The 57,087-nt window shown below is 67.5% G+C and carries 52 protein-coding genes and 1 tRNA gene (1 of these 53 only partly in view); 27 read left to right on the top strand and 26 right to left on the bottom strand.

What is annotated here, in order from left to right:
• Both aroQ and BST13_RS25015 read left to right on the top strand, forming a co-directional pair.
• Positions 1 to 68 carry the final stretch of a type II 3-dehydroquinate dehydratase gene (aroQ, locus tag BST13_RS25020; protein ID WP_083166700.1) on the top strand. Its footprint begins 373 nt before the window's first position, so only the last 68 of its 441 coding nucleotides appear in the window; its start codon lies beyond the left edge, outside the window; the stop codon is at positions 66 to 68.
• Entirely contained in the window at positions 65 to 454 is a 390-nt protein-coding gene (locus tag BST13_RS25015) for a hypothetical protein (protein ID WP_083166699.1), read from the top strand. Before aroQ ends, BST13_RS25015 begins: the two co-directional genes overlap by 4 nt.
• 5 nt (positions 455 to 459) lie before the next feature.
• On the opposite strand, the gene BST13_RS25010 is transcribed toward BST13_RS25015, so the two are convergent.
• Entirely contained in the window at positions 460 to 1,290 is an 831-nt protein-coding gene (locus tag BST13_RS25010) for a helix-turn-helix transcriptional regulator (RefSeq protein WP_083166698.1), read from the bottom strand.
• Between the two features lie 83 nt (positions 1,291 to 1,373).
• Between BST13_RS25010 and ilvD the strand changes: the two genes are divergently transcribed.
• The gene (ilvD, locus tag BST13_RS25005) at positions 1,374 to 3,284 is read left to right on the top strand and encodes a dihydroxy-acid dehydratase (protein ID WP_083166760.1); all 1,911 of its coding nucleotides are present in this window, start codon (positions 1,374 to 1,376) and stop codon (positions 3,282 to 3,284) included.
• On the opposite strand, the gene BST13_RS25000 is transcribed toward ilvD, so the two are convergent.
• Genes BST13_RS25000 through BST13_RS24985 form a run of 4 tightly spaced genes read right to left on the bottom strand, consistent with a single transcriptional unit; the run spans position 3,268 to position 7,943 of the window.
• A complete protein-coding gene (locus tag BST13_RS25000; RefSeq protein WP_083166697.1) occupies positions 3,268 to 4,764 on the bottom strand; it encodes an aldehyde dehydrogenase family protein in 1,497 nt (498 codons plus the stop codon). The two genes, ilvD and BST13_RS25000, sit on opposite strands and share 17 nt — an antisense overlap.
• 33 nt (positions 4,765 to 4,797) lie before the next feature.
• Entirely contained in the window at positions 4,798 to 6,102 is a 1,305-nt protein-coding gene (locus tag BST13_RS24995; protein WP_083166696.1) for an alanine racemase, read from the bottom strand.
• A 3-nt stretch (positions 6,103 to 6,105) separates the two neighbouring features.
• The gene (locus BST13_RS24990; RefSeq protein ID WP_083166695.1) at positions 6,106 to 6,453 is read right to left on the bottom strand and encodes a hypothetical protein; all 348 of its coding nucleotides are present in this window, start codon (positions 6,451 to 6,453) and stop codon (positions 6,106 to 6,108) included.
• Positions 6,454 to 6,464: 11 nt separating this feature from the next.
• Complete coding sequence (locus BST13_RS24985) at positions 6,465 to 7,943, bottom strand: APC family permease (RefSeq protein WP_158087192.1); 1,479 nt, start codon at positions 7,941 to 7,943, stop codon at positions 6,465 to 6,467.
• 233 nt (positions 7,944 to 8,176) lie between these two features.
• Here BST13_RS24985 and BST13_RS24980 point away from each other — a divergent pair, with 233 nt between their 5' ends.
• On the top strand, positions 8,177 to 8,872 hold the full coding sequence (locus BST13_RS24980; protein ID WP_083166693.1) for a FadR/GntR family transcriptional regulator: 696 nt from the start codon (positions 8,177 to 8,179) through the stop codon (positions 8,870 to 8,872).
• 41 nt (positions 8,873 to 8,913) lie between these two features.
• Here BST13_RS24980 and BST13_RS24975 read toward each other — a convergent pair whose 3' ends face one another.
• From BST13_RS24975 to BST13_RS24960, 4 genes are all read right to left on the bottom strand, one after another.
• Positions 8,914 to 10,350 carry an amidase gene (locus BST13_RS24975; protein ID WP_083166692.1) on the bottom strand — a complete coding sequence of 479 codons (1,437 nt, stop codon included), beginning with the start codon at positions 10,348 to 10,350 and terminating at the stop codon, positions 8,914 to 8,916.
• Positions 10,351 to 10,461: 111 nt separating this feature from the next.
• Positions 10,462 to 10,947, bottom strand: a complete 486-nt coding sequence (locus BST13_RS24970; RefSeq protein ID WP_083166691.1) for a GNAT family N-acetyltransferase — start codon at positions 10,945 to 10,947, stop codon at positions 10,462 to 10,464.
• Positions 10,944 to 12,047, bottom strand: a complete 1,104-nt coding sequence (locus BST13_RS24965; protein ID WP_083166690.1) for an isochorismate synthase — start codon at positions 12,045 to 12,047, stop codon at positions 10,944 to 10,946. Before BST13_RS24965 ends, BST13_RS24970 begins: the two co-directional genes overlap by 4 nt.
• The gene (locus tag BST13_RS24960) at positions 12,029 to 12,643 is read right to left on the bottom strand and encodes an acid phosphatase (RefSeq protein ID WP_083166689.1); all 615 of its coding nucleotides are present in this window, start codon (positions 12,641 to 12,643) and stop codon (positions 12,029 to 12,031) included. Before BST13_RS24960 ends, BST13_RS24965 begins: the two co-directional genes overlap by 19 nt.
• Positions 12,644 to 12,692: 49 nt before the next feature.
• Between BST13_RS24960 and BST13_RS24955 the strand changes: the two genes are divergently transcribed.
• Together BST13_RS24955 and BST13_RS24950 are read left to right on the top strand one after the other, a co-directional pair.
• Complete coding sequence (locus BST13_RS24955) at positions 12,693 to 13,499, top strand: ParA family protein (protein WP_083166688.1); 807 nt, start codon at positions 12,693 to 12,695, stop codon at positions 13,497 to 13,499.
• A 9-nt stretch (positions 13,500 to 13,508) separates the two neighbouring features.
• Complete coding sequence (locus BST13_RS24950; protein WP_083166687.1) at positions 13,509 to 14,210, top strand: PP2C family protein-serine/threonine phosphatase; 702 nt, start codon at positions 13,509 to 13,511, stop codon at positions 14,208 to 14,210.
• A 16-nt stretch (positions 14,211 to 14,226) separates the two neighbouring features.
• Here the strand turns inward: BST13_RS24950 and BST13_RS24945 are convergent, their stop codons facing one another.
• Both BST13_RS24945 and BST13_RS24940 read right to left on the bottom strand, forming a co-directional pair.
• Positions 14,227 to 15,444 (bottom strand): Rv3212 family protein, encoded by a 1,218-nt coding sequence (locus BST13_RS24945; RefSeq protein WP_083166686.1) that lies wholly within the window; start codon positions 15,442 to 15,444, stop codon positions 14,227 to 14,229.
• A 16-nt stretch (positions 15,445 to 15,460) separates the two neighbouring features.
• On the bottom strand, positions 15,461 to 16,996 hold the full coding sequence (locus BST13_RS24940; protein WP_083166685.1) for a DEAD/DEAH box helicase: 1,536 nt from the start codon (positions 16,994 to 16,996) through the stop codon (positions 15,461 to 15,463).
• A 297-nt stretch (positions 16,997 to 17,293) separates the two neighbouring features.
• Between BST13_RS24940 and BST13_RS24935 the strand changes: the two genes are divergently transcribed.
• Positions 17,294 to 17,992, top strand: a complete 699-nt coding sequence (locus BST13_RS24935; RefSeq protein WP_083166684.1) for a ferritin-like fold-containing protein — start codon at positions 17,294 to 17,296, stop codon at positions 17,990 to 17,992.
• A gap of 6 nt (positions 17,993 to 17,998) precedes the next feature.
• Here BST13_RS24935 and BST13_RS24930 read toward each other — a convergent pair whose 3' ends face one another.
• A complete protein-coding gene (locus tag BST13_RS24930; protein ID WP_083166683.1) occupies positions 17,999 to 18,814 on the bottom strand; it encodes a hypothetical protein in 816 nt (271 codons plus the stop codon).
• Between the two features lie 290 nt (positions 18,815 to 19,104).
• On the opposite strand from BST13_RS24930, the gene BST13_RS24925 reads away from it, so the two are divergent.
• Positions 19,105 to 19,344, top strand: coding sequence for a DUF3107 domain-containing protein (locus BST13_RS24925; protein ID WP_029373584.1), 240 nt, complete (start codon positions 19,105 to 19,107; stop codon positions 19,342 to 19,344).
• A gap of 11 nt (positions 19,345 to 19,355) precedes the next feature.
• Here the strand turns inward: BST13_RS24925 and fasR are convergent, their stop codons facing one another.
• Positions 19,356 to 20,006 carry an HTH-type transcriptional activator FasR gene (gene fasR, locus BST13_RS24920; RefSeq protein ID WP_029373583.1) on the bottom strand — a complete coding sequence of 217 codons (651 nt, stop codon included), beginning with the start codon at positions 20,004 to 20,006 and terminating at the stop codon, positions 19,356 to 19,358.
• Between the two features lie 184 nt (positions 20,007 to 20,190).
• Between fasR and BST13_RS24915 the strand changes: the two genes are divergently transcribed.
• From BST13_RS24915 to BST13_RS24905, 3 genes are all read left to right on the top strand, one after another.
• On the top strand, positions 20,191 to 21,225 hold the full coding sequence (locus BST13_RS24915) for a DUF3152 domain-containing protein (RefSeq protein WP_083166682.1): 1,035 nt from the start codon (positions 20,191 to 20,193) through the stop codon (positions 21,223 to 21,225).
• 120 nt (positions 21,226 to 21,345) lie between these two features.
• Complete coding sequence (gene moeZ, locus BST13_RS24910) at positions 21,346 to 22,539, top strand: adenylyltransferase/sulfurtransferase MoeZ (protein WP_170064331.1); 1,194 nt, start codon at positions 21,346 to 21,348, stop codon at positions 22,537 to 22,539.
• A gap of 36 nt (positions 22,540 to 22,575) precedes the next feature.
• A complete protein-coding gene (locus BST13_RS24905) occupies positions 22,576 to 23,430 on the top strand; it encodes a TIGR02569 family protein (RefSeq protein ID WP_083166759.1) in 855 nt (284 codons plus the stop codon).
• A gap of 140 nt (positions 23,431 to 23,570) precedes the next feature.
• Here BST13_RS24905 and BST13_RS24900 read toward each other — a convergent pair whose 3' ends face one another.
• Positions 23,571 to 23,867 (bottom strand): MGMT family protein, encoded by a 297-nt coding sequence (locus tag BST13_RS24900; RefSeq protein ID WP_083166680.1) that lies wholly within the window; start codon positions 23,865 to 23,867, stop codon positions 23,571 to 23,573.
• Between the two features lie 2 nt (positions 23,868 to 23,869).
• On the bottom strand, positions 23,870 to 24,628 hold the full coding sequence (locus BST13_RS24895) for an alpha/beta fold hydrolase (RefSeq protein WP_170064330.1): 759 nt from the start codon (positions 24,626 to 24,628) through the stop codon (positions 23,870 to 23,872).
• A 126-nt stretch (positions 24,629 to 24,754) separates the two neighbouring features.
• On the opposite strand from BST13_RS24895, the gene BST13_RS24890 reads away from it, so the two are divergent.
• Complete coding sequence (locus BST13_RS24890) at positions 24,755 to 27,916, top strand: ATP-dependent helicase (RefSeq protein WP_095533699.1); 3,162 nt, start codon at positions 24,755 to 24,757, stop codon at positions 27,914 to 27,916.
• An 8-nt stretch (positions 27,917 to 27,924) separates the two neighbouring features.
• Entirely contained in the window at positions 27,925 to 31,185 is a 3,261-nt protein-coding gene (locus BST13_RS24885) for an ATP-dependent helicase (protein ID WP_083166757.1), read from the top strand.
• Here BST13_RS24885 and BST13_RS24880 read toward each other — a convergent pair.
• From BST13_RS24880 to BST13_RS24870, 3 genes are all read right to left on the bottom strand, one after another.
• Positions 31,182 to 31,673, bottom strand: a complete 492-nt coding sequence (locus BST13_RS24880) for a DUF2231 domain-containing protein (protein WP_083166677.1) — start codon at positions 31,671 to 31,673, stop codon at positions 31,182 to 31,184. The two genes, BST13_RS24885 and BST13_RS24880, sit on opposite strands and share 4 nt — an antisense overlap.
• A gap of 31 nt (positions 31,674 to 31,704) precedes the next feature.
• On the bottom strand, positions 31,705 to 32,418 hold the full coding sequence (locus BST13_RS24875) for a VIT1/CCC1 transporter family protein (protein WP_083166676.1): 714 nt from the start codon (positions 32,416 to 32,418) through the stop codon (positions 31,705 to 31,707).
• 72 nt (positions 32,419 to 32,490) lie between these two features.
• Positions 32,491 to 32,880 (bottom strand): DoxX family protein, encoded by a 390-nt coding sequence (locus BST13_RS24870; protein WP_083166675.1) that lies wholly within the window; start codon positions 32,878 to 32,880, stop codon positions 32,491 to 32,493.
• A gap of 42 nt (positions 32,881 to 32,922) precedes the next feature.
• Between BST13_RS24870 and BST13_RS24865 the strand changes: the two genes are divergently transcribed.
• Positions 32,923 to 34,017: a potassium channel family protein gene (locus BST13_RS24865; RefSeq protein ID WP_083166674.1), complete on the top strand. Its 1,095-nt coding sequence runs from the start codon at positions 32,923 to 32,925 to the stop codon at positions 34,015 to 34,017.
• Between the two features lie 49 nt (positions 34,018 to 34,066).
• Positions 34,067 to 34,993, top strand: coding sequence for an NAD(+) diphosphatase (gene nudC, locus BST13_RS24860; RefSeq protein ID WP_083166673.1), 927 nt, complete (start codon positions 34,067 to 34,069; stop codon positions 34,991 to 34,993).
• A gap of 89 nt (positions 34,994 to 35,082) precedes the next feature.
• Here the strand turns inward: nudC and BST13_RS24855 are convergent, their stop codons facing one another.
• Positions 35,083 to 35,331 (bottom strand): mycoredoxin, encoded by a 249-nt coding sequence (locus BST13_RS24855; RefSeq protein WP_211296178.1) that lies wholly within the window; start codon positions 35,329 to 35,331, stop codon positions 35,083 to 35,085.
• A gap of 106 nt (positions 35,332 to 35,437) precedes the next feature.
• On the opposite strand from BST13_RS24855, the gene BST13_RS24850 reads away from it, so the two are divergent.
• The 6 genes from BST13_RS24850 (at position 35,438) to BST13_RS24825 (ending at position 41,562) form a co-directional block, all read left to right on the top strand.
• Positions 35,438 to 36,598, top strand: coding sequence for an acyl-CoA dehydrogenase family protein (locus tag BST13_RS24850; RefSeq protein ID WP_083166671.1), 1,161 nt, complete (start codon positions 35,438 to 35,440; stop codon positions 36,596 to 36,598).
• Positions 36,583 to 37,614 carry an acyl-CoA dehydrogenase family protein gene (locus BST13_RS24845; protein WP_425437049.1) on the top strand — a complete coding sequence of 344 codons (1,032 nt, stop codon included), beginning with the start codon at positions 36,583 to 36,585 and terminating at the stop codon, positions 37,612 to 37,614. Before BST13_RS24850 ends, BST13_RS24845 begins: the two co-directional genes overlap by 16 nt.
• Position 37,615: 1 nt before the next feature.
• Complete coding sequence (locus BST13_RS24840) at positions 37,616 to 38,479, top strand: HTD2 family dehydratase (RefSeq protein WP_083166670.1); 864 nt, start codon at positions 37,616 to 37,618, stop codon at positions 38,477 to 38,479.
• Positions 38,480 to 38,567: 88 nt separating this feature from the next.
• Entirely contained in the window at positions 38,568 to 40,682 is a 2,115-nt protein-coding gene (locus BST13_RS24835; protein ID WP_170064328.1) for an ATP-dependent DNA helicase UvrD2, read from the top strand.
• Positions 40,683 to 40,789: 107 nt separating this feature from the next.
• Positions 40,790 to 41,098, top strand: a complete 309-nt coding sequence (locus tag BST13_RS24830) for a hypothetical protein (RefSeq protein ID WP_245839792.1) — start codon at positions 40,790 to 40,792, stop codon at positions 41,096 to 41,098.
• Between the two features lie 146 nt (positions 41,099 to 41,244).
• A complete protein-coding gene (locus tag BST13_RS24825; protein ID WP_083166667.1) occupies positions 41,245 to 41,562 on the top strand; it encodes a WhiB family transcriptional regulator in 318 nt (105 codons plus the stop codon).
• 84 nt (positions 41,563 to 41,646) lie between these two features.
• On the opposite strand, the gene BST13_RS24820 is transcribed toward BST13_RS24825, so the two are convergent.
• The 3 genes from BST13_RS24820 to BST13_RS24810 are packed head-to-tail and all read right to left on the bottom strand — an operon-like array spanning position 41,647 to position 45,331.
• On the bottom strand, positions 41,647 to 42,981 hold the full coding sequence (locus BST13_RS24820; RefSeq protein ID WP_083166666.1) for a macrolide-binding ATPase MABP-1: 1,335 nt from the start codon (positions 42,979 to 42,981) through the stop codon (positions 41,647 to 41,649).
• 42 nt (positions 42,982 to 43,023) lie between these two features.
• Positions 43,024 to 43,866 carry a TOMM precursor leader peptide-binding protein gene (locus tag BST13_RS24815; RefSeq protein WP_083166665.1) on the bottom strand — a complete coding sequence of 281 codons (843 nt, stop codon included), beginning with the start codon at positions 43,864 to 43,866 and terminating at the stop codon, positions 43,024 to 43,026.
• Positions 43,867 to 43,918: 52 nt separating this feature from the next.
• Positions 43,919 to 45,331, bottom strand: coding sequence for a zinc-dependent metalloprotease (locus BST13_RS24810; RefSeq protein ID WP_425437046.1), 1,413 nt, complete (start codon positions 45,329 to 45,331; stop codon positions 43,919 to 43,921).
• Positions 45,332 to 45,404: 73 nt separating this feature from the next.
• Between BST13_RS24810 and BST13_RS24805 the strand changes: the two genes are divergently transcribed.
• From BST13_RS24805 to BST13_RS24780, 6 genes are all read left to right on the top strand, one after another.
• The gene (locus BST13_RS24805; protein WP_083166663.1) at positions 45,405 to 46,433 is read left to right on the top strand and encodes a YlbL family protein; all 1,029 of its coding nucleotides are present in this window, start codon (positions 45,405 to 45,407) and stop codon (positions 46,431 to 46,433) included.
• Positions 46,434 to 46,530: 97 nt separating this feature from the next.
• The gene (locus tag BST13_RS24800; protein WP_083166662.1) at positions 46,531 to 49,518 is read left to right on the top strand and encodes a UPF0182 family protein; all 2,988 of its coding nucleotides are present in this window, start codon (positions 46,531 to 46,533) and stop codon (positions 49,516 to 49,518) included.
• A gap of 183 nt (positions 49,519 to 49,701) precedes the next feature.
• On the top strand, positions 49,702 to 51,096 hold the full coding sequence (locus BST13_RS24795) for an FAD-binding oxidoreductase (RefSeq protein ID WP_083166661.1): 1,395 nt from the start codon (positions 49,702 to 49,704) through the stop codon (positions 51,094 to 51,096).
• 86 nt (positions 51,097 to 51,182) lie between these two features.
• A tRNA-Met gene (locus BST13_RS24790) sits at positions 51,183 to 51,256 on the top strand.
• Between the two features lie 737 nt (positions 51,257 to 51,993).
• On the top strand, positions 51,994 to 52,569 hold the full coding sequence (locus BST13_RS24785) for a hypothetical protein (protein WP_142282833.1): 576 nt from the start codon (positions 51,994 to 51,996) through the stop codon (positions 52,567 to 52,569).
• Positions 52,570 to 52,721: 152 nt separating this feature from the next.
• Entirely contained in the window at positions 52,722 to 52,967 is a 246-nt protein-coding gene (locus BST13_RS24780) for a hypothetical protein (protein WP_083166659.1), read from the top strand.
• Between the two features lie 30 nt (positions 52,968 to 52,997).
• On the opposite strand, the gene BST13_RS24775 is transcribed toward BST13_RS24780, so the two are convergent.
• The 4 genes from BST13_RS24775 to BST13_RS24755 all read right to left on the bottom strand — a co-directional run bounded on the left by BST13_RS24775 (position 52,998) and on the right by BST13_RS24755 (position 56,119).
• A complete protein-coding gene (locus tag BST13_RS24775) occupies positions 52,998 to 53,393 on the bottom strand; it encodes a hypothetical protein (protein ID WP_083166658.1) in 396 nt (131 codons plus the stop codon).
• Positions 53,394 to 53,405: 12 nt separating this feature from the next.
• Positions 53,406 to 54,581, bottom strand: a complete 1,176-nt coding sequence (locus BST13_RS24770) for a phage major capsid protein (protein ID WP_158087191.1) — start codon at positions 54,579 to 54,581, stop codon at positions 53,406 to 53,408.
• 329 nt (positions 54,582 to 54,910) lie between these two features.
• Positions 54,911 to 55,489, bottom strand: coding sequence for a hypothetical protein (locus BST13_RS24765; RefSeq protein WP_083166656.1), 579 nt, complete (start codon positions 55,487 to 55,489; stop codon positions 54,911 to 54,913).
• A 195-nt stretch (positions 55,490 to 55,684) separates the two neighbouring features.
• Entirely contained in the window at positions 55,685 to 56,119 is a 435-nt protein-coding gene (locus tag BST13_RS24755) for a P27 family phage terminase small subunit (RefSeq protein WP_083166654.1), read from the bottom strand.
• Positions 56,120 to 57,087 lie beyond the last annotated feature (968 nt).

Here is a 57,087-nt window from a genome sequence, read left to right as displayed (position 1 = left end):
TCATCGCCGGGGCGGGCCCGGTGGGATACGAGTACGCGGTCCGTTACCTGGCCGGCAAGCTGCCATGACACCACCGCCTGTGCAGCCGCCCATCGTCCGCTACGCGGGCTACCTCGTCGCCGCGGAAGGCGTGCTCGGACTCGTCGCCGCCGTGGTCCTCGTCGTGCGCGGGCTGGCGGGCGCCGATCAGCACATCGTCAGTGGATACGGCACGGCGCTCTGGTTCGTCCTGGTCGGCGGCGGTGTGCTGGCCGGGGGCTGGGCGTTGATCACCGGTCGCCGGTGGGGCCGCGGCATCGGCGTGTTCGCCAACCTGCTGCTGCTCGGCGTCGCCTGGTATGTGTTCACCTCACATCAGGTGGGGTACGGCATCGCCGTCGGGGTGTTGGCACTCGTCACGTTGGGCATGCTGCTCAGCCCGTCGGCCGTGCACTGGTCGTCGGGTCGGCAGTAGGCCACCTACGTCGTCGCGCCCTCGTCGACGAGTCGGTCGAGCTGTGCGGCCGCGGTGTCGGTGGCCGGGGTGTAGACGACGATGTTGAGGTCCGGCTGGTCGGCAGGGGTGAGGCGGTGGTACTCCAGTTCGATCTCGCCGGTCACCGCGTGATCGAAACGCCGGATCCGGGTCTGAAAGCCCTCGATGGTGTGATCGTCCCAAATGCGGTCGAACTCTCGGCTTTTCGCGCGCAGCCGGTCGAGTAACCCGACGACGGCGGCTTCGTCGAGCCGCGCGCCGTTCTGCATCCGGAACTCGGAGACGAAGCGTCGGCTCTCCACCTCCCAGTCGGGCATCAGCAACTTGATCGACGGGTCGGTGAACACCAGCGACAACAGATTCCGATCCTCGTCCGACACCGTGCCCACCCGCGGATACAGCGCCGCGTAGGCGCGATTCCATGCCGTGATCTCCCAATCCGGGTCCAGAGCGAAGGCGGGGGACCGGCCGAACGCCTCCAGGAGTCGGTGCACATGATCGGGTGGCTCACCCGGCGATGCCGTACCGCCCGGCGAAAACCCGGCCAGCGACAGCAGATACGCCTGATCGGCGGGTGAGAGCGCGAGGGTTTCCCCGATGGCGTCGAGCACCTGCCGTGACGGGTTGATGTCGCGGCCCTGCTCCAGCCAGGTGTACCAGGTGACGCTGATCGATGACAGGAACGCCACTTCCTCACGGCGTAAGCCGTTGTCGCGGCCGCGGATCGGTGGTAGACCGTGCTGGGAGCGAGCCACCGCCTCGCGTCGCATCCGCAGGAACCCACCGAGTTCTGCGCGGGCGGCCTGGTTGGGCATCGTTCAATGTTAAGACTGGTAGTGGCAGTACTAGAGCCAGGACCGTCTTCGCCTGTCGCCCATGGTCCACAACCATGGGCACCATGCCCGAATTGAGATCCAGGACCATCACCCACGGCCGCAACATGGCGGGAGCGCGCGCCTTGCTCCGCGCCGCAGGCGTGTCCGCCAACGACTTCGGCAAGCCGATCGTGGCCGTGGCCAACAGTTTCACCGAGTTCGTGCCCGGCCACACCCATCTGCAGCCCGTCGGGCGCATCGTGTGCGATGCGATCGGCGCGGCCGGCGGAATTGCCCGCGAGTTCAACACGATCGCCGTCGACGACGGTATCGCGATGGGCCACGGCGGAATGCTCTACTCGCTGCCCTCACGTGACCTGATCGCCGATTCGATCGAATACATGGTCAACGCGCACCGCGCCGATGCGCTCGTGTGTATCTCCAACTGCGACAAGATCACCCCCGGCATGTTGATGGCGGCGCTGCGGCTCGACATCCCCACCGTGTTCGTCTCGGGCGGTCCCATGGAGGGCGGCACGGCCACGCTCGTCGACGGAACGGTGCGCAGTGGTCTGAACCTGATCTCGGCGATGGCCGACGCGGTGGCTCCCGAGATCTCCGACGCCGACATGGAGCGCGTCGAGTCCGCGGCGTGCCCGACCTGCGGTTCGTGCTCGGGCATGTTCACCGCGAACTCGATGAACTGCCTCACCGAGGCGATCGGCCTCGCCTTGCCGGGAAACGGGACGATATTGGCGACCCACACGGCCCGGCGCCGACTCTACGAACACGCAGGCACGACGGTGATCGACCTGGCGAGACGCTACTACGACGAGGACGACGAACGGGTGCTACCGCGCAACATCGCCTCTGCCGCAGCGTTTTCCAATGCCATGGTGGTCGACATCGCCATGGGTGGGTCGACCAACACGATCCTGCACCTGCTGGCAGCCGCACTCGAGGCCGAGGTTGACTTCGACCTCGCCGACATCGAGGCCCTCTCGACGCGAATTCCGTGTATCTGCAAGGTCGCACCCAACGGCAGGTATCTGATGGAGGATGTGCACCGCGCCGGTGGCATCCCCGCGGTGATGGGTGAGCTGCGGCGCGCGGGTCTGCTCGACACCGAAGTGCATGCGATACACGCCGATTCACTCGCCGCGTGGCTAGATGAATGGGATCCGAGGTGTTCGACGGTCTCGGCCGAGGCTGTCGATCTGTTCTACGCCGCGCCCGGTGGGGTGCGTTCGAGTTCGGCATCCTCCCAGTCGCGCCGTTGGGAGAGCCTCGACCTGGATGCGGAGGCGGGCTGTATCCGCGATGTCGCCCATGCGTATTCCGCGGACGGCGGCCTGGCGATCCTGCGGGGGAACCTCGCCGAGGACGGATGCGTGGTCAAGACCGCCGGTGTCGATGACTCGATCCTGCGGTTCAGCGGGCCCGCGGTGGTCGTCGAATCCCAGGAGGAGGCGCAGGACGTCATACTCACCGGCCGGGTGCGGCCCGGGGACGTGCTGGTGATCCGGTACGAGGGGCCGCGTGGTGGCCCGGGGATGCAGGAAATGCTCTACCCCACGTCGTATCTCAAGGGTGTCGGGCTTGCCAAGGTGTGTGCGCTGATCACAGACGGACGGTTCTCCGGCGGATCGTCGGGACTGTCGATCGGGCACATCTCCCCGGAGGCCGCGGCCGGTGGCGTCATCGCGCTGGTGCAGGACGGGGACCGCATCGACATCGACATCCCGGCCCGCCGCATCGAATTGCAGGTCGACGCGGCTGAACTCGACAATCGCCGACGCCGACTGGAGCAGGGCGGTGGGTATTGGCCCACGCGCCGGGACCGCGAGGTGTCACCGGCGCTGCGGGCCTACGCCGCGATGGCCCTCTCGGCGGACCAGGGCGCGGTGCGGGACGTGTCGTTGATCGAGGCCGCGAGCCGGGCCGGGGCTCCGGCCCGGCTCGCAGCGACGGGAGCGCCTACAACGCAATGTTGACGGCTTTGGTCTGGGTGTAGAGGTCGAGCGCCGATGCACCCAGTTCCCGGCCCCATCCGGATTGCTTGTATCCACCGAACGGCATCGCGGTGTCGAAGCCGTTGTACTGATTGATCCACACCGAGCCGGCCTGCAGTTGCCTGGCCAGCCGATGAGCCCGCGAGATGTCACGCGTCCAGATGCCGGCAGCCAGCCCGTAGATCGAGTCGTTGGCCGCGGCGGCGATGTCGTCGTCGGCCCGGAACGGCATGGCGGCCACCACCGGCCCGAAGATCTCCTCGGCGACCACGCTGAATTCCGGTTGTACGTCGACAAATACGGTCGGCTCGACAAAGAACCCCGCGTCGCCCCATCGCTTTCCACCGCACAGGGCACGTGCCCCGTCCGCCAGTCCTGCGGCCAGATAGCCCGTGACCTTGTCGAACTGGCTCTGTGAGATCAGCGGTCCGAGTTGCGTTGCGGGATCGAGGCCGTGGCCGATCGTGACGCGTGCCGCGGCGTCGGCCACCGCTGCGGTGAACTCGTCGAATATCTGGTCCTCGACGAACAATCGCGTCCCGGCGACGCAACACTGACCGTGGTTGAACAGCCACGCGTTGAGTGAACCGGTCACCGCGGCGTCGAGATCGGCGTCGGCGAACACGATGTTGGGGCTCTTGCCACCCAGCTCCAGCGACACCTTCTTGAGGTTGCCACCGGCGGCGGCCAGCACCCGTTTGCCGACCTCGGTCGAGCCCGTGAACGCGATCTTGTCCACACCGTCGTGCGCCGCCAGCGCGGCACCGGCGTCGCCGAACCCCGTCACCACGTTCACCACGCCGGGCGGGAAACCGGCTTCGACGAACAGCTCGCCCAACAGAAGTGCCGAAAGTGGGGTTTGCTCGGCGGGTTTGAGCACGACGGTGTTGCCTGCCGCCAGAGCCGGTGCCAGCTTCCACGCCGCCATCAGGATCGGGAAGTTCCAGGGCACGATCAGGCCGCAGACGCCAACGGGCTCACGCAGCGTGTAGGCGTGGAACTGCCCACCCGGAACGAAGGGCATGGAGACGTCGACCGTCCTGCCCTCGATCTTGGTGCACCAGCCGGCGTAGTAGCGGAAGACATCGGCGGCCCAGGCCACGTCGACCGCCGTGGCCACCGTCGCGGATTTTCCGTTGTCGAGCGCCTCCAGCTGCCCGATCTGTTCGGCGCGTTCGGAGAGCAGATCACCGACCCGCCACAGGAGACGCTCGCGTTCATTGGGTTTCAGGTTGGGCCACGCCCCGGCGTCGAAGGCGCGGCGGGCAGATCGCACGGCCAGGTCGATGTCCTGCGCGTCTGCGCGGGCGACGTCGGCGAGCCACCGCCCGGTACCGGGGTCTTCGGTCGAGAAGGTCTGGCCGGAGCCGGAGTTGACCCAGGCGCCGTCGATCAACAGGCGCTTCGGACCGTCGAGGAAACGCGCGACCGCGGGCAGAACGGCATGGCCGGCGATGGTCATGGAATCGGTTGTGGTGGATGACACGGGCACGCCTCAGCTCTCGTCGCGGTAGTACCGGCCCACCGCATCCAGTCGGTCGAGGGTGTGTTGCAGCGGCAGCACATTGAAGTTCTCGTCGAGCTGGTTGCACGCGGCGTCGAAAACGCCTTCGACGCGGGGCTTTCCGGTGGCGATGCCGCTGACCGCTGCGGTGTATCCCCGCTCGAGGAACGCCTGGGGGTGGTGCACCACCAGCACGGTGTCGCCGATCGCCGGCATCGGTTCACCCGGGCCGAATACCCCGTGGGCATCGACCATCTGGTTGTAGAGGTAGGGAATCCGGCAGCCTCGGGCGGAGTCGAGATCGGTACCGGCTGCCGCGGACATGGGCTCCGGGTCATACAGGTCGGAGACGAAGCTGAAGACTCCGCCTGCTGTGTAGACATTGTCGCCCCAGAAGTGGCTGACCTCGGTGACCACGACCTGGGCGGGCCGTTCGGCCATGTCCTGCTTGGCGTGGAAGCCGCCCGAGCCGGCCAGCGACACCCCGGGTTCCACCTCGGTGACCCCGTAACTCGCGAGCACCGGGAACGTCCCGACGTTGGCGTTGCCGCCGACGTTGAGATGCAGATCCCGCAGGCCGAGCTCACGTTCCAGCAACTCTTTGGCCCGCAGCATGGTGAAGAACGCCTCGGTCGGTTTCACCACCGAAGGGTCCCCGGTTTCCCCGTAGCTGATCGCCGAAAATTGGGTCAAGCCTGCGACTTCGACGTTCGGCAGGTCCAGCAGCGGGCGGATTCCCGCGACGCAGGTGTCCTCGGTCCAACCGCCGACAAGGCCGCTGAACGCGCCGTCGTCGACACCTACGATCGGCGTTCCGGTCGATGCCTGGTTGGTCACCCGTACGTACAGTCGCTGGGTGACCCCGAGCCGCGAGGCGGCGGCGGACACCCGCTGTGCGGCCTCATAGGTGTAGACGGTGATGAACTCGGGACGCATCGCGACCACGGCGGGAACCTGGGCAGCCGGGATGTTCTGGATGTGACCGACGTTGCCGAGCGGGAACCCGTAACGATGAATCCGGTGCGCCTGAAGCGTTTCCACCGCACACGTGGAAGGGATGCCGCACTCCAACATGACTTTGGTCATGAAGGGGTTGAGGCCGTTCTGCTTGGTCATGGCGTACACCCGCAGCCCGTGCTTGTCGGCGGCCGCTGCGGTACGGCGGGCATTGTCGGCGATCATGTCCAGGTCGATCATCTGTGTCGCCGACGGAACCGCACCGCCTTGGTGCAGCTCGATGGCCGCGGCCAGCATGGCCGGATTGAGTTCGAACGTCCGGTCGAGAAGTGTGGTCATCTCTCAGCTTTCGGTGTAGTAGGCGGCCAGTTCCGGAAGCGACATGGCCGGGGGATTGTCGAGATCGAGTCCGGTGCAGCTGCGCAACCGGTCCTTGAACCACCGGTCGAACGGCTGTGCCGATGCGCTCATCCTCTGCAGTGCCACCGCGAAGTCGACGGATTCCAGGTAGGCCACCAGGATGTCGTCGTCGCCGGATCGGGTGATGAACCATGCCTCTTTGCCCACCTCGAGTGCGCGTTGTGATTCGGCGTAGGCCTGCGCGCGAGGTCCGGACAATTCGGCCAGGAATTCCTTGGTTTCGGGGGTCTGTCCGGCGAGGATCGGAAGGTGCAAAAGGGTGGGGGACATGGGATTTCCTTTCAGTTGGTGGTGGTAGGGGTGGAGACGGCGGTTTCGGTGTCGCCGTCGGGTACGGGGTCTCGGTGGCCGAAGTCGGCGTAGACGGTCGGCTGTGCGCGGCGCATGTAGTACGCGCCGAGCAATCCGATCGCGAAGGCCACGGGTAGCAGCACCCAGAGATGGTTCATCAGGCTCGATGTCGCACCGGTCAGCGCGGGGAAGTGCCAGACGGACAAGCCGATGCCGGTCGCGAGGAGTACGGCCGCGGCGGTGGGTGCGACGGTGGTGCGCCACAGTTCGCGGTCGGCCCGGCGTGCGAAGAACCCGACCACCGCGCAGCTCGCGAGTCCTTGCAGGCACAGCATGCCCAATGCGCCGAGGCCCAGGAACCCCGCTGCGATGTCCTCCACGTCGAGGTGGGTGAGCGCCATGATGACCAGGACAGCCCCGGCGAATCCCAACTGGGTCCGGCTCGCGACGTGTGGCGAACCGTGCCGCTGATGCACCCTGGCGAGGGCGCGGGGCAGTGCACCGTCACGGGCCAGCGCGAACATGTATCGAGCGGTGGCGTTGTGGAAGGCGAGGAGTGCGGCGAACAGGCTGGTGCACACCAACAGATGCATGATGTGGTCGGATATCCCGCCGACATACAAACTGTTGGCCTTGAAGACGAAGTCGGAATCCTCTTGGGCCGCTTGGACCGCTCCGTCGGCGCCGAATGCCGCTATCAGCGACCAGGTGGTGAGCACGTAGAACCCGGTGATGAGGGCCAACGCGATGTAGGTGGCGCGCGGAATGGTGCGGCGTGGTTCGCGCGCCTCCTCGCCGTAGATCGCGGTGGCTTCGAAGCCGGTGAACGACGAGAAGGCGTAGACGATGCTCACCCCGATCGTCGCGGTGAAAACCGAGCTCGGCGTGAACGATTCCAACGGGAATGCTGCCGGGCCGTTCTTCACCAGGACCATGACGTCGAGCAGTCCGAGGATCACGAACTCGGCTGCCAGCAGAACCCCGAGAACCTTCGCGCTGAACTCGATCCGGAAGTACGACAGCGTCACGAGCACCAGGTAGGCGAGCAATGACCAAATCTGCCAAGGCAGTTCGATACCCAGGTCGGCCGATGCGGCGCCCTGGGTCGAGATGCCGACGAATGCGATCAGTGCGACGACGTAGGCGTTGTAACAGATCAGCGCGATCATGGCCGCTCCCATGCCGAAGGCACGGCCGAGCCCCCGCGTGATGTACACGTAGAAGGCGCCTGCGCTGACCACATGGCGGCTCATCGCCACGTATCCCACGGCGAACAGGGCGAGGGTCACGCCCGCGATGACGTAGATACCCGGGGTCCCGATGCCGTTGCCGTGTCCGATGGATGCGCCGGCCCCGACGAACATCGCCCCGAGCGGGGACGCTGCCGCCACGACCATGAAAACGATCGCCCCTGTGCCGATCTGACCCGATCGCAGGGTCGGGGGAGAATTGCCGTCCGAGGAAGCCATACTGGCCAACTTTCTTGGGTGGTGAAAGGGTCTGCGACCCAGGCGCTGTCGAAAGTCGCGGGCCGGAGAGGAAGCCGCTTCGGCGGCTGACAGCAGCGTATAAGTCATCAGACAACCTGACAAGAGGGGATGTGTGATTGGGCCGACTTTCCGGCGCGTGGTGTCGTTTGGCACACCTGGGTGGTTCGGCCGGTTGCGGTCGGACACATCAGACAAGCTGATAGCGTTTCGCCATGGCAGAACTTCGGAGGTTCTCGCTCGTAGAGCAGGCGGCCGACCAGATCGCGGCGCGTATCACGGCGGGTGAATGGGAAATCGGAGCCAAGCTGCCCGCCGAGTCGGCCCTGGCCGCCGAGCTCGGCGTGGGCAGATCCACTGTGCGCGAAGCCGTCAAGCAGCTGCGGGGTCTGGGACTGGTCGAGGCGCGCCAGGGCTCAGGCGTGTTCGTCATCGCACTCGAGCGATCCGAGGAGTGGGAGGCGGTCCTACGCCGGGCCGACATCGACGACGTCCTCGAAGTTCGGGAGGCCATCGAGGTGAAGGCGGCTGAGTTGGCCGCCGGCCGTAGGGATTCCAGGGATCTCACCCGGCTCAGGACGACGCTGAAGAGTCGGGCCGATGCCGAGACCGGGCGATCGGATGACGAGCTGGTGGATGCCGACATCGAGTTTCATCGCGCGATCGTGCGTGCGGCGCACAATCCGGTGCTTTCCGAGCTGTTCGAATCCTTTGCGCCGAGGATCCGCTCGGCGATGCTCGACATGCTGCGAATGTCCCCGGATGACCGGCATCGTCATGACCAGGACGCGCATTCCGGGATCATGGAGGCAATCCGTCAGCGCGATCCGGCCGGGGCGGCCGCCGTCATGCTCGGGCAGCTGGAATCCGACCGTCGGGGTAACGAACAAGCCGCCGTTGCGGCCGACTGATACCGGTGTTGCCGCCGCAGCGACGGCAACACCGGATCCGGCTAGCCTTGGGCGGCAAGCACTTCCGGTCGGTGTTGCGACCAGGGTCGCACACGCTCAAAAGCCGCTGCGGCTTGAAGCACCGCGGCGTCGGCCCGTAGGCCGCCGACGATCTGCAGCCCGACGGGCATGCCCGCAGCGGTGAATCCCGCGGGCACCGAGATCGCCGGATTGGTCGTCATGTTGAACGGGTAGGTGAGCAGCCAACCCATGACCTGGTGCGGCAGTGGCGCATCCGACAAACTGTCGGGGCAGAACTGGTCGGCGGCGAACGTGGGTTGGGTGGTGACCGGCGTGACGAGGTAGTCGAAGTCGCGCATGAACGCCGTCATCTGATCGACCATGCGACCACGTGCGGCATCAGCGCGCTGGATGTCGCGGGCGCCCAGCCGAGCGCCCGACCGCATCACTTCGATGAGTTGTTCGTCGACCCGGCCCGCCTCGCCATCCCAGTCGGCCGTGTCGAGCATCGACGAGTACACGGGGGCCCAGACGCCTTCCCACATGGCTTGTTCGGGGTTGTCCCAGCCGGGATCGGCTTCTTCGACAACGCAACCCAATTCGGTGAATGCCGAGACAGCGCGGCGACAGATGTCGTTGATCTCAGGGTCGACGGTGGCATATCCCAGATTCGGCGACCAGGCGATGCGCGCACCATCGATGCCCCGGTTCAACGCCGCCACGTAGTCGAACCCGTCCGACGGCAGCGACAGCGGATCGGCCGGGTCGAATCCCGCCATCGCATTGAGCATCAGCGCGGCGTCGGCCACCGTACGGGTGATCGGACCGTGGTAGGCGAACGTGTGGAACCGACCGGCAAGCCGGGTCTGGGGGATCCGACCCAAGGCCGGTTTGAACCCGACAACACCGTTGAGCGCGGCCGGGATGCGTACCGACCCGCCGCCGTCGGTGCCCTGCGCCAGCTGGCCGATCCCGGCTGCGACCGCTGCCCCGGCGCCACTGCTGGACCCACCCGCGGTCATGCCGTGCCGCCAGGGGTTGTGGGTCGTGCCGTACAGATGGTTGGAGGAGTTTGCTTTGTACCCGCCCTCCGCTGGGTTGGTCTTGCCGAGGAACAGGCCGCCTGCCGACTTCAATCGTGCGGCCACCGGTTCGTCGTGCTCGGCCACGACATCCTTGAATGCGACGATGCCGGAGGTCGCCGGGGTGCCCTTCACCGCGCATACCTCTTTGAGGCTGAACGGGATGCCGTGCAGCGGCGATACGGGTTGCCCACCCGCCAGCTGCTCGGTGAGCGCCCGTGCGTCGGCCATCACCTGGTCGGGGTCGTGGTAGACGAACGCGTTGAGCGTCGGGTTCACCTCGGACATTCGGCGCAGTACGGCGTCGGCGACATCGAGCGGGGTGACTTCGCGCGCGGCGATTCTGCCGGACAACTCGACCGCAGACATCCAGCACAGCTCTTCGTAATCGGACATGGCCCTCACTTTCCGTTGCTTGAAGCAGGCCTGCCTGATGAGCCTACAACTTATCAGACAACCTGATAAGTCCCACGGGTGTGAAAGGTCACGCGGGATGGGTGGGGTGAGTCAGCCCTGCTCGCCGGCCAGGGCGGTGAGCTCCGGCCCCGACACCCGGTAGGTGGTCCATTCGGTCTGCGGCTTGCCGCCGACGGCGTCGTACAGTGCGATCGCGTTGACGTTCCAGTTCAACACCGCCCACGTCAGCCGGGAGTATCCGTTCTCGACGCACTCGGCGGCCAAGGTGACCAACAACTTTCGGGCCAGCCCGCGGCGCCGGAACGCGGGCCGCACGTAGAGATCTTCCAGGTAGATCCCGGCGACCCCGTCCCAGGTGGAGAAGTTCAGGAACCACACCGCGGTGGCAGCCACCTCGCCGTCGATCTCGACGATGTGCCCGTATGCCACCGGCTTCTCGCCGAAAAGCGCAGTGTGCAACTGAGTTTCGGTGACAGTGCACTCGTCGAGCGCCTTCTCGAACTCTGCGAGCTCACGGACCATCGCGGCGATCTCGATCTCGTCGCCGGGCCGTACCCGTCGGATCACTTCGGTCATGCTGTCCCCAGTCCTTTCAGGATGGTCCGGAATTTCGTTGTGGTCTCGTCGACTTCGTCGTCGGGATCGGATTCGGCGACGATGCCGCCACCGGCGTGGGCCAGCGCTTCCCGCCGGTCGGCGGACAGCACGGCACAGCGGATCGACACGACCCAGCGACCGTCACCGTCGGCGTCGCACCAACCCACGGCCCCCGCGTAGAACCCGCGGTCACCTTCGAGCTCGCCGATTAGCGCGGCAGCCGTATCCGTGGGAACTCCGCCCACGGCGGGGGTGGGGTGCAGGGCGAGTGCGAGATCGATTGCGGTGATGTCTTTTCCGCGCAACCGCCCGCGCATCGGCGTGCTCAGGTGCCACAGGGCGTCCGTGCCGTGCAATTCGGGTTCTGCTGCGATCTGCATGTCCACGCACAACGGATCGAGCGCCTTGCGCATGACGTCGACGACCAGTTGATGCTCGTGGCGGTTCTTCGCCGACGCGGCCAGCGCGTCCGCGTTGGCGCGGTCGGTGGCCGGATCGGAAGACCGTGGCGCCGAACCGGCGAACGGTTGGCAGATCACCGTGTCGCCCTGGCGCGCCACCAGCAGTTCGGGGCTGGCTCCGACCAAAACGGTTCCGCTGTATCGCGGGCCGGCAGGTGACAGGTCCGCGAGGTACACCGTGGCGGCCGGATCGGCGTCGGCCAGCTTGCGCAGCACGGTGCGCGGATCCCACGCGCCGTCCGCGGTGAGCTGCAGCGCCCGGGCCAGCACCACCTTGTCCAGCACAGTGGCCGGATCCCGCAAGCGTGCCACCGCCTCGGCCACCCGGTCGCGGTGCACCGCGCTGGCAGGCAAGGTCTCGCGCGACGTCACCGAAGGCGTCGGCCCGGCCGGCCAGTCGGGCAACGCATCGGCACGGTGGACCGTCATCGGTTCCTGCAGAGCGGCCGGCTGCGTCGTGTCAAAGGGCAACGCGCCCACAATGATTGAGGCAGCACCGGACCGCAGTGCGGATTGCGCGTCGGGGATCGCCGAATAACCCCTCCGCACACCCTCGGTGACCAGCGCCCCCGACGGTCCGGCCAGCACGAACCCCGGGTTCAGTGCGACGGCAGGCACGGATTGGTACGGCCGCTGAGGCCCAGTGCATTGAGCTGTCGGAGGCCGTCTTTGAAGCCGCAGACCGCGACCGAGGCCGTGTCCATCATGAAGCGGATCCCCTCGGCTATCGGCAGTTCTACCCAGCGGACCAGCACCGACCGGGAAAAGTGACCGTGCCCGACGAAGACGACGTCACGGGTTTCGAGGTATCCCAACGCCAGCTCGATCGCCTGATCCGCGCGGGCGGTGACGTCGGCCGGGCTTTCCCCACCCGGGCCGCCATGCGTCCACACCGTCCACTCCGGCACCTTTGCGTGGATCTGCTGGGGAGTCAGCCCTTCGTATTCGCCGTAATCCCATTCGGCGAGCAGCGGAGATACTTCGTCGATGGTCAACCCGGCCAATTCGGCCGTCTCCAGTGCACGGCGCCGAGGGCTGGAGATCACGATGGGGTCCTGCAGCTGCAGGTCGGCCAGCACCGCGGCCGCCGCCTTGGCCTGTTGCCGTCCGGTATCGGTGAGGTCGAGATCGGTGCGGCCGGTGTGTTGACCTGATTTGGACCATTCGGTCTCGCCGTGACGGAGCAGCATAAGCCGGTGCTGTGGGGCGCTCATACGGCGATTCTGCCGCACGTCCGACGGCGTACGCCCGGAGCGTGCTTGGATGGAAGCCGTGACGCGGGTACTAGCGGTCGCCAATCAAAAGGGTGGGGTAGCGAAGACGACGACGGTGGCGTCGTTGGGCGCGGCGATGGTCGAACTCGGTCAGCGCGTGCTGCTCGTCGACCTTGACCCGCAGGGGTGTTTGACGTTCTCGCTGGGCCAGGATCCCGACAAGCTCCCGGTGTCGGTGCACGAGGTGCTGCTCGGTGAGGTCGAGCCGAACGCGGCGCTGGTGCAGACCGATGAAGGCATGACACTGTTGCCTGCCAACATCGACCTGGCGGGCGCCGAGGCCATGTTGTTGATGCGGGCCGGCCGCGAATATGCGCTCAAACGGGCCCTGGCCAAGGTGGCCGAGCAGTTTGATGTGGTGATCATCGACTGCCCGCCGTCGCTGGGCGTGTTGACGCTCAACGGGTTGACCGCCGCCGACGAGGTGATCGTTCCGCTGCAGTGCGAGACGCTGGCGCACCGCGGTGTCGGCCAGTTCCTGCGCACCATCGCCGATGTCCAGCAGATCACCAACCCGGATCTGACGCTGCTGGGCGCCCTGCCCACGCTCTACGACTCGCGCACCACCCACAGCCGCGACGTGCTGCTCGATGTGGCCGACCGCTATCAGTTGCCGGTGCTGGCGCCGCCGATACCGCGCACCGTGCGCTTCGCCGAGGCGACCGCGTCGGGTGCTTCGGTACTGGCCGGCCGTAAGAACAAGGGCGCCTCGGCCTACCGGGAGTTGGCCGAGGCACTGCGGAAGTACTGGAAGTCCGGGAAAGCGATGGCCACCTTCACTCCCGAGGTGGTGTAGCCGGATCTCATGGCGAGAGTGCTCGCGGCCGCAACGGCCACCGATCAGGGCCCCGTCCGGGTCAGCAACCAGGACGCGGTGCTGGTCGAGGGAGTGCTCTACGCCATCGCCGACGGCTTCGGCGTGGTCGGTGACCAGGCCAGCCGGCTGGCCCTCGACACCCTGCGGGCCGGTTTCGTGGCCGCACCCGACCGCGACGGTCTCCTGGCCGCGGTACGCCGGGCCAACGAACGGGTGTGCGCGCACGTCACGTCGGACGGTTCCAGCTCGGGGTGCACGCTGACCGCGGTCGCGATGTTCGACGACGAACAGGGCGGACCGATGGTCGTCAACATCGGCGACTCACCGCTGTACCGCATTCGCGACGGCCGCATGGAGCAGCTCACGGCCGATCACAGTGTGGCGGGCGAGCTCGTGCAGGCCGGGGAGATCACGCGCGAGGATGCCCGGTTCCACCCTCAGCGCCATCTGCTGACCCGTGCGCTGGGCATCGGGCCGGTGATCCGTGTCGATGTCGCAGACCTCGATTGCCGGCCCGGCGATCGCCTGCTGATCAGCAGTGACGGGCTCTTCGCCGCCGCAGACGAGTCCGCCATCGCCGACGCGGCCAGCGCGCCGGAGCCCGAGACGGCAGTCCGGCAGCTGATCGAGGTGGCCAACAACGCCGGAGGCAGCGACAACACCAGCGTCATCGTCATCGACCTGGGCTGACCAGCGAGCCCGTTTCTTACTTCGGGCCGAGCGCGACGAGTTCGTCGCCGCGCTGCTCCAGCAGGGTGGACCCGGCCACTGCGGGCACCACCGGCACGGGACTCGGTTGGCGGGCCAGCGCGATGTGCCGTTCCCCCGCGCCGGTGGCCGGATCGAAAACGTCGTAGCCGTCGCTGACCGGGACCAGCAGGCGCCCGGCCATCTCCGTGGCAGGACCGACCGGGTTGGCCGCACCCGCGGGACTGACGGTGTACTTGTAGCGCAGCCCGTTGGCGTCGAACACCAGCACCGAATTGCCCGTCCACCAGGTGACCAGATCCCCGGCCCGACTGGCCGTGGCCTGTGGGCTCGGCGGGCCGGGGAGCAGTGTGCTGGCGATCGTGGCGCCGTTGCGGTCGATGATGTTGACCGTCGGCTTCGGCGTCGGCACGTAGATCGCCGTCGTGGTGTCCGCCACGGCGATCACCTGGGCACCCGAATCGTCGGCCACGCCGGGCAGCTCCACATTCCTGATGTCGGGCTGGTCCTCCTCGTCGGCGGGCCGCAGCAGCGTCAGTCGCAGATCGGCCCGTTTGGGGCAGGACTCCAGCACCGACACGGCCGACGAGCTGGCCGCGGCCGACACCAGCCGGCACACCGGCGACGCGGGCACATCGGGTTTGATGCGGGCGTCGAGCGACCCGTAGGACAACATCCGAACCATGTCCGAGCGCCACATCTCCAGACGGCTGTCCCCGGCCGAGAGCACCGTGGTGCCGTCGGAGGACAGGCGCACCTCGGGATCGGAGTAGCTGCTGCGGGCCGGCCCACGGCGGCCTGTCTTGCCGTCGATGGTGCTGACCTGCCCGCATCCGCGGCTGTCCGGGTAGACCGCGACCGCGTACTGGTACACCGAGGTCACGCCGCACAGCTCGAGATCGCGGGCGTAGCTCCACAGTGTTGCCCCGGTGACCGGGTCACGCCCGGTGACGGTGCGTCCGTCCCCGGTGACCACGGAGCCGCCTGCGATCACCGGCACCGTGGTCTTGGGACTCGGCGCGGTCCACAGCTGCTGCAGCCCGGCCGGTACCTCGCGGGCCGAGGTGAGATAGGGGACCGGCGACGCGGCGGGACGACTGACCGTCGCCCGCTCGTCGCTGGTCCACCAGATCAGGGCGGCGACGACGGCGATGACCGCAACGATTGCGGCAGCCGCCACCATGTCGCCACGGGTGCGACGTTCCGGTGTGACCATAGATGGCGCGTGTCAGTTAGCCAGCGCTGGCGGCTTCGGTCTTGCGGGGGCGGCGCCGACGGCGACGCCGGGCGGCAGACGGGGCATCGCCGTTGTCGGATTCCGCCACCGGCGCGTCGGCCGCTTCCGCGGTTGTCTCGGTCGCGGTGGTCACCGCTTCCGGATGCCCGGTCGCGGGCTTGCCTGCGCGGGTCCGGCGGCGCGTCCGGGTCCTGGCGGGCCGTTCCGAGGTGGAATCCGCCGACGAGATGCGCTGCTCCGACTTGTCGGCCTTGTCGCTCTTGTCGCCGCGCTTGGCGCCTGAGCGCCGCGGGCTGCCGACCGTGCCGGTGGCATCGGTCGGGATGCCCAGCTCCTCATAGATGTGCGGCGAGCTGGAATAGGTCTCGGCAGGATCGGGGCAGCCCAGGTTCAGCGCCTTGTCGATCATTCCCCAGCGGTCCAGCTCGTCCCAGTCCACCAGCGTGATCGCGACACCGGTCTTGCCTGCACGGCCGGTGCGCCCGATGCGGTGCACGTAGGCCTGCTCGTCCTCGGGGCACTGGTAGTTGATGACGTGCGTGACGTCGTCGATGTCGATGCCGCGCGCAGCCACGTCGGTGGCGACCAGCACGTCGACGGCGCCGGTGCGGAACGATTTCAGCGCCTTCTCCCGAGCGCCCTGGCCCAGGTCGCCGTGTACGGCGTCGACCTTGAACCCACGCTCGGCGAGTTCGTCGGACACCTTCTGCGCGGTGCGCTTGGTGCGCGTGAAGATCATCGTCGCGCCCCGGCCTGCGGACTGCAGGATGCGGCTCACCAGTTCCGACTTGTCCAGGGCGTGGGCCCGGTAGGCGAACTGCTCGGTGGTGTCGTGCGTTGCCGCCGAATGCGGGGCCTCGGCACGGATGTGGGTCGGCTGGTTCATGAACGTGCGGGCCAGCGTGATGATCGGGTCCGGCATGGTCGCCGAGAACAGCATCGACTGGCGATCGTCGGGAGTCAGCCGCAGGATGCGCTCGATGTCGGGCAGGAAGCCCAGGTCGAGCATTTCGTCGGCCTCGTCGAGCACCAGCACGGACAGGCCACCGAGCTGCAGATGGCCCTGCTGAGCCAGGTCGAGCAGGCGGCCCGGGGTGCCGACGACGACGTCGACGCCCTTGCGCAGCGCTTCGATCTGCGGTTCGTACGGACGCCCGCCGTAGATGGACGTCACGGTGAACGGGCGCTCGGCGGCCGTTCCGGTATCGGCGGTCAAGTACTTTGCCGCGGCGGCCAGGTCGTCGTAGACCTGCAGGCACAGCTCACGGGTGGGCACGACGATCAGGGCACGAGGTGCGCCGGTCAACGGGCGGGTCTCGTCGCCCGCCACCCGGTGCAGCAGCGGCACGCCGAACGCGAACGTCTTGCCCATACCGGTACGGGCCTGGCCGATCAGATCGCTGCCTGCGAGCGCAAGCGGGAGGGTGAGTTCCTGGATGGCAAACGGATGCACGATGCCGTTCTCGGCCAGAGCGCGCACAATTTCGTCGCGCACGCCGAGTTCGGCAAATGTTTTATTGAGATGCGTCATGGTTGGTGGAGGTAGCCTTTCGCTGTCAAACCTCATGGGGCGTCCACGCGCGCACGAGTTTCGACAATGACACGGCCGGTTCGCCCGGTACAGGCGGCGGTGCCGATCCGCGGGGCCCAGCGCTACGGGGCGGGCCAACTGCGTGCACGCACATTTCTTCGGTAGCGGCCTGGGCGGCTCGCAAGCGGGCTCGAAGCCGCTGCAGATCCTGTTACCAGAAGCCATTGTAGCTGGTCGGAGTCGCGGGGCCGATTTGCCGGGAAGTCGGCAGGCCCGGCGGAGTCTAAAGTTGGCCCCATGACATCGCCGCAACCCGCCGCAGAACAGATCGCCGAGCCGGCCGCACCGGCCGTGTCGGCCGACCATCCAGGGGTCGATGAATTGTTCGCGGTGCTGGCCTACGGCGAGGTCGCCGCGTTCTACCGGCTCACCGAAGAGGCGCGGATGGCACCCGATCTGCGTGGCCGCATCAACATGGCCAGCATGGCCGCCGCCGAGATGGGGCACTACGAAACATTGCGGGATGCGTTGGAGCGCAGGGGAGTTGACGTCGTTGCGGCGATGACGAAGTACGCCTCGGCGCTGGAGAACTACCACCGCATGACCACACCGAGCACCTGGCTGGAAGCTCTGGTGAAGACCTATATCGGCGATGCGCTCGCTGCCGACTTCTACCTGGAGATCGCCGACTCGCTACCGGAGGAGATCGCCTCGGTGGTGCGGTCGGTGCTCTCGGAGACCGGGCACTCGCAGTTCGTCGTCGCCGAGGTGCAGGCCGCGGTGACCGCCAGCGTTCGGCAGCGGCACCGGCTCGCGCTGTGGGCGCGCCGGCTGCTGGGTGAGGCCGTCACCCAGGCCCAGTTCGTGCTCGCCGACCACGACGAGCTGGTCGACCTGGTGATGTCCAGCGGGGAAGGCCTGACCCAGCTCGCCGAGTTCTTCAACCGGCTGCAGCACACGCACCACTCCCGCATGCAGGAGCTGGGCCTGGCCTGACCGCCGCTACTGCGTGCAGGTCGCGATCATCGTGTTGTTGGCCTGCTGGACCAGCGTTGCGCCGTTGGCATCGGTGATCGCGCAGTTGAGCTGACCGGTCACGCTGGTCGCCGTCACCGACTTGAGCTCGACCCCGGGGTTGAGCATCACGGTCTTGGTCCACGGCAGCGCCACGTTGAATTCGGTCTGCAGGGCGCCCTGCTGGTCGGTGTAGACGATGGTGACCAGGTCGAGCAACGGCCGGGTGCCGGTCACCGTGTAGGTGACGGTGCGGGGGGTGGCCTCGGCTGCAGGCGGGGCGGCCGCGGCAGGCGGTGCCGGTTCGGCCGTCGGCTCGGCGGTGGCCCGCGGGCTCGGCGTCACGGTCGTCACCGTTTCGGGCGACATGGCCGTGGGTGGCGGGGATGCGGGCTTTGACGTGGCGTCCTGTACCGGAGTGGTCGGGGACTGGCTCGTCGTGGGCGCCGCCGGGGAGGTCGTGGTGACCGAAACCGAGCCGCTGTCGCCGCCGCCCAGGATGATCACCGTGCAGATGACCGCCACCAGCAGGATCACGCCCGCGACCGAGGCGACCCACATCCACCGCTTGTCGACAGGCTCGTAGTACTCGTAGATGTCGTCGTCGGAGTCGTCGTGGCTGTCGCCGACGTAGGCGTCGTAGTCCTCGTAGGCAGAGCCGTCGTCACCACCGCGGTAGTCGTCGTAACTGGTGCGATAGCGGCTGCGGAAACTGGTGTCCGGATCGTATTGCCCGGGCGGCGGCGAATCGTCACCGAAGCGTTCGGCGGACTTCGTGTCATACGGCGAATAAGGCCTGGTCATGCGGCTTCCCAGTCGTCTCGTCCAATGTCGCTGCTGATGCTATCGAGGCGGATGTGACTGGTGAGGTTCGGTGGTCAGCGTGTCGGTCACGGTCCGGACTCGGTTCGGTCGCCGAAGATCTCCGCGCTCGGCACGGCAGGCATCAAGCGCGGCAGGCGGCCGCTCTTCGGCGTCGTCCGCACGCTTCGCGCACGGCGAACTCACAATGGCCGACGCTGGCGGCATCGGCGCGACGATGTCCACTAGCCTGCTGAGGGACACGGACAGTAGCGAAAGAAAAGGGGTCCAGCGTGGAGGTCAAGATCGGCGTCACGGACAGTCCGCGGGAGCTGAGTTTCAACAGCGCGCAGACGCCAAGTGAGGTGGAGCAGCAGGTCACCGACGCGCTCAGCAAGGACTCGGGCGTGCTGGCGCTGACCGACGAGAAGGGTCGCCGGTTCCTGGTGCAGAACAGCAAGATCGCCTACGTCGAGATCGGCGCCGCCGATGTGCGCCGCGTCGGCTTCGGCGTCGGGGCCGAGTCCGCCTGAGGGCAGGCCGTTCAGACGCGGGTGAGTGGCACGTGTGACAGTCCGCCCCAGGCGAACTGCACCGTGCCCTCGACCGCGGAGTCCTTGTCGATCGGCCGCTCGTTGTTGAGCCAGTAGCGCGCCGAGTCGACGCTGATCGCGACCAGGCCGACCGCGATCATCCGGGCGCGATGCGCCTCCAGGCCGGAATCGCGGCTGATCAAGTCGAACACTGCATCGGTGCACGCTTCGGTCGCCACCTTCACCTGGGCCGCCACCTGCGGCTCGGTCACGTAGTCGTTCTCGAAGATCAGCCGGTAGCCCTGACCGTCGTGTTCGATGAAGTCGAAGAACGCCTCCACCGCGGCACGCAACCGCTGCCGGTTGTCGGTGGTGGTGCGCAGCGCCTGGCGCACGCCGGACACCAGATTGTCGACGTGGCGCTGCAGCACCGCGAGGTACAGCTCCAGCTTCGACGAGAAGTGTTGGTAGAGAACCGGTTTACTGACACCGGCGCGTTCGGCGATCTCGTCCATCCCCGCGGCGTGATAGCCGCGGTCGACAAAAACCTCGCTGGCGGCTGCCATGAGCTGACCCCGTCGCTCGTCGCGCGGCATGCGGTTTCCCCGTCGACCGGTTGTCCGCTTGTCGGCTCTCCTCTCGGTGTTGGCGACGTCGCTCATGCAGTCCTCAATCTGGATTCCTCTGGCGCGCTTGGTCATGGTCGGCCAAGCTGCTCATCGCACGACAGTACTACCGACGCCGTACTGGGTGCGAAATGTCCGAGGGTTGCGAATTGGTGGCAGCGTGGTCACGGAGCAGACGCACGGGCGCCGTATTCACAGCCGGCTGTGCCATTCTGGATCGGTGACCTACGACCCGGGGCCCCGCGCGGGCAGCCGCGTCCCGGCACTGCGCGACGAATGGCGAGAGCCGCTGCGCGCCCAACGGGATCCGCTGGCGGTCGACTCAGGTCGGCCCCGGGTCAATCGGGACGAACGGGGCCAGTGGCGCAAGCAGACCTGGCTCGGCCGATTCGTCTCCACCTACGGCTGGCGGGCATACGCGCTGCCGGTACTCATCGTGCTGACCGTCGTCGTGCTGTACCAGACCGTGACCGGCACCACCAGCGCGCACGGCGGGCACGCCGACGACGGACCGGTTCAGGGGTCGCCCACCATCGACCATGCCGCCACCGCCATCATCGGTGCACCCCCCAAGGGCCTCACCGAGTTCGACGCCAACCTGCCCACCGGGATCCTGCCGGCGGGCGGGCAGTTCACCGAGGCCGGTGCCAAGACCTGGCACATCGTGCCCGGCACCACCGAGAAGGTCGGCAAGGGCACCACCAAGTCGTTCACCTACACCGTCGAGGTGGAGGACGGTGTGGACACCACCTCCTTCGGCGGCGACGACGGCTTCGCCCGCATGGTCAGCGAGACCCTCGCCAACCCCAAGAGCTGGACGCATGACGGGATGTTCGGCTTCACCCGCATCGACGCCGCCAGCGGAATCGAGCCGGACTTCCGGGTGTCGCTGACCTCGCCGATCACCGTGCGGGAGGGCTGCGGTTACGACATCCAGCTGGAGGCGTCCTGCTACAACCCGTCCTACGACGGCCAGGCCCGCGTCTTCATCAACGAGGCCCGCTGGGTGCGTGGCGCGGTGCCGTTCCAGGGCGATATCGGGTCCTACCGGCAGTACCTGATCAACCATGAGGTCGGCCACGCCATCGGCTACCAGCGCCACGAGGCGTGCCGCGATGACGGTGCCCTGGCGCCGATCATGATGCAGCAGACCTTTTCCACCGCAAACAACGACGATGCGAAGTTCGACCCCGAGACCGTCAAGGCGGACGGCAAAACCTGCCGGTTCAACCCCTGGCCGTATCCCATCGCCTAGCCCCCGGATCCGGTCCGGCTGCCCAATAGCGGCTACCGCGGCACGGGAAGCATGTCCGTCGGATTACCGTTGTGCCTACGTACGGTCCATGACTTGAGGAGACATGCGGTGTCCGCGAATTTGGGTGTGACGTTACCGCCGCTGGTTGAACCGGCGGCCGAGCTCACCCGCGAAGAGGTGACGCGCTACAGCCGCCACCTGATCATCCCCGATGTGGGTGTGGTCGGGCAGAAGCGGCTCAAGAACGCCAAGGTGCTGGTACTCGGTGCCGGCGGGCTCGGTTCACCGACCCTGCTGTACCTGGCCGCGGCCGGGGTGGGAACCATCGGCATCGTCGAGTTCGACGTCGTCGACGAATCGAACCTGCAGCGCCAGATCATCCACGGCCAGGCCGACATCGGGAAGTCCAAGGCGCTCAGCGCCAAGGAATCCATCCTGGCGATCAACCCGCTGGTGACGGTCAACCTGCACGAGTTCCGGTTGGAACCCGACAACGCCGTCGAGCTCTTCAGCCAGTACGACCTGATTCTCGACGGCACCGACAACTTCGCCACCCGGTATCTGGTCAACGACGCCGCAGTGCTCGCGGGCAAGCCTTACGTCTGGGGTTCGATCTACCGGTTCGAGGGGCAGGTGTCGGTGTTCTGGGAGGACGCCCCCGACGGCCCCGACGGCGAGAAGCAGGGCCTGAACTACCGCGACCTGTACCCCGAGCCGCCGCCACCGGGAATGGTTCCGTCGTGTGCCGAGGGCGGCGTGCTGGGCATCCTGTGCGCGTCCATCGCGTCGATCATGGGCACCGAGGCGATCAAGCTGATCACCGGTATCGGCGAACCACTGCTGGGTCGGCTGATGGTCTACGACGCGCTCGACATGACGTATCGGACCATCCGGATCCGCAAGGACCCGTCGACGCCGAAGATCACCGAGCTCATCGATTACGAGGAATTCTGCGGCGCGGTCTCCGACGAGGCGACCGCGGCGGCTCAAGGCTCCACCATCACCCCGCAGGAACTGCGGGAGCTGCTGGACTCCGGTAAGCCGTTGGCGCTCATTGACGTCCGCGAGCCGGTCGAATGGGAGATCAATCACATTCAGGGTGCCGAGCTGATCCCGAAGCCGACCTTCGAGTCAGGCGATGCGCTCGCCAAGCTCCAGGTTGACCGCACACCCGTTCTGTACTGCAAGACCGGGGTGCGCTCGGCCGAGGTGCTGGCCATCGTGAAGCAGGCCGGGTTCTCCGACGCGATGCATCTGCAGGGCGGCATCGTGGCGTGGGCACGCCAGCTCGATCCCGACATGGTGATGTACTGACGGCCAGTTTGCGGGTCAACACCTTAGGCTGAGGTGGTGACTGTCGAGCGGCCGCCGGAACATGTGCTGGCGGCGTTCGGGCTGTCCGGGGTCCGCCCCGTCCCACTGGGTTCGAGTTGGGAGGGTGGTTGGCGCTGCGGCGAAGTCGTGCTGTCCGTGGTCGCAGACCATGCCCGTGCGGCGTGGTCGGCCAAGGTGCGCGAGACCCTGTTCGTCGACGGCGTTCGGCTGGCCCGCCCGGTGCGTTCGACCGACGGGCGCTACGTGGTGGCGGGCTGGCGCGCGGACACTTTCGTCGCCGGAACCCCCGAGCCCCGGCACGACGAAGTGGTTTCGGCGGCAGTGCGCTTGCACGAGGCAACCGCGACACTGGAACGGCCCCGATTCCTCACCCAACCGCCGGTCGCGCCATGGGCTGACGTCGACGTGTTCATCGCCGCCGACCGCGCGGCCTGGGAGGAACGGCCGCTGCATTCGCTGCCGACCGGGGCCAGGGTCGCGCCGGGTTCCACCGACGGGCAGCGTTCGGTCGAGCTGATCAACCAGCTGGCGACACTGCGCAAGCCGACCCGCAGCGCCAACCAGCTCGTGCACGGCGACCTCTACGGCACAGTGCTTTTCGCCGGCGCGGCGGCTCCCGGGATCACCGATATCACCCCGTACTGGCGTCCGGCGTCGTGGGCGGCCGGCGTTGTGGTGGTCGACGCGCTGTCGTGGGGTGACGCCGACGACGGGCTCATCGAGCGCTGGGACACGTTGCCTGAGTGGCCGCAGATGTTGTTGCGGGCGTTGATGTTCCGGCTGGCGGTACACGCCCTGCACCCCCGGTCCACCGCCGCGGCGTTCCCCGGCCTGGCCCGCACCGCCTCGCTGGTGCGCCTGGTGCTGTAACCCGCGCGAGCTCCCTTTCTCCCGCGAGCTCCCTTTCTCCCGCGAGCTCCCTTTCTCCCGCGAGCTCCCTTTCTCCCGCGAGCAGACGCGGAGGTACCCCGGCACGCCGCTGTTCGGGTACCCAACTGTCTGCTCGCGCTCTAGAACTCGTGGCGGCACTCCCGCAGCGCGATCCGGCCGTCAACCGACAGCACGCCCTCGGCACGCAGCAGTTCGAGCTGCCGGGTGCTCAGATGGGGTGCGGGCCGGCCGGAGGCACGGATCACGCGGTGCCATGGCAGGTCCGACGAGTCGGTGCGCATGATCCAGCCGACTATCCGGGGGCTGGAAAGCCCTGCGGCATCAGCGATGTCGCCGTACGTCGCAACCCGGCCCGCGGGAATGGCGGCGACCAGCGCGCGGACCGTCTCCACCTGCTCCTCGGTCACCGCCGCCATGACTATGCCAACCGTTCGGTGATCAACGCCGCGGTCTCGGCGGGCCGGGCCTGAGCCACCATGTGATTGCAATCCCAGTCCAGCAGCGTGAAATCGGATCCGAGCCGCTCGGCAAGCGCATCGATCAGCTCATCCGTGGCATACGGCGGGCTGGTCTTGGTCGCCCGTACCAGTGTGGTTGGTGTTCCGGTGCGCGGTAAGGCAACTGGCCGGGCCAGCTCACTCCAGTACGCCATCATCGCGGGCATGCAGATCCGCCACCCGTATCGGCCGTTGGGCAGTTCGATCAGATGCTCGGCGAGCTCACGGTCCAGTTCGGCGGCGTCGACCTCGCCCCAGGAACCCTTCACCTTCTCCGCGCGAGCTTCGGCAGCGTCGGTGTAGTCCGGCGACGCCATCATGTTCTCGGCGATCTCCCGCATCCACTCACCGTCGAGGCCCACCGCAGGGTCCAGCAAGACCAGCCCGGACACCAGGCCCGGATAGGTGGCAGCCAGGGTGAGCGCCACCGCACCGCCGAACGAGTGCCCGACCACCAGCGTCGGCCCATCCAGCAGGGCCGCCAAGGCGTCGACGTTGGCCGCCAGCGTCCACGGCGCAGCCCACGACGAGCTACCGTGCCCGAGCAGATCGGGCGCCAGGATCGACACGCCGGGCAGCTGCGAGGCCAGGGTCTGCCAGCGCTGACCGTGCCCGGTCACGCCGTGGATCAACAGCACCTCGGCTGGCGCCTGCGGACCGTACCGGAGGACGTTCAACATATCGGGGGACACCCCCGTGATGCTGCCAGGGTCGGGCTGTTCGCTCCAATCCGCTCCGCTACTTGTCGGGCTGTTCGCTCCAATCCGCTCCGCTACTTGTCGGTCCCTTCTGGTGTCATGCCTTCCATGACTGCACATGTCGAACCGGCACTGGCGGGCACCGAGCTGCTGGCCCCGGGGAGCGCTGGCGTGGTGCGGCTGCTCGGGGGCCCCGGAACCGGCAAGAGCTCGCTGTTGGTCAACACGGCCGTCGAGCACATCGCCGCGGGCACGGATCCGGAATCGGTTCTGCTGCTGACCGGTTCGGCGCGGCTGCGCGCGGCCGCCCGGGCCGCGGTCACCGCGCGGCTGCTGGCGGCGGGGGAGCGGCACGTCGTGCGTGAGCCGCTGGTACGGACGGTGCACTCGTACGCCTTCGCGGTGCTGCGATTGGCCGCCCAGCGCAATGGTGACCCGCCGCCGCGGCTGATCACCAGCGCCGAACAGGACGGCATCATCCGTGAACTGCTCGCCGGCAACCTGGAGGACGGCCCCAACTCGGGTGTCTCCTGGCCCGAACAACTGTGGCCGGCGCTGAGCACCGCAGGTTTCGCCAGCGAACTTCGCGACCTGATGGCGCGCTGCACCGAGCGTGGTGTGGATCCTCTTGCGTTGCAACGCCTCGGCCGGTCGGCGCGGCGTCCCGAGTGGCTGGCCGCCGGACAGTTCGCGCAGGCCTACGAACAGATCATGCTGCTGCGCTCAGCGGTGGGCATGGCCGCACCGCAGGCCACCGTGCCTGCGCTGGGAGCGGCCGAACTGGTCGGCGCCGCGTTGGAGGCCCTGGGCACCGACGCCGACCTGCTGGCCGCCGAACGCGGCCGGATCAGCTTGCTGCTGGTCGACGACGCCCAGCACCTCGACCCGCAAGCTGCCCTGATGGTGCGCGTGCTGGCGGCCGGCGCCGGGTTGACCGTGATCGCCGGCGACCCCGACCAGGCGGTGTTCGGTTACCGCGGTGCCGATCCGGTGTTGTTGCGCGACGCGGGCGACACCGAGGACGCGACGATCGTGCTGACCGAATCGCATCGGTGCGCCCCGGAGGTCGCTGCCGCGATCGCCGGTATCGGACGACGGCTCCCCGGCGTCGGCCCCACGCGCGACATGCTCGGCAATGCCACGGCCGAGGGCACTGTCACCATGCGGTTGGCCGCATCCACCCACGCCGAGTCCACGCTGATCGCCGACGCGTTGCGACGTGCTCACCTCGTCGACGGGGTGCCGTGGTCGCAGATGGCCGTCATCGTCCGCTCGGTGCCGCGGGCCGGGACCGCGTTGGCCCGGGCCCTGACCAGCGCCGGCGTGCCGGTCGAGTCCGTCGGGGACGTGCCACCCGTGGCCCAGCAGCCCGCCGTCGCCGCGCTGCTCACAGTGCTCGACGCCGCCGCCACCGGCCGCCTGACCGGCGACAGCGCGGTGGCTCTGCTCGCCGGGCCGCTCGGGCGCGTCGACCCGGTCAGCCTGCGGCAGCTCCGGCGTGCGCTGCGCCGAGCGGACGGTTCGACACCACCACGGGACTTCGGCGACCTCGTGGTGGAGGCCGTGGCCACCGAACCACGAGGGCTGCCGGTCGAACAGCTTCGGCCGCTGCGGCGGCTGCGTGCGGTGCTGACCGCAGCTCACCAGAGCGTGGGCGCCGGAGCCGATCCGCGGCATACGCTGTGGGATGTCTGGCATGCCTGCGGTCTGCAGCGCCGGTGGCTGACGGCCAGCGAGCGCGGCGGAACCCTTGGCGCGCAGGCAGATCGGGACCTGGACGCGGTGACGACGCTGTTCGACATTGCCGATCAATACGTCAACCGGACGGCGGGCGCATCGCTGCGCGGCCTCATCGATCACGTCATGGCGCTCGGGGCGCCTGCCGCACCCACCGACCCGCGTCGACAGCCCGACGCCGTCGCCGTGCTCAGCGCCCATGCCGCGCTGGGCCGGGAATGGGAGTTCGTTGTCATCGCCGGCGTGCAGGAAGGATTGTGGCCCAACACAGTTCCTCGGGGCGGGGTGCTCGGAACCCAGCATCTGGTGGACGTGCTCGACGGCGTCTCCGCACCCGCCGACGCCGCGGTGTCGACCAGGGCGCCGCTGCTGGCCGAGGAACGCCGGTTGCTGATGGCCGCGATGGGCCGTGCCCGCACCCGGCTGCTGGTGACCGCGGTGGACAGCGATGCCGGGGACGGCTCGCTGCTGCCGTCACCGTTCTGCACCGAGCTGACGACCCTTGCCACCGACGCACCGGTGCTGCCGCCGCTGGCAGCGCCGCGGGTGCTGGCCCCCTCGGCGCTGGTCGGTCGGTTGCGCGCGGTGGTGTGTGCCCCGGACGGGGCGGTCGACGAGGATTCGCGTGTTTGTGCGGCAACGCAATTGGCCCGGCTGGCCGAAGCCGGGGTGCCAGGTGCCGATCCGGCAGACTGGTACGCCATGACCCCGCTGTCCACCGACGAACCGTTGTGGTCCGGCGCCGATCAGGCGGTGACGCTGTCTCCGTCGACGCTGCAGATGCTCACCGACTGCCCACTGCGCTGGCTGTTGGAACGCCATGGTGGCGGCACGGGCCGCGATGTGCGCTCCACCGTCGGATCGCTGCTGCACGCCCTGGCCGCCGAGTCGGGGCGCACCGAGAGTCAACTCGTCAACGAGCTCGAAAAGGTCTGGGACCAATTACCCTTCGAGGCGAAATGGTATTCGGACAACGAGCTGGAACGGCACCGCGCGATGTTGGAGACGTTCATCCGGTGGCGGGCCGACACGCGGTGCCAGCTCACCGAGGTGGGCACCGAGGTCGACGTCGAGGGCGTCATCCGGCCTGCCGATCCGGAGTCGGGGGATGACGCACCCGAGGTCCGGGTGCGGGGCCGCCTCGACCGGCTGGAGCGGGACAGGGCCGGTCGCCTGGTGGTCGTCGACCTCAAGACCGGCAAGAGCCCGGTGACCAAAGAGAACGCAAAGAACCACGCGCAGCTGGCCATGTACCAGTTGGCCGTCGCAGCAGGTCTGCTGACGGACGGAGTCGACGGTGACCCGGACGAGCCCGGTGGAGGTCGGCTGGTCTACCTCGGCAAGGCCGGCGCGGCGGGCGCCACGGTGCGGGAGCAGGATCCGATGACCCCTCAGACGCGTGCCGATTGGCTGACGGCGGTCGGTGACGCCGCGGCCGCCACCGCGGGACCGCAGTTCCTGGCCAGAGTCAACGACGGCTGCTCGAACTGCCCGGTGCGCTCGTCCTGCCCGGCGCAGGCGCCGCGGTCATGACGCCGGTCGTGACAGCCCGTTACAGCCCGGCCGAATTGTCCTCTGCCCTGGGGCTTTTCCCGCCGACCGACGAGCAGGACGCGGTGATCGCCGCGCCACCCGGTCCGCTCGTGGTCATCGCGGGCGCGGGCGCGGGGAAGACCGAGACCATGGCCGCTCGGGTGGTGTGGCTGGTGGCCAACGGTTATGCCACCCCGTCGCAGGTGCTCGGGCTGACCTTCACCCGAAAGGCTGCCGGCCAGCTGCTGCGCCGGGTTCGTACCCGGCTGGCGCGGCTGGCCGGTGCGGGTCTCGCACCGGACGTGGGCACCGACGAAGCAGTCACCGTCAGCACCTACCACGCGTTCGCCGGCACGCTGCTGCGCGAGCACGGCCTGTTGCTGCCCGTCGAACCGGACACCCGGCTGCTGAGCGAAACCGAACTGTGGCAGTTGGCTTTTGACGTGGTGTGCGCACACCCGGGCCGGCTCGACACCGATAAGACGCCGGCCGCCGTGACCGCGATGGTGTTGCGTCTCTCCGGCGCGCTCGCCGAGCACCTCGTCGACACCGATCAGCTGCGTGACACCCACTCCGAACTCGAGCGGTTGGTCCACACGCTTCCGGCCGGGCCGTATCAGCGTGACCGCGGGCCGAGTCAATGGCTGCTGCGCATGCTGGCCACCCAGACCGAACGCACCGAGTTGGTGCCGCTGATCGATGCGCTGCACCACCGGCTGCGCGCCGACAAGGTGATGGACTTCGGCATGCAGATGGCTGCCGCGGCCCGGTTGGCGGCCGGTTTCCCGCAGGTCGGCGAGCAATTGCGGCAACGCTTCCGCGTCGTGCTGCTCGATGAATACCAGGACACCGGGCATTCCCAGCGAGTGGCGTTGTCGGCATTGTTCGGTCGCGGTGCCGACGACGGACTGGCGTTGACGGCCGTTGGTGATCCCATCCAGTCCATCTACGGTTGGCGGGGTGCCTCGGCCACCAACCTGCCGCGGTTCACCACCGATTTCCCGTTGGCAGACGGCACCCCGGCGCCGAGCCTGGAGTTGCGGACCAGCTGGCGTAATCCGCCGAGCACCCTGCACGTCGCCAATGCCATCTCGGCCGAGGCGCGGCGCCGGTCGGTTTCGGTGCGCGAATTGCTGCCCCGGCCCGGTGCGGATCCGGGCACCATCCGCTGTGCGCTGTTGACCGACGTTGTGGCCGAACGGGATTGGGTGGCCGATCAGATAGCCGGCAGGTACCACGGGGCCCGCGAAGCCGGCCAAGCAGTCCCGACGGCTGCGGTTCTGGTGCGGCGCAACGCCGATGCCGCCCCGATGGCCGAGGCGCTGGAGGCCCGCGGGATCCCGGTCGAGGTGGTCGGGGTGGCGGGCCTGCTGGCGGTGCCCGAGGTGGCCGATCTGGTGGCGATGCTGCGACTGGTCGCCGACCCCGCCGCCGGGCCTGCGGTCATGCGCATCCTCACGGGGCCGCGGTGGCGGTTCGGTGCCAACGACCTCGCGGCGTTGTGGCGCCGAGCGGTCGAGCTGGACGACCGCCCGCACGGGGAGCCCGGCCCGGCCGAGATCGTCGCCGCGGCAGCACCCGATGCCGACGCCGCGTGCCTGGCCGACGCCATCTGCGATCCCGGTGCGGCCGAGAACTATTCGGCTGCGGGCTACCAGCGGATCGTGGCGTTGGGTCGGGAACTGACGATGCTGCGCGCGCATCTGAGCCACCCGCTGCCCGAGCTGGTCGCCGAGGTCCGGCGGGTAGCGGGCCTGGATGCCGAGGCGCGGGCAGCTCGGCCTGTGACCGCGGGCTGGACAGGCACCGAGCATCTCGACACGTTCTGCGACCTGGTGGCCGACTACGCCGGCCGCTCGGGGGCGGACCAGGTCGGGCGCCCTGGCTCCACGGTCGAGGGATTGCTGGCCTACCTCGACGCCGCGACGGTCGTCGAAAACGGGTTGGCTCCTGCCGAACTGGCGGTCTCCCACGACCGGGTGCAGATCCTCACCGTGCACGCCGCCAAGGGCCTGGAATGGCAGGTGGTTGCGGTGCCGCATCTGAGTGCGCGGGTGTTCCCGTCGACGGCGTCGGCCCGTACCTGGCTCACCGACGCCGCGGACCTGCCGCCGCTGCTGCGGGGGGACCGCGCCACCGTGTCCGAGATCGGCGTACCGGTGTTGGACACCTCGGACGTCAACGATCGAAAAATCCTGTCGGACAAGATCGCCGACCACAAGAGCAAACTCGAGCAGCGGCGGGTCGACGAGGAACGCCGGTTGCTGTACGTGGCCGTCACGCGCGCCGAGGACACCTTGCTGATCTCCGGACACCACTGGGGCGCCACCGAGAGTAAGCCGCGGGGCCCGTCGGAATTCCTGTGCGAGATCAAGGCCATCCTGGAGGATGCCGCGGCCCAGGGACGACCGTGCGGCGATATCGAGCACTGGGCGGCCGAGCCCGCCGCCGGTGAGCAGAACCCCTTGCGGGACAGGGCAGCCGAAGCCATCTGGCCCGCCGACGCCGGTCCGGGCGGCGACGTACTCCGCGGTGCCGAGCTCATCGGCCGGGCGATGGCGGGGCAGCTCGACGCGGGGACCGACTCCGATGGCTGGGCCGCGGACGTGGACGCGCTGCTGGCCGAACGGGACCGGGAGCCGGTGGTGCTTCCCGCCGAGCTGCCAGGGCAGGTGTCGGTCAGCACGCTCGTCGAGCTCAGCCGGGACCCGCGGGCCGCCCTGCAACGGCTGCATCGCCGACTACCGCAACGCCCGGACCCACATGCCCTGCTGGGCACCGCATTCCACGAGTGGGTGCAGCGGTTCTTCCACGCCGAGCGGCTGTTCGACCTCGACGACCTGCCCGGTGCGGTGGACAGTGAAGTCGGTCGTGGCTGCGCGGAGGAGCTCGCCGAGCTGCAGGACGCGTTCGTGATGTCGCCGTGGGCCGCCCGTACGCCCATCGAAGTGGAAGTGCCGTTCGACATGGTGATCGGCAAAACCGTTGTCCGCGGCCGCATCGACGCGGTGTTCGCCGACACTGACGGCACCACCACGGTGGTGGACTGGAAGACCGGTGAGCCGCCCGAAACTCCGGAGGCCAAAGAGCAGGCCGCGATCCAGCTCGCGGTGTACCGCCTGGCTTGGGCGGCGCTGCGCGGCTGCCCGCCGGAATCGGTGAACGCGGCGTTCCACTACGTGCGGTCGGGGCGGACGGTCAGGCCGGAAATTCTGCCCGGCGCCGAGGAATTGGCTGCACTGCTGGCGGACCCGAGCCCAGACTCCTAGCCCTTGTTCGTCGAGGTGAGATGGGCGATCTCTTTGCTCCACACCGACTGGGCCCCGGCGTCGCCGATGCGATAGACCTGCACCATCGAGGCAACGCCGACCAGTATCGCCACCACCGCGACGATGGCGTTGTACAACACCCGGCGGCTGTTGTCGCGCCGCTCGGCGTACCGCAGCGCCACCAGGGCCAGGGCAACCACCAGCAATGCCACCGAGAAATAGATCATGGTGTCGCCCAGCTCGGCGTGTTCCTGCAGGATGGCGTCGGGGCTGCGGCGCAGGTCGTAGAGCCAATTGCCGGCCTGGATCGTGATGGGCGTCAAAATCGCTGTGATGACGGCAAGAACGAGGGTGACCCAAACCAGCTGGCCTCTGCGGGCGCCCGCCCAGAGCGCACAGATGATCTCCAACACCGCGGTCAGCGGCGCGAGGATGACGATGGCGTGCACGAACAACACGTGCGCCGGCAGGCCGTTGATGACAGTCATGGCACTCCTTGGCTGATGGGAGGTATCAGAGTCAGGCGATCGCGGCGCCGACGAGATGACCGATCGCATAAGTGATCGCCAACGCCAGACCGCCACCGATCACGTTGCGCAGCACTGCACGGCCTTTGGGCGCGCCGCCCAGGCCGGCCGACACCGCTCCGGTGAGCATCAGGGCCAGCAGCACTGCGACCACGGTGACCGGGATGCGCCACGTCGTCGGGGGAAGCAGGATCGCGAGCAACGGCAGCAGCGCGCCGACGGTGAACGACAGCGCCGACGACAGCGCCGCTTCCCAGGGATTGGTGAGTTCGTCGGGGTCGATGCCCAGTTCGACTTCGGCGTGCGCGGCGAAGGCGTCGTGCTCGGTCAACTCCTCGGCGACGGTGCGCGCGGTCGCCGCCGACAGTCCTTTGGCCTCGTAGAGACCGGCGAGTTCGTCCAATTCGGCTGCGGGGTCTGCCTTTAACTCGCGGCGTTCCTTGCGCAGCAAGGCTTGTTCGGTGTCGCGCTGCGTGCTCACCGAGACGTATTCGCCCAGCGCCATCGACACCGCGCCCGCGGCCAGGCCGGCGACACCCGCGGTCAGGATGGGCGCGCGTTCCACGGTGGCGGCGGCCACACCGACGACGATGCCCGCGGTGGAGACGATTCCGTCATTGGCGCCCAACACGCCGGCGCGCAGCCAATTCAGCTTTGACGACACCGATCCCACGTGAGGTTCGGCCGGGTGGGTGGGACTCGACACGGCTGCGACGATATACGCCGAAACTGTGTGCTGCCAGCAACGATAGCCTTGCCAAACTCGTTGGGCGGTCGGCTACGAGTTGCGATAAACCTTCAGCGCCGTGGTGACCATCGGGACCTGCAGCGGCAGGCGGGCGATCGCGATGATCCGCATGGGCCACGGCTTGTTCCACCACAGTCGCACCATGTTGAGATTGCCGGGGAACACCGCGACGAACAGCGCCACCGCGGCGAGCGCGCCCAGCCGCCGGGTGCGCGGGGCGGCCAGCATCGCGCCGGTCGCCAACTCGCCGACACCTGAGGCGTAGGTATAGAAGCGGGGCGTGCCGGGCAGCTCCGCGGGGATGATCGTGTCGAACGGTTTGGGCGCGACGAAATGCAATGTGCCCATGCCGAGCAGCATGACGGCGAGTCGCCGGGCGGTGCGGGCAGCGGCGGTTCGCTGAGGTGTGGCCGTGGTCATGGTTTCATTGTGGCGTGCGTCCGCTTCGATCGATCGGTAGTCGTGGCTAAAGGCAGACTGCGGCGCAGGCTCGCCGCCATTGACGAGAACCTGACCTCGCGGCCGGATGCCGCGCTCGTCGACGTGTTGCGGATCCCGGAGCCGTTCGTCAGCCCGGGCCGCAAGATCGCCATGCGCGTGCTGTACGCGCTGGCTGCCCTGATGGCGGCGGTGCTGATCGTGTACATGGATCGGTACGGCTACCGAGACAACGACAGCGTGCCGGATCCGAACCATCCGCTGTCGTTCCTCGATTGCCTGTATTACGCGACGGTGTCGCTGTCGACGACGGGCTACGGTGACATCACGCCCTATACGGATTCGGCACGTCTGGTCAACGTCCTGATCATCACGCCGCTGCGGGTGGCGTTCCTGATCGTCCTCATCGGTACCACCGTGGAAACCCTGACCACCCAGTCCCGGCAGGCGCTGAAGATCCAGCGATGGAGGAGCAGAGTGCGCAACCACACCGTCGTCATCGGATACGGCACCAAGGGCCGTACGGCCGTCGCGGCCATGGTGGGTGACGAGGTTGCCCCGGCCGACATCGTCGTCGTCGACGAGAACGCGACCGCGTTGGAGCGTGCGAAGAGCGCCGGCTTGGTGACGGTCCACGGTGACGCGACCAAGTCCGACATCCTGCGGCTCGCGAGTGCCCATCACGCGAAATCGATTGTCGTCGCGACGGACAACGACGCGAGCGCCGTGCTGGTCACCCTGACCGCCCGGGAACTGGCCCCCAACGCCAAGATCATCGCGGCCGCGCGGGAAGCCGAGAACCAGCATCTGCTGCGCCAGTCCGGCGCGGATTCGACTGTGGTGTCCGCGGAGACCGCGGGCCGGCTGCTGGGTATCGCCACGCAGACCCCCAGCGTGGTGGAGATGGTCGAGGATCTGCTGACGCCCGACGCGGGCTTCGCGATCGCCGAGCGGGAAGTCGAACCGAAGGAAGAGGGCGGCTCGCCGCGGCACCTGCACGACATCGTGCTCGGTGTGGTGCGCGGTGGCCGCCTCGTCCGCGTGGACGATCCCGAGGTCGACGCGCTGGAGTCCGGTGACCGGCTGCTGTACATCCGCAGCGCGGACGCCGAGCGATGACCAGGGCGAGCGAAACGACGGGGAAGAATCACCGGGGCGGGCGAAGTCGATGAACTTCGAACTGCGCAACGTCCCCTTGCTGTCCCGCGTCGGGGCTGATCGTGCCGACATGGTGCGCACGGACATCGACGCCGCGGTCGCCGGCTGGGCCGATGCCCTGTTGCTGCGTGTCGACCGCCGCAACCAGGTGTTGATCTCGCAGGGCAAGGTGGTGCTCGGCAAGGCGTCGGCGATCGGGGACAAACCCCCGGAGAACGCGGTGTTCCTGGGGCGGCTGTACGACGGCAGGCACGTGTGGGCGGTGCGCGGTGCGCTCGAGGCACCCGAGGACCCCGACGCCGAAACCGAGGTGCTGGATCTACGCCGGGCGGGTTCGGTGTTCGACGACACCAGCGCACAACTGGTGGCCACTGCGACGGCGCTGCTGAACTGGCATGACCAGGCGAGGTTCAGCGCGATCGACGGCGCGGCGACCAAATCGGTCAAGGCGGGCTGGGCGCGGGTCAACGCCGCCAACGGTCACGAGGAGTACCCCCGCATCGACCCGGCCGTGATCTGCCTGGTGCACGACGGCCATGACAGGGCCGTGCTGGCCCGGCAGGCGGTGTGGCCCGAGCGGTTGTTCTCGATCCTCGCCGGGTTCGTCGAAGCAGGGGAGTCCTTCGAGAGCTGCGTGGTGCGAGAGATCGCCGAGGAGATCGGGCTGACCGTCACCAATGTGCAGTACCTGGGCAGCCAGCCCTGGCCGTTCCCGCGGTCGCTGATGGTCGGTTTCCACGCGATCGGCGACCCCGAGCAGCCGTTCTCGTTCAACGACGGCGAGATCGCCGAGGCCGCTTGGTTCACCCGCGCCGAGATCCGGCACGCGCTCGAGCACGGCGACTGGAGTTCGGTCGAATCGACGTCGCGGTTGCTGCTGCCGGGTTCGATCTCCATCGCGCGCGAGATCATCGAATCCTGGGCCGCGCTCGACTGACGTTCCCCGGCGAGCAGACGCGGGGGTACCGGAAACGCGGCGTGTCGCGGACCGCAGCGTCTGCTCGCGAGGAAAGGGGACGGAGGGGCCTAGCCCAGCTTGGCTTTGACCTGCTTGACGCTCGGGTTGGTCAGCGTCGAGCCGTCGGCGAACTTCACCGTCGGCACCACATGGTTGCCGCCGTTGACCGAGCCCACGAACTCCGCTGCGGCGGGGTCGCCCTCGATGTCGACCTCGGTCCAGCCGATGCCTTCGGCGCGCAGCGCTGTCTTCAGGCGCCGGCAGTAGCCGCACCAGCTGGTCGTGTACATGGTCAGACCGGGGGACGTAGCAGTCATAGTTCACACAACGTAGCCGACCCGCTGCGGCATACCCGCAGTGACGTGGGTCTCCGCCAGGCCCGTTTCCCGCTCAGCGGTAAGTTGCAAACCGCATGGGACGGAGTTGAACATGACCAGGTTGGTGCCGCCGGTGGCAGGCGACCCGCATGGGCTCGACGACGTGCGGTTAGAGGTCCGGAAGTTCGTCGCCGAGCAGCGGCAGGCCGGCCGGATCGGACGGTCCGCCGACTGCTGGTTGACGGGCTGGGACGAGGACTTCACCCGGGCGCTGGCCGCCAGGGGCTGGCTCGGAATGACGGTTCCCGTCGAATACGGCGGGCACGGCCGCAGTCATCAGGAACGGTTCGTCGTCACCGAGGAACTGCTGGCCGCCGGCGCACCCGTCGGAGCCCATTGGATCGCCGACCGGCAGATCGTGCCGTCGCTGCTGAAGTACGGCACCGAGGCGCAGAAGCGAAAGTTCTTGCCTGCCATCGCAAGAGGGGAGTGCTACTTCGCGATCGGCATGAGCGAACCGGACTCGGGCTCGGACCTGGCGAGCGTGCGGACCAAGGCCGAACCCGTCGACGGCGGCTGGCGCATCACCGGGGCCAAGGTGTGGACGTCGGGCGCCCATCTCGCGCACGCCTTCATCTGCCTGGCCCGTACCGCCGCGCTCGATCCGGCACATCGGCATGACGGCCTGAGCCAGTTCATCGTCGATCTGCGCTCTCCCGGCGTCGACATCCGACCCATCATCTCGATGAACGGCAAGCACCACTTCAACGAGGTCATCCTCGACGAAGTATTCGTGCCGGACGGCCCCGACGGCATGGTGTTCGGGACCGTCGGCGACGGGTGGCAACAGGTGACCTCCGAGCTGAGCTTCGAACGCAGTGGGCCCGAACGGTTTCTGTCCACCTTTACGCTGCTGGCCGACGTCGCCGGGCACATGAGTGCTCGCGCGCTGCCTCGGCACACCGACCTCGGTCGCTACGTCGCCCGCATCGCGGGTTTGCACCAGATGTCGACGGCGGTCGCCGGCGCGCTGGAACGTCATGAACCAGCCGACACCGCGGCCGCTGTGGTCAAGGTGCTGGGCACCACGACCGAAGGCGATATCGCCGACTTCGCCGATGTGCTCGGCATTCCCGACGAGATGGACGACGACCCCTACCGCACGATGCTTGCCGACGCGGTGGTGCAGCGTCCGGGGTTCACCCTGCGCGGCGGCACCAACGAGGTGCTGCGCGGTGTCATCGCACGTGGATTGGGGATGCGGTGAGCGTCGATCCCGATCTGGTCGAGATGATGTCGGCGGTGTTCGCCGCGCACCGCGAACATCACGGCCCCACCGAGGGGCTCGACGAATTGTGGTCACAGCTCGGCGAACTCGGCCTCGTCCGCCTCACCGGCTCCGAGACGTCCGGCGGTAGCGGCGCAGGTTGGGCCGAGGGGGCCGAACTGCTGCGCGCCGCGGCCTGGCACGCCGCGAGTGTCCCTGTGGCAGAACATGATCTGCTCGCCTGCTGGCTGCTTGAGGCCGCCGAACTCGAGGTGGGCGCGGCCCGGCGCACGGCCGCCCTGCTCGACGAGTCGGGTACCGCGCGGGCGGTGCCGTGGGTCGTGACATCGGAGCGCATCGTCGTCATCTGGCCTGACGGCACCGCCTTTCGAGTCGCCGACGTCGATGTGGCGTCGGTGCGCCTGACGGCAGGGCGCAACGGCGCTGGCGAACCACGCGACACCGTCGTCGTCGACACCGGTGCGTTGACCGGGACGCCGGTTGCTGCCACCCTCGTCGCGCAGTGGCGGCGCCGCGCCGCCCTCATACGCGCCATCCAGGTGTGCGCCGCGCTCGACCGCATCCTGGCACTGACGGTGACGCATGCCCGCGAACGTATCCAGTTCGGCAGGCCGCTGGCCAAATTCCAGGCGGTGCAACACCTTGTCGCCGACATCGCCGCCGAAGCGGCGCTGGCCCGTGCCGCCACCGACGCTGCGCTGGCCGAGGCGATACGCACGGACTGGACCTCCGAACAACTGGATTTCCTTGTCGCAGTAGCACGTTCGTGTGCCGGGCACGCCGCGACCGTGGTGGTCCGTAACGCTCACCAGGTGCACGGCGCCATCGGCACCACCCGCGAACACCGGCTACACGAGTTCACTGCCCGTGCGCTGGCCTGGCGTTCGGAGTACGGCTCGGTGCAGTCCTGGGACGACGCGCTGACCGATCACGCCATCGCAGCGGGGACCAACGGGTTGTGGGCATTGATCACCGGCACAGATTCGAGGACATGACATGGCCGAGACCGCAGACACCTTGGCGCGTCACATCGCCGACTGGGCGCCCGAACCGGTCGAATCGTCGGACCCGTTGAGCCCGCAGCGTGCGACGCACCTGGCCGCCACTCTCGACCTCGACGACGCGTTCGCCGCCGGCTGCGCCCTGCCGCCGCTGTGGCAGTGGATCTACTTCTCCGAATGGCCGAGGACCGCCGACCTCGGAGCCGACGGACACCCCCGCGACGGCCACTTCCTGCCGCCGATACCGAACCGCCGACGCATGTTCGCCGGGGGCCGCACGACGATCAGCTCGCCGTTGGTGCTCGGGGAACCCGCCGTGCGTCGTTCCGAGATCGCGGCGACCGCCGTCAAACAGGGCAGCACCGGTGAACTGTTGTTCGTCACCGTGCGCAGCAGCTACCGCCAAAGCGAGAACCTGAGGCTGGTGGAGGAGCAAGACCTGGTCTACCGCAGCGACGACGGCACCTCTACGGCTTTCACGAAAGTCACCGAACCGCTTGCCGCCCAATCGACTCCGTGGTCGGCAGAACCGGCTCCCAACCCTGCGTTGCTGTTCCGGTTCAGCGCACTGACGGCCAACGCGCATCGCATCCACTACGACGAGGCGTACACCACCGGCACCGAGGGTTTCCCGGCGCTGGTCGTGCACGGTCCGCTGCTGGCGATCTACATGGCCGAGCTGCTGCGTGCGCAGGATCCCGGGCACCGCGTCGCACGGTTCGATTTCCGGCTGCGGCGCCCGGTGTTCGTGGGTGACCGGATCCGGGTGCAGGGTGAACCGGCCGACGGCGCGGTGAACCTGAGCGTGGTGTCGGGCTCCGGTGTCGCCCACGCGACCGCCACGGCGACCTACGGATAGCTGATTCGCGCTGGTCCTGCGCCGACATCTCCCCGCGCCGGGGACCGGATCCCCGACGGTGTCACCGGGGGCTGCCATCATGGAGCCCATGTCGTCGCAGGCCCCCGTCGCAGCCCTGGACGATCTCGACGATGAACAACGCGAGGCCGTGCTCGCCGCCCGCGGCCCGGTGTGTGTGCTCGCGGGCGCCGGCACGGGCAAGACCCGCACCATCACCCGCCGGATCGCGCATCTGGTGGCGGCCGGGCATGTCGCGGCCAGCCAGGTGCTCGCGGTGACGTTCACCGCGCGGGCCGCGGGGGAGATGCGCGGCCGGTTGCGGGCGCTGGGCAACGAGTCCGGTGTGCCCACCGGCGCGGTACAGGCGGTGACCTTTCACGCAGCGGCGCGTCGGCAGCTGCAGTACTTCTGGCCCCGGCTGGTGGGCACCACCGGCTGGGAGCTGCTCGACAGCAAGTTCTCCGTGGTGGCCCAGGCCGCCAGCCGGTCCGGCATGCAGACCAGCACCGACGACGTGCGCGACCTCGCCGGTGAAATCGAATGGGCCAAGGCGTCTTTGATCACGCCGGAGGCCTATCCGGCGGCGGTGGCCCAGGTCGGCCGCGACATCCCGTTCGACGCGTCGAAGGTCGCGGCTGTCTACGCCGGCTACGAGTCGCTCAAGGCCCGCCGTGACGACACCACGCTGCTGGACTTCGATGATCTGCTGCTGCACACCGCCGCGGCCATCGAGAACGACGCGGCCGTCGCGCAGGAGTTCCGCGACCGCTACCGCTGCTTCGTCGTCGACGAATACCAGGACGTCACGCCCCTGCAGCAGCGGGTGCTCGATGCGTGGCTCGGCGACCGCGACGATCTCACCGTCGTCGGGGACGCCAACCAGACCATCTACTCGTTCACCGGCGCCACTCCGCGCTATCTGCTCGACTTCTCCCGCCGGTTTCCCGACGCCGCGGTGGTGCGGCTGGAACGTGACTACCGCTCCACGCCGCAGGTGGTGTCCCTGGCCAACCGCGTGATCGCCGCGGCCCGGGGCCGCATGGCGGGCAGCAGGCTGCATCTGGTGGGCCAGCGCGATCCCGGCCCGGCGCCGACGTTCTCCGAACACCCCGACGAGGTCGCCGAGGCCACCGCGGTGGCCCGCTCCATCAAGAAGCTCATCGAATCCGGCACGGCGCCTGCCGAAATCGCGGTGCTGTACCGCATCAACGCCCAGTCCGAGGTCTACGAGGAGGCGCTGACCGAGGCGGGCATCGCGTTCCAGGTGCGCGGCGGGGAGGGCTTCTTCAGCCGTCAGGAGATCCGCCAGGCTCTGGTGGCGCTGCAGCGCAGTGCCGAGCGCGGCGCCGAGACCGACGATCTGGCCGCAGCGGTGCGGGAGCTGCTCGAGCCGCTGGGGCTGACGGCCGAAGCGCCCGCGGGCACGCGGGCCCGTGAGCGCTGGGAAGCGCTCGGTGCGCTGGCCGAACTGGTCGACGAGGAGGTCGCGCTGCGTCCCGACCTCGACCTGCGAGCTCTGGTCGCCGAACTGCGCCAACGCGCCGACGCCCGGCACCCACCGGTCGTGCAGGGCGTGACGCTGGCCTCGCTGCATGCGGCCAAGGGGCTGGAATGGGATGCGGTGTTCCTGGTCGGCCTGGCGGACGGCACCCTGCCCATCTCGCATGCGCTGACCCACGGCCCGGACAGTGAGCCGGTCGAAGAGGAACGCCGGCTGCTCTACGTCGGGGTGACGCGGGCGCGCGTGCACCTGGCGCTGAGCTGGGCGCTGGCCCGGACGCCGGGCGGGCGGCAGGGGCGACGGCCGTCGCGCTTCCTCAACGGCATCGCGCCTCAGCTCTCGGGTGCCAAGGCTGCCGCACCGGATCGCAACCGCCGGCAACGTGGCCCCGCCCCACGCTGCCGTGTGTGCAACGCGACTCTCACCACGGCCACGGCGATCATGCTGCGGCGCTGTGAAAACTGCCCGGCCAACCTCGACGAGGACCTGCTGGCCGAGCTCAAAGATTGGCGGCTGCGCGTCTCCAAAGAGATGAAGGTTCCGGCCTACGTGGTGTTCACCGACAACACGTTGATCGCCATCGCCGAGACCCAACCGACCGACGACGCGGCGCTGGTGGCCATTCCCGGCATCGGCGCGCGCAAGCTCGAGCAGTACGGCGCCGATGTGGTGGCTTTGGTCAAAGCCCGCCAGAAATCGTAAAGATCATGCCAAAACCGCAGGTAGAAAATAGGTTGTGCGATTTGACTGCTAGGCTTTAATCTCAAGATCAACAACTCTGGCGACGAGACGGAAGGAGGGTGCCCGAAATGATTAGCAACATCAAACTCAGCGGTGTCGCGGTCGAAAGCATGCCCTCGTCCTTCCGTGCCGGCCACTTCGTGAGCGCCCGTGCCGGGCAAGCCGTAGCTGCCCGTGCCGCTGTGGTCGCCGCTGCCCGTGCTGGGTGGGCGGCCGCTGATGGCGTTGGTGCGGTCGCCGTTGCTGCAGCCCCCGCCGCCGGGCGGCATCAGCTCGTCGCCAATGCCGTGTGGCCGCCCGTTGCAGGCTTGGCCCCGCAGCACAAGCGCCGCACCGCCGCCACGCCCCGCGTGTCCGTGGATTGGAGCCCCACCTAGGTAGAGCTCTCACCACCGCCGAATGGCCACGGACCCGCAGTCAAACCGGATCCGTGGCCATATTTGTCGGTACCCCCGAGAAATCTGGTCGCAGATCCATCTAGAGACAGATAGATCGCCGAAACAACGACCAGGAAGCAGGGGATATGCACATGTCCATTGCGATGAACGCTCCGGGGATGAGCTTCACGCCGGTGACATGCGAGAAGCGACTGCCGGCGGTGCCGTGCCACATCGAGGACCCGGATCTGTGGTTCGCCGAGAGCCCCGTGGACCTCGAACGCGCCAAGGCGCTCTGCGCGGATTGCCCGATCCGCAACGAGTGCCTGGCCGCTGCCTTGGAGCGGCAGGAGCCGTGGGGTGTGTGGGGCGGCGAAATCCTCGACCGCGGCAGCATCGTGGCCCGTAAGCGGCCGCGTGGCCGTCCGCGTAAGGACGCCGGGAGCAATCCGGCCGCGGCGTGATGCCGCGGCCGGGTCTTCCCGCACACATTTGGTATTCGTGCTGGAGTGACGCCTGAAGGGTCGGCGTCACTCCAGCCTTCTGGTTCAGGCAGCTTCTTCGGCGAATCCTGGAACCAGTGCCGTGGCAATCGATTTCACCGGCACGTGGGCATCGAGCTGACAGCAGATGGCGATGGTCGAGGCGATCACCCGCAGTGGGATGGCGAGGTTGGCCGGCAGGTCGAGTTGACGGGCCATCTTGATCTGGGCGACCGAGTTGTCCATCTGGCCCGCGGCCATCCGCTGGATCCAGCGACGCGTGTAGTGAAACACGTCGACCTCGATGGGTTCGACGTACTGGCGCAACATGTCATCGACTTCCTGCACCGAAACCTGTTGGCCCTTCTGGATGAAACCGGCTTCCTCCATGGCGGGCAGCAGCTGATCGTAGTTCTGGTCGCGAGCCAGCCGGATGGTGCGCCCCAGCGAGGGCGGAAAACCGCCGGGCATCGGTGCCACAGCGCCGAAGTCGATGACACCCATGCGGCCGTCGGGCAGCAGCATGAAGTTGCCGGGATGCGCGTCGCCGTGCATCATCTCCAGCCGTGCGGGTGCGTCGAAGGTCAGCTCACTGAGCCGGGTGCCCATGAGGTCGCGTTGTTCGGGCGTGCCCTCGCGGATGATCACCGACATCGGGATGCCGTCCATCCATTCGGCGATAACGACTTTGGGCGCGCTGGCCACCACGGCGGGCACCGCGAAGTGGGGATCGTTGCGATACGCCTTGGCGAATGCGCGTTGGTTCTCGGCTTCCAGCCGGTAGTCCAGTTCCATCTCGGTGCGTTCGGTCAGCTCGTCGACGATGCCTTGGATGTCGGCACCGGGGGCCAGCTGCTTGAAGACGCCGACGAGCCGCTGGATGGTCTTGAGGTCGGCGCGCAGTGCTTCGTCGGCGCCGGGGTACTGGATCTTCACCGCGACCTCGCGACCGTCCGACCAGATGCCCTTGTGTACCTGGCCGATGCTCGCCGAGGCGACCGGGGTGTCGTCGAACGAGGCGAACCGGTCGCGCCACTTGGTGCCCAGCTGGCCGTCGAGCACCCGGTGCACCTTGGCCGCCGGCAGCGGGGGAGCGTCCTTCTGCAGCTTGGTCAATGCCTCGCGATACGGTTTGCCGTACTGCTCGGGGATGGCGGCCTCCATCACCGAGAGCGCCTGCCCGACTTTCATCGCGCCGCCCTTGAGCTCGCCCAGCACGGTGAACAATTGCTGCGCGGCCTTGTCCATCAATTCGGCGGTGACCTCGTCCTTGGACTTACCGGTCAGGCGTTTGCCGAAGCCGAGTGCCGCGCGGCCGGCCATGCCGCCCGCCAGGCCGGCCAGCTTGGCGTTGCGTGCGACGCTTCCCCGTTTGATGTCAGACACCAGACCATCATCCATGACAGTCCTGAACGGGCCACAACTTAGTGGCAACATTCGTTTTCAGCATGGGCACTCGGGGTGGCGTGACCAGCGCCGTGCGCTGATGGAGTAGCCGTCGGCGTCGAGTTCGAGCGTGGTGTCCAGCGTCGGTGGGGGTTCCGGTGCACGTCGCGGGTCACCGGCCTCCCGCACGGCCTGGATCACCAGGTCGATCTGGCGCAGCGCCAGCGCGGCAGTGGCCAGGATGGTTGCCCGCCCGGCGGTGCCGACCGTGCCACGCAGCTGCGCGGCCAGTGCCGGCCAGGCGGCGTCGCGGTCGCGGCGGTGCAGGTCGGCGCACTGCAGACAGCTGGTCAGGCCGGGGATGACGAGTGGCCCGACCAGCCCGGCGCCGTCGCGCAGCCGTACCGGCAGGTGCGCCACTGCGGCTTCGTGCAGTTCGCGCAGCACCCGCGGTTCGGTGACCTGGTAGTCGGCGAGCACGACGAGGTCGGTGGCGTCGGGGACCGCCGATGCGTGCGGCCGGCTGGTGTGCCGGACCAACGCCCCCGAGCACCGCAACGCGCTGGTGAGCAGTTCCGAGAGCGGTCCGCGTCCGTGGATGCGCACCGACGGGGTCCGCGACGGATGGGACGTCGCCACGGTGACGATGCCCGCGTCGGTGAGCGCGGCGATCAACTCGTCGACAGCCTCAGCGGCGTCGAATTCCCTTGCCGCCGTGGTGAGTTCGTCTCGGGACGCGCCGCCCTGCAAGGTGTGCAGGAGGTCGGCGAGCTGCGCCTGGGTGATCGATCCCGGCGGGTGGACGAGGACCGCGCGCCGCGGATCCCAGCCCACCTGAACGGCTCCGTCAGGGCGCAGCAGCACGGGGCGGCCGGGTGCCAGCACGTACCGCGTCGTCATGGCATGACTCTGCCACGGCGCGCGGTCTCGCCCCGTCAGTTATCCACAGGCCTCAGGACTCGTCGGGGCGCTCGGTGTCGCCGCCCTGCTCTTTCTGTTCCTTCTGCAGATCGGCGATGGCCTGCTCGAAGGCGCTGTCGATCCCGCTGGTGTCGCCGCCGATCATGCGGTCGATGAAACCGGCGGGCTCATCGAGATCGGACGCGTCGGGCAACAGGTCGGGGTGCTGCCACACGCCGTCGCGGGCGTCGGAGCCGACCGCCTCGGTCAGCCGCTCCCACAGGGCGGCTGCCTCGCGCATCTTGCGCGGGCGCAGTTCGAGGCCGACGAGCGTTGCGAAGGTCCGCTCGGCGGGGCCGCCGGTGGCCCGGCGCCGGCGCAGCGTCTCCGACAACGCCTCGGTGCCGGGAATCCGATCACCCAGTGCCGCAGAGACCACGGTCTGCACCCAGCCCTCGATCAGCGCGAGCAGGGTTTCCAGCCGCTCCAGCGCGGCTTCCTGCTCGGGTGTGGCCTTGGGCTCGAACATGCCCTGGCTGAGCAGCTGTTCCATCTCGGACGGGTCGGTCAGCGAGGCCGGGTTGAAGCCCTTGGCCATGTCCTCGATGCCGGACATGTCGACCTTCATGCCCTTGGCGAAGGCCTCGACCGCGCCGAGCAGCTGGCTGGAGAGCCATGGCACGTGGCTGAACAGCCGATGGTGCGCGGCTTCGCGGGCAGCCAGGAACGTCAGGATCTCGCTGCGGGGCCGCTCAAGACCCTCCGAGAGCGATTCGATGGCCTCCGGCATGAGCGCCGCAACCCCCTTGGGGCCCAGCGGCAATCCGATGTCGGTCGAGGTGAGCACCTCGCGGGACAGCTGCCCCAGGGCCTGGCCGAGCTGGGAACCGAAGGCCATGCCGCCCATCTGCGACATCATCGCCAGCAGCGGGCCCGCCATGCTCTTGGCTTCCTCGGGCAATGCAGAGGCCCACACCGTCGAGATCTGCTCGGCCACCGGATCGCACAGCCGCTTCCAGGTCTCCAGGGTGTTGTCGAGCCAATCGCTCGGCGTCCACGCCACCGTGCGGGTGGTTCCGGCGGGCAGCGCCGTGACACCGTCGAGCCAGGTCTCGGCGAGCCGGACCGCGTCGGTGACGGCGCCCTTGGTCTGGTCGGGGACCGGCGCGACGAAGCCGATCGAGTTGGATGCCAGCTGCCGCGCGAGGTCGTAGTTGACCGGGCCGGACTGGCCACCGCCGGCCATCGCAGTGCCTGCCCCGCTGAACATTTCGCCGAGCTTGGTGAAGATCTGGCCCAGGTCGCCCATGTCGAAACCGGCGCCGCCGGCGCCGAGACCGAATGGATCGGCACCGGGCCCGGAGCCGGATCCGGAATCTGGGTCTTTCTTGCGCTTGTCGCGCTCGGGGTCATCCCCGGCGGAGAAGCCGAAGGGCAGGTCAGCCATAGCCCCAACGGTACTCACCACGGGGTGCCTTCGTGACGCTGTGGGTCACGCTGTCAGTGAACCTCGTGTCGCAGGCTTTACTGTTGGCGGCGTGAACAGGCGGATTTTGACGCTGCTGGTGGCTCTCGTGCCGATTCTGGTGTTCGGTGTGCTGCTTTCCGTGGTGACGGTGCCCTACGTGTCCTTGGGGCCGGGTCCGACCTTCAACACGCTCGGCGAGGTGCAGGGCAAACAGGTCGTCGACATCGAGGGCCCCGATGCCAAGGTGCATCCGACATCCGGGCATCTCAACATGACGACGGTGTCGCAGCGCGACGGGCTCACCCTGGGGCAGGCCCTGACGCTGTGGATGTCGGGCCGCGAGCAACTGGTGCCGCGTGACCTGGTGTACCCGCCCGACAAGTCGAAGGACGAGATCGACCAGGCCAACACCAGCGACTTCAAGCGGTCCGAGGACAACGCCGAGTACGCCGCGCTGGCGTTCCTGAAGTACCCCATGGCGGTGACGGTGCAGACCGTGACCGATCCCGGTCCTTCGGCGGGCAAGCTGAAGCCCGGTGACGCGATCGACGCCGTCAACGGCAAGCCGGTGGCCAAGCTTGACGAGTTCCAGGCGCTGCTCAAGGCGACCAAGCCGGGGGACACCATTGTCCTCGACTACCGCCGCAAGAATGCCCCGGCGGGCACGGCCACCATCACCCTGGGCCACAACCCCGACCGCGATTACGGCTTCCTGGGGGTGGGTGTGCTCGACGCGCCGTGGGCGCCGTTCGACATCAGCTTCAACCTGGCCAACATCGGCGGACCTTCGGCGGGCCTGATGTTCAGCCTCGCCGTCGTGGACAAGTTGACCACCGGCGACCTCAACGACGGCAAGTTCATCGCAGGCACCGGGACCATCACCGGCGACGGCAAGGTCGGTTCGATCGGCGGTATCACCCACAAGATGCTTGCGGCGCACGAAGCCGGGGCGACGGTGTTCCTGGTGCCCGCCGAGAACTGCGCCGAGGCCCGTTCGGCGCCGCAGGACGGGATGGAACTGGTGAAAGTTGACACGCTCACCGGGGCCGTCGACGCGCTGCATGCGCTTTCTGCCGGTGGCGAACCTCCGCGCTGCTGAACCGCCCGTCGGGGGCAACTGGCTAGAGTTGGGGGAAATCCGGCAGGCCGGACACGGCAGGCCAGCAATCCGGGAACCCCGAGACTGGAGTTGACGAGTGGGTATGCGGCCCGCGGCGAGGATGCCGAAGCTGACGCGACGAAGCCGGGTTTTGATCGGGCTGGCGCTGGTGGTGGTCCTGCTGTTGCTGATCGGGCCGCGGTTCGTCGACACCTATGTCGACTGGCTGTGGTTCGGTGAACTGGGATACCGGTCGGTGTTCAGCACGGTGCTGGTCACCCGCCTGGTGGTGTTCGTCGTCGCGGGAGTGCTGATGGGCGCCATCGTGTTCGCCGGGCTGGCCCTGGCCTACCGCACGCGTCCGGTGTTCGTTCCGGCCGCGGGGCCCAACGACCCGGTGGCCCGGTACCGCACGACGGTGCTGGCTCGCCTGCGGTTGTTCGGCATCGGGCTTCCGGTGTTCATCGGTCTGCTGGCCGGCATCGTCGCGCAGACCTACTGGGTGCGCATCCAGCTGTTCCTGCACGGCGGCGAATTCGGGATCACCGACCCGCAATTCGGGCGCGATCTCGGCTTCTACGCCTTCGATCTGCCGTTCTACCGGCTGATCCTCACCTATCTCTTCGTCGCGACGTTCCTGGCATTCATCGCAAACCTGCTGGGCCACTACCTGTTCGGTGGTATCCGGCTGGCCGGGCGCACCGGTGCACTGAGCCGCTCGGCCCGCATCCAGCTGATCAGCCTGGTCGGTTTCCTGATCCTGCTCAAGGCGGTCGCCTACTGGCTCGACCGCTACGAACTGCTCAGCGTCACCCGTTCGGCCAAACCGTTCACCGGTGCCGGCTACACCGACATCAACGCGGTGCTGCCCGCCAAGCTCATCCTGTTGGCCATCGCGGTGATCTGCGCGGCGGCCGTGTTTTCCGCGATCGTCTTGCGGGACTTGCGCATCCCCGTCATCGGCGTGGTGCTGTTGCTGTTGAGCTCGCTCGTGGTCGGCGCGGGCTGGCCGCTGATCGTCGAACAGTTCAGCGTCAAGCCCAACGCCGCGCAGAAGGAAAGCGAGTACATCAGCCGGAGCATCACGGCGACCAGGCAGGCCTACGGGCTCACCAGTGACACCGTGACCTACCGCAACTACGAGAGCAACGGGCAGACGACGGCGGCCCAGGTCGCCGCGGATCGGGCCACCACGTCCAACATCCGGTTGCTCGACCCGACCATCGTCAGCCCCGCCTTCACTCAGTTCCAGCAGGGAAAGAACTTCTACTACTTCCCGGATCAGCTGTCCATCGACCGCTACGCCGGTCCGGACGGCAACCTGCGGGACTATGTGGTTGCCGCGCGCGAACTCAACCCGGACCGTCTGATCGACAACCAGCGGGACTGGATCAACCGGCACTCGGTGTACACCCACGGCAACGGCTTCATCGCCTCGCCCGCCAACACCGTGCGCGGTATCGCCAACGACCCCAACCAGAACGGCGGCTATCCGGAGTTCCTGGCCAGTGTCGTCGGCGCCAACGGCGGTGTGGTGTCGCCGGGACCGGCCCCGCTCGATCAGCCGCGGGTGTACTTCGGCCCGGTGATCGCCAACACGCCCGCCGACTACGCGATTGTCGGCAGCAACGGTGCCGACCGCGAATACGACTACGAGACCAACACCGAGACCAAGAACTACACCTATGAGGGCAAGGGTGGCGTTCCGATCGGCAGCTGGTTGTCACGCAGCGTGTTCGCCGCCAAGTTCGCCGAGCGGAACTTCTTGTTCTCCAACGTGATCGGCGAGAACAGCAAGATCCTGTTCAACCGTGACCCGGCCAAACGAGTCGAGGCGGTGGCGCCCTGGCTGACCACCGACACCAGCGTGTACCCGGCGATCGTCAACCGGCGCATGGTGTGGATCGTCGACGGCTACACCACGCTCGACAACTACCCGTATTCGGAGCTGACGACGCTGTCCAGCGCGACCGCCGATTCCAACGAGGTGGCGGTCAACCGGCTGGCGCCGGACAAGCAGGTGTCCTACATCCGCAACTCGGTGAAGGCCACGGTCGACGCGTACGACGGCACCGTGACCCTCTACGCGCAGGACGAGTCGGACCCGGTTTTGCAGGCGTGGGAGAAGGTGTTCCCGGGCACCGTCAAGCCCAAGAGCGACATCTCCCCGGAACTGCAGGCGCACCTGCGTTATCCGGAGGATCTGTTCAAGGTGCAGCGGGCCCTGCTGGCGCGCTACCACGTCGACAATCCGATCACGTTCTTCTCGGCGCAGGACTTCTGGGATGTGCCGCTCGACCCGAACCCGACCGCCAGCAGCTACCAGCCGCCGTACTACATCGTCGCCAAGGACATTGCGAACAACAGCAGTTCGTCGTCGTTCCAGTTGACCAGCGCGATGAACCGGTTCCAGCGTGACTTCCTGGCTGCGTATGTCAGCGCCAGTTCGGATCCGTCGAACTACGGCAAGATCACGGTGCTGACCATTCCCGGTCAGGTCAACGGTCCCAAACTGGCGTTCAACGCGATCAGTACCGACACCGCGGTCAGCCAGGACCTCGGTGTGATCGGGCGGGACAACCAGAACCGCATCCGCTGGGGCAATCTGCTGACCCTGCCCGTCGGTGAGGGTGGATTGCTCTATGTCGCACCGGTTTACGCCTCGCCGGGCACCAGCGACGCGGCATCGTCGTACCCACGTCTGATCCGGGTGGCGATGCTCTACAACGACAAGGTCGGCTACGGGCCGACGGTCAGTGACGCGTTGACGGAGTTGTTCGGTCCCGGGGCCGGGGCGACGGCGACCAACGTCGCACCTACCGACGCCAAACCGCCGGTGCCCGGTCAAGCGCCTGCCACGCCGCCACCGGCGGCCGACCAGGCCAATCGCGCACCGGAGGTGTCGGTGCCCATCCCCGGTCAGCCGCCCGTGCAGTTGTCGCCGGCAAAGGCCGCTGCGCTGCAGGAGATCGACGCGGCGGTGGCGGCGGCCCAAGAGGCCCAGCGCAGTGGTGATTTCGCCAAGTACGGGCAGGCGCTGCAGGGCCTGGCCGACGCGATAAAGAAGTACGACGCCACCAAGTAGCCTTTCTCGCGCGAGCACCTTTCTCGCGCGAGCAGACACTCAGGTCCCCCGACACGCCGATGTCGGGGGACCTGAGTGTCTGCTGGCTGGGTCGGGCGGCCCTTAGCTGGACGACAAGTGAACACCAAGTCCTCGTAGCGATGCTGTGCGCTGAGATTCGCACTGACATCCGAGAGGACCCCGATGACCCTGACCGATCTTCCGTACGACGGCTTGGACGACGCCCTGACGGGGCTGCGCGCCCACGTCGCCGCGCCCGTCGCGTTCCCGGGAGAGGCCGGCTATGAGCGTGCTGCACCGTGGAATCTGGCGGCCAGTGTGGAGCCTGCCGCGGTCGTGGCGGCGACATCGGCCTATGACGTTGCCAACACGGTGGGCTTCGCTGGGCGCCGCGGATTTCGGGTCAGCGTGCAGGCCACCGGCCACGGTGCGCTGAGCGTGGCCTCCGACACCATCCTGGTGGTGACCGCGGGGATGACCGGTTGCATCGTCGACCCCGTCACCCGTACTGCGCGGGTGGCGGCCGGCGCCACCTGGCAGCACGTTCTGGACGCGGCGGCCCCGCACCGCCTGGCCGCACTGTGCGGATCGTCACCCAACGTCGGGGTGGTCGGATTCCTCACAGGCGGTGGGGTAGGGCCGCTGGTTCGCACGGTCGGCCTGTCGTCGGACTACGTCCGGTCCTTCGAATTGGTCACCGGGACAGGGGAGGTGCTGCGCGCGACGCCCGAGGAGAACCCAGATCTGTTCTGGGGCTTGCGGGGTGGCAAGTCGACGTTGGGAATCGTCACGGCCGTCGAGATCGAGCTGCTACCGATCTCTGAATTCTATGGCGGCTCCATCTATTTCGACGGAACTGATGCTCCGACGGTGTTGCGGGAGTGGGCGCGGTGGTGTGCCGAACTGCCGGAGAACATCTCCACTTCGATCGCGCTGCTGCAGCTTCCTGAGATGCCGGGCATTCCTGAGCCGTTGGCCGGCAAGCTCACGGTCGCCGTGCGCTACGTAGCCGTCGATGAGTTCGATGATGCAGAGCGACGATTGGCTCCGCTCCGGGCAGTGGCGAACCCTGTCCTCGACACTGTCGGCGTGCTGCCCTATGCGGCCATCGGCGCCGTGCATGCGGACCCGGTCGATCCGATGCCCGTATCCGAAAATCACACGCTGCTGCGCGAATTCACCACCGAGACCGTCGATGTCATCCTGGCCGCCGCCGGGCCGGACTCGGGCTCGATGCAGACCATCGTCGATGTCCGGATGTTGGGCGGTGCACTGGCTCGCGAAGGGGCACACCGCAGTGCGTTCTGTCACCGCGATGCCGCCTTCGCAGTGACCGTCATCGGAGTGCCGGCACCGCCTGTGGCGGAGGTGGTGCGGTCGCAAGCCGATGCGCTCGTGGCCGAGTTGACGCCGTGGTCCACCGGTGGACAGCTGCCGAACTTCGCACCGTCGGACGACGCAGGCCGGGCGGCGCGAGTGTATGACGAGGACACCCGGCACTGGCTGGCCGCTCTGGCCGAACGGTACGACCCCGCCGGGGTGTTCCGGTGCGGTCAAGTGGTGCGTTTCGTGGGGTGATTTCGGTGGCTGATTCCACCAAAAACAGCCTTTGACCATACGATTTGGAACTGCGCCAACCGCTTCGGTAACCTTGAGTTCACCAACGCGGGGTGGAGCAGCTCGGTAGCTCGCTGGGCTCATAACCCAGAGGTCGCAGGTTCGAATCCTGTCCCCGCTACTAGGGTTAGGCCAGGTCAGAAGCATTTCTGACCTGGCCTAGCTAATTTGTGCGATCTGTGTGCTATCTCGTCATCCGAAGCGTGCAGCAGGTACGACAGGTCGGTCCGCCCACCTGGTGACCAATACGACGGCCTAGGTGGGGCAGGGGAGAGCCCACCGCTCCCTCCGATGGCTCGCGCTGGCCTTGTAGCCGATTCTGGCGGGCCAGTGTGGCGCGAAGGGGTCCCCCGGCTCGCACGACGGACCGGACAGCATCCCAAACCGATCAGGTCGGCTCGGCCAGCCGCGTAAAGTCCGGCGCATGATCCGCGTCGCGCTGGCTGCCACCTTCGCAGCCCTTGCGCTCGCGTCGTGTAGCGGACCTCAACCCGACGCCGCTGTGACCGGCCCATCAACGGCATCGACTGTCGCCGCTGCGCCTACCTCAGCACAGCCCTGCAATCTGAAAGCGGGTCGCGATCTCATCGAGTGGAGCAGAAATCGACACCCGCCATATTCGGATGGGTCAACTGGCGCACCGGCTTCCGCCATCAGAATAGGCGATGTCGACTACGTCAACTGCAAAAGCTCCCTCGAAGGGTGGGTAGAGGTTCACACGCCCAGCGATGCCGACATCGCTGCCGGGTATCGCGATTGCTACGAAATCGGCTGGGCTGATGAGAATCCCGGTTATGACGTGTCTGCCGTACCCGCACCACGGCTGAAGAATGTTCTCCTACATGCAGGCAACGACTGTTGACCGACATGGCCCGCGACGCGTTGACAACCAGTGAGCCGCGCTGCCCGCAGTGGTGGCAGGTGTTCGGACTGCGCGGGACGACCGGTGCGTATGCCATCTACGCCGCCGACGTCGAGCACGGCATCATGCGGTGCACGTGCCCAGCATGGGAGCTGCGAGGCCGCGAGGAAACGTGCAAGCACATTCGGCGCGTAATGGGCCACGGCTGCCTCGCCGGTCCAGACCGGGCACCCGGCCCCAACGACTTCGCCGCCTTCGGGGTCGCGGTTCTGCCGTGTGTGCACCCGACCCCGCGCCGTGCACGTCGCATCCGGCAGCTCTGCGCGTGCGGTGAGCCGATGATGGCACCGAAGCTGCGCCTGACCGATGACGCGGGCCACCAGTTGGTGAGAGTGACGTTCGACGACCCTCGGCGTGAGTACGTGTATGCGTGGGACGGTGACCGCCCGCTCGGCGTGGGTGACGCCGTGACCATCGAGCGGCCCGGTCATCCGCGAGCAACGGTCGTCGCGTTGGGCTCAGACTGGGCCGGATCGTTCACCTACGTCGGGCAGAGGCTCCAACGCAGATGAATCCTCGGGTTGACCGCTGACCGGTCAAACTGCCCGCTCAGCGGTCACTGCGCCGAACCCGTTGCGCCCGTGGACATGACAGAATGACCGCTCAGCGTGCAATCCCAAAACTACTATTCCGCAGCACGTTTCGCCGCTCTACGCTGCTGGCCATGACAACATGGCGCGACATCACCGACGAGCTGACACCCGGCCAGGTCAGAGACGTCGAACGGGTCGAACCGGACTGGCCCGCCGACCGGCTGCTCATGGTGGCCCGCTACTACGCCACCTTGAACATCGAATACCTCGCCGGGGTCAGCGCCGTCGTGCCGCCGCACTACCACAGGCGCGACCTGCGTTACCGCCGCAACCTTGTCGCGCAGTGGTTGTGGCGAACGTTCAGCACGCACGTCTGAGTCGCCATGACTCAGACTGTGTCGGCCCGCCTATCGTTTCGCCGATGTCCGTCGACCGCTACCCGCCGAGACTTGCCGTCTGGCCGGTGTTTTCACCGGGTCGGACTCGGCTGCTACGGTAGCTTCCGATTGGCTGGATTCCTCACTAACCGGCACTGCCCAGCCTGATCGAACCATGAACTCCGCCACCACTTTCGGTACTTGCAGCGTCTCGCCACCGTAGTGCACCGCACCGTCCCAGACGCATTGCGTGCCGTTGGCGACGGTCACGGTGGTGGTGGGCAGGCCATAGTCTGCGCCTTGATGGTAGGTCAGGCTGTCGTCTCTGCGCGCATCGGGTGCGGACCGGAACGAAACAACCGGTTGAATCTCATTGTCGCGCAACGGGCCACGCTCTTCGTCCACGTCGTATGGAAACTCAGTCATCGTCGTATCCTCTTACGCGGCAGGCAGGTTCGTGATCTTGCACACCGCGGCCGGCCGTTCGGCAGCGAGTGTAAGTCGTTCCTCCGCAATGAATCTCACGATGTTCGACACGAAATCATTGTCAGACGTGCCGGTGCGCACAGTCAGCGATTCTCGCAGCACCACATACCCGAACTTGTTCGTGTCCAACAGTGCGCCGACGCCTGCCGTGATCTGCGTGGTGGGCAGCACTTCCACACCCCACAGTTGGTTTCCTGCCGCGTTCGTCGGGTCAGGATCGACCAGATACCTACCCTGCGAGTCTTTGGTGCGCCGCAGCGCTGACCACGTATTCGGATGCACCACAAACAGGTTCGCTTCGGCCAGCGCTTGGCCGGTCCGTAACTGGGCGATGCTTTTCTCCACCGAGTCCAGTGCGGTCACGTTCGTGCCGGTGTCGCCGCTGGCGTCGTGCGTCAGGATGCCGCTGGTGGCGAGCAGACCGGTGAGGTGTCCCGTGGTCCCGTCTCCCGCAATCAATTCCGCGTTCTCAAGGTTCACCACTTCGCGCATCAGCTCGACCTGGCAGTACTCGGCGAACGCTGACCAGTCGGTGAGCGACTCCCACGAGATGCCGGTGTGGGCGGCGATCTTCTGCGCAGTCGCAACAACCTTGTCCGTGTTGAAAATCAGCTCAGGCTTGGGCTGGCCTTCGGCGACGATACCCGGCGCGTTGGTTGTGCTGGTGTGCCTGATGTATTCGAGGCTTGGCGCAGTTACAAGCTCCACCGGCAGCCGGTCTAGTAGCCGCGATTCGAATTGTGGCCCAACCACGTACGGGGCCAGCTGCGCGGGCAACAGACCGTCGACCGTACTGAACGCTTTCGTGGTGATGGCGTAGCTGGCTTTGTGGCTGATCGCGTCGTGCATCGCTTTGAGCTGTATCTCATCGAACCCGATGGGGCATACTTCACTGCCCTTGCGCCGCAAGCCCTGTGAGCGTGGCGTTTCACCGGGGCCGGTCATGATCCCCGCTGCCGCGTTGTATGCCTTGATCTGCTCGGTGATTTCCTTGTCACGGTTCTGTGCGTACACCATGTACTCGGTGAAGGCCTTCGTCGTAATCGTTCCGTCGTTGAATGCCTTGAGCTTTGCGCCGGTTTCGGCTCCAAGCTCTCTGGCCTGCTTTTTCAGCTCGATGATGTTCATGGTCCTGTTCCTGCGACTGTTGCTGCACGCCAGCATGATTCGATGACAATAGGCGTGCTGTGTGAATGGTGAAGTCCGCGAACATGATTCGCGGCGCAATTGCGCAGGTCAGCGTGCCGGAGTCGGTGCCTCAGCTGGTCAGCGGCTTAGCCGGTGCCGCGAGGTCAGCGCCCAAAAAGCGGTGCCTACGGTATAGCGTTGTGGGCCGGTGCCGGATACCCGGTCAGCGACTCGGCAGCCATTCTAACGCGCTGTAACTGGCGAGCCATGTCATTACACCAACGGCGTGTCCAGCGTCGCTTGGTGTGGCTGCTGGGCGGTCAGAATCGCTACGCCAATGGCTCGGGTGGGCGGCCGTCCGTGTGCCAGATGTATCCGCCTTCAACCGTCGCGATGTCCTCACCCTCCGACACTTCGTCTCCCGCATCGAGGTCGGTCCATAGTCGGCCGTCCGCGTCGGCCCGCACTTGCGGAGTACTGCCCAGCTCGGCGATATCGTCGGGCACCGCTACCGGCTTCTGCCATGTGCCCAGTACCAGCATGTCGCCCAGCTCCGCGCGGACCTGCCGGAAGTACGCGGCCAAATCCGGCAATGGCATGTGGTAATAGTCATCTTCGCCACGGTCACGGCCATCGGTGCGGGACAACAACACCCGCAGCACACAGGCGACCGTGCCCAGCTTCTCCTCACGAGGAATGCTGCTGTCGGCGCGTTCCTGCACCGCGCGGGCCATCCGCATCAGTGAAGGGGCCTCGTACGAGCCACAATGCGCGCCGTCGTCGTCCACTTTCAGTGGCGCAACCGCGCCCACGAACATCGCGAACAACTCTTCGCGGTCCATCCTGTAGAGGTAGCGGTGGCTGGTCGGCCCGCCACAGTCTCCGTCATCGGAATACTCGTCACTCATCGCACGGCCCGCCCGTTGCGGCCCCGCCGTATCCGTGTCATGCCGCGAACCTCCGGCAACGGTGACCGGCCCAGGGACCGCGCCACCTTCGCCCGTGCCGCGTGCCACGCCTGCACGTCCGGCCACTCCGCCGGATCGAACTCCGCGAGATTCTTCGGGCGGCGCGGCCACGGTTTCATGCCGTCGTCGCTGGGCCTACGAGCCATCGCTACTTACCTCCGTGGTGTTGACCAGTCCCAACCGCTGAATTCGGCTGCCTGTCTTCGTTCTCGTCTTGGCCCAGCGGGCATCGGCAGCCTGCTTGGCCTGAGCCGAACGTCTGCGGCCGACCGTCTCACCGTCGACCGGCAGACCCAGAGCACAAACGAGCTGATCAGCCGATTTTCGGTGTGCGCGGATTTCTGCCAGTAGCGGATTGGGGCGCGGCTGGCCGCGACTGCCCTTAACCACGGGTTTGGTGGTGGTCAACACGGTTTTGAGTGCGGCGATTTCGTCTATCGTGGCGCACAGTTGGTGCAGCAACGCCAGTTCGGCGCTGTTGAACTCGAACTCACGGGTTAGGCTGCGCCACAGCCGTTTTCCCGCTTCTTCAAGAGCAATTGGCGCCCGTTTGCTGCGTCTGATTGTCATCTCCGATTCCTTTCTGCCACTGGAGAATTCGGCAAATCTGTGTAAAACCAAACTCCGCACTTCTCCGCGAAGATTCCGAGTGCCGAGCAGCGGGGCATCTTGTTCGTTGCTGCAGTCTCAACCCCCCTGCGTTTGCGCTGGTCAGATGGGTGATCCATCGATACGCGGTTCGCTGGCTCGGGGACCGTTGACCTGCGGCGATGGTCACCGTCGATTGAATGCTGTTGTCCAGTCATCTGTTTGGTGAATGCGTGGCGAGTTGCCGTGCGCCACAGCGCGGTTGCTGTATTGGCTAGGCGTGTCCCGTGGCGGTCCGTGTTCGGCAGGTGGTGCCAGCGGCAGGCGGTTCGAACGGCAGGCGGGGTCAACTGAGTCATGCCCGCTGAGCACCGGCAGGCGGCGTGTGGATGGATGACACCAGGGCCGGGACTTTCGTGGCCGTATGAGGCTGCTGGCGGGCCATACGGTGGAGTGTGGCTCATGGCCGGTACCTGCCTGCCACCACCACGCGGCGTGGACGCTCGGAGGCTGGCAGACTGACCAGCCACTCCCGGCAGGCGTCGAGTTCGGGGCAGCCCGAGCACACATGCTCGGCAGCTGTGATCGCGTAGGCCTGCAATTCGTCGTCGGTGTGCAAGCAAGGCTGGCGCGTCGAACAGTTCGGTTCGGCCTTTGCACGCGGCGCGCGGCAGGTCGGGTGCGTGGAGCGCTGCGGTGAGTATGTCGAGCATTGGTGGTCGGCTTTTCGATATGGGGGCTGCTGTCGATTGTGCGCTCGGGCTGGCCATTCGGTTGTGGACCTTGTGGTGGTTTGGCGTGTCTCACGTCTCACGGTCTCACCCCCTAAAGGGGGGGGGGGGGGTGTGGTCCGACTTGGCGGGGGGGTGCGCCAACGGTGACCCGGGTGTGACCCGGCAGTTTGCTAAAACCTTTCGCTCGCGATCCAGTAGAACGGGCGCTTGTCGGTG

This window comes from Mycobacterium aquaticum (assembly GCF_002086485.1).
Classification (GTDB): Bacteria; Actinomycetota; Actinomycetes; order Mycobacteriales; family Mycobacteriaceae; genus Mycobacterium; species Mycobacterium aquaticum.
The sequence above is the reverse complement of the archived record's forward strand: the minus strand, read 5'-3'. Positions and strand labels throughout refer to the sequence as shown.

Bases quoted from the DNA above. Each gene is read 5' to 3' on its own strand.
- BST13_RS25015 (WP_083166699.1), top strand. From the start codon at position 65: ATGACACCACCGCCTGTGCAGCCGCCCATCGTCCGCTACGCGGGCTAC.
- BST13_RS25010 (WP_083166698.1), bottom strand. From the start codon at position 1,290: ATGCCCAACCAGGCCGCCCGCGCAGAACTCGGTGGGTTCCTGCGGATG.
- ilvD (WP_083166760.1), top strand. From the start codon at position 1,374: ATGCCCGAATTGAGATCCAGGACCATCACCCACGGCCGCAACATGGCG.
- BST13_RS25000 (WP_083166697.1), bottom strand. From the start codon at position 4,764: ATGACCATCGCCGGCCATGCCGTTCTGCCCGCGGTCGCGCGTTTCCTC.
- BST13_RS24995 (WP_083166696.1), bottom strand. From the start codon at position 6,102: ATGACCACACTTCTCGACCGGACGTTCGAACTCAATCCGGCCATGCTG.
- BST13_RS24990 (WP_083166695.1), bottom strand. From the start codon at position 6,453: ATGTCCCCCACCCTTTTGCACCTTCCGATCCTCGCCGGACAGACCCCC.
- BST13_RS24985 (WP_158087192.1), bottom strand. From the start codon at position 7,943: ATGGCTTCCTCGGACGGCAATTCTCCCCCGACCCTGCGATCGGGTCAG.
- BST13_RS24980 (WP_083166693.1), top strand. From the start codon at position 8,177: ATGGCAGAACTTCGGAGGTTCTCGCTCGTAGAGCAGGCGGCCGACCAG.
- BST13_RS24975 (WP_083166692.1), bottom strand. From the start codon at position 10,350: ATGTCCGATTACGAAGAGCTGTGCTGGATGTCTGCGGTCGAGTTGTCC.
- BST13_RS24970 (WP_083166691.1), bottom strand. From the start codon at position 10,947: ATGACCGAAGTGATCCGACGGGTACGGCCCGGCGACGAGATCGAGATC.
- BST13_RS24960 (WP_083166689.1), bottom strand. From the start codon at position 12,643: ATGAGCGCCCCACAGCACCGGCTTATGCTGCTCCGTCACGGCGAGACC.
- BST13_RS24955 (WP_083166688.1), top strand. From the start codon at position 12,693: ATGGAAGCCGTGACGCGGGTACTAGCGGTCGCCAATCAAAAGGGTGGG.
- BST13_RS24950 (WP_083166687.1), top strand. From the start codon at position 13,509: ATGGCGAGAGTGCTCGCGGCCGCAACGGCCACCGATCAGGGCCCCGTC.
- BST13_RS24945 (WP_083166686.1), bottom strand. From the start codon at position 15,444: ATGGTCACACCGGAACGTCGCACCCGTGGCGACATGGTGGCGGCTGCC.
- BST13_RS24940 (WP_083166685.1), bottom strand. From the start codon at position 16,996: ATGACGCATCTCAATAAAACATTTGCCGAACTCGGCGTGCGCGACGAA.
- BST13_RS24935 (WP_083166684.1), top strand. From the start codon at position 17,294: ATGACATCGCCGCAACCCGCCGCAGAACAGATCGCCGAGCCGGCCGCA.
- BST13_RS24930 (WP_083166683.1), bottom strand. From the start codon at position 18,814: ATGACCAGGCCTTATTCGCCGTATGACACGAAGTCCGCCGAACGCTTC.
- fasR (WP_029373583.1), bottom strand. From the start codon at position 20,006: ATGAGCGACGTCGCCAACACCGAGAGGAGAGCCGACAAGCGGACAACC.
- BST13_RS24900 (WP_083166680.1), bottom strand. From the start codon at position 23,867: ATGGCGGCGGTGACCGAGGAGCAGGTGGAGACGGTCCGCGCGCTGGTC.
- BST13_RS24895 (WP_170064330.1), bottom strand. From the start codon at position 24,628: ATGTTGAACGTCCTCCGGTACGGTCCGCAGGCGCCAGCCGAGGTGCTG.
- BST13_RS24890 (WP_095533699.1), top strand. From the start codon at position 24,755: ATGACTGCACATGTCGAACCGGCACTGGCGGGCACCGAGCTGCTGGCC.
- BST13_RS24880 (WP_083166677.1), bottom strand. From the start codon at position 31,673: ATGACTGTCATCAACGGCCTGCCGGCGCACGTGTTGTTCGTGCACGCC.
- BST13_RS24870 (WP_083166675.1), bottom strand. From the start codon at position 32,880: ATGACCACGGCCACACCTCAGCGAACCGCCGCTGCCCGCACCGCCCGG.
- nudC (WP_083166673.1), top strand. From the start codon at position 34,067: ATGAACTTCGAACTGCGCAACGTCCCCTTGCTGTCCCGCGTCGGGGCT.
- BST13_RS24855 (WP_211296178.1), bottom strand. From the start codon at position 35,331: ATGACTGCTACGTCCCCCGGTCTGACCATGTACACGACCAGCTGGTGC.
- BST13_RS24840 (WP_083166670.1), top strand. From the start codon at position 37,616: ATGGCCGAGACCGCAGACACCTTGGCGCGTCACATCGCCGACTGGGCG.
- BST13_RS24835 (WP_170064328.1), top strand. From the start codon at position 38,568: ATGTCGTCGCAGGCCCCCGTCGCAGCCCTGGACGATCTCGACGATGAA.
- BST13_RS24830 (WP_245839792.1), top strand. From the start codon at position 40,790: ATGATTAGCAACATCAAACTCAGCGGTGTCGCGGTCGAAAGCATGCCC.
- BST13_RS24825 (WP_083166667.1), top strand. From the start codon at position 41,245: ATGCACATGTCCATTGCGATGAACGCTCCGGGGATGAGCTTCACGCCG.
- BST13_RS24820 (WP_083166666.1), bottom strand. From the start codon at position 42,981: ATGGATGATGGTCTGGTGTCTGACATCAAACGGGGAAGCGTCGCACGC.
- BST13_RS24815 (WP_083166665.1), bottom strand. From the start codon at position 43,866: ATGACGACGCGGTACGTGCTGGCACCCGGCCGCCCCGTGCTGCTGCGC.
- BST13_RS24795 (WP_083166661.1), top strand. From the start codon at position 49,702: ATGACCCTGACCGATCTTCCGTACGACGGCTTGGACGACGCCCTGACG.
- BST13_RS24780 (WP_083166659.1), top strand. From the start codon at position 52,722: ATGACAACATGGCGCGACATCACCGACGAGCTGACACCCGGCCAGGTC.
- BST13_RS24775 (WP_083166658.1), bottom strand. From the start codon at position 53,393: ATGACTGAGTTTCCATACGACGTGGACGAAGAGCGTGGCCCGTTGCGC.
- BST13_RS24770 (WP_158087191.1), bottom strand. From the start codon at position 54,581: ATGAACATCATCGAGCTGAAAAAGCAGGCCAGAGAGCTTGGAGCCGAA.
- BST13_RS24765 (WP_083166656.1), bottom strand. From the start codon at position 55,489: ATGAGTGACGAGTATTCCGATGACGGAGACTGTGGCGGGCCGACCAGC.
- BST13_RS24755 (WP_083166654.1), bottom strand. From the start codon at position 56,119: ATGACAATCAGACGCAGCAAACGGGCGCCAATTGCTCTTGAAGAAGCG.